Annotated in this window: 54 protein-coding genes (1 of these 54 cut by a window edge); 33 read left to right on the top strand and 21 right to left on the bottom strand. The window is 74.1% G+C overall.

The features are described from left to right. Positions 1–164, bottom strand: the start of a protein-coding gene (locus tag ECOMGDLI_RS34750; RefSeq protein ID WP_088318583.1) for a DUF6069 family protein. Its footprint begins 265 nt before the window's first position; 164 of the gene's 429 nt are visible here — the first part of the coding sequence; it begins with the start codon at positions 162–164; the stop codon falls past the left edge of the window. Between the two features lie 180 nt (positions 165–344). On the opposite strand from ECOMGDLI_RS34750, the gene ECOMGDLI_RS34745 reads away from it, so the two are divergent. Then, positions 345–2,387 (top strand): methyl-accepting chemotaxis protein, encoded by a 2,043-nt coding sequence (locus ECOMGDLI_RS34745; protein ID WP_158221072.1) that lies wholly within the window; start codon positions 345–347, stop codon positions 2,385–2,387. An 82-nt stretch (positions 2,388–2,469) separates the two neighbouring features. Here the strand turns inward: ECOMGDLI_RS34745 and ECOMGDLI_RS19655 are convergent, their stop codons facing one another. Further along, a complete protein-coding gene (locus ECOMGDLI_RS19655; protein ID WP_088318647.1) occupies positions 2,470–2,931 on the bottom strand; it encodes an Hsp20/alpha crystallin family protein in 462 nt (153 codons plus the stop codon). A gap of 242 nt (positions 2,932–3,173) precedes the next feature. On the opposite strand from ECOMGDLI_RS19655, the gene ECOMGDLI_RS19650 reads away from it, so the two are divergent. Next, positions 3,174–3,893, top strand: coding sequence for a spermidine synthase (locus tag ECOMGDLI_RS19650; protein WP_088318581.1), 720 nt, complete (start codon positions 3,174–3,176; stop codon positions 3,891–3,893). Here ECOMGDLI_RS19650 and ECOMGDLI_RS19645 read toward each other — a convergent pair. Continuing rightward, entirely contained in the window at positions 3,878–5,464 is a 1,587-nt protein-coding gene (locus ECOMGDLI_RS19645; RefSeq protein WP_088318580.1) for a diguanylate cyclase, read from the bottom strand. The two genes, ECOMGDLI_RS19650 and ECOMGDLI_RS19645, sit on opposite strands and share 16 nt — an antisense overlap. Positions 5,465–5,611: 147 nt before the next feature. On the opposite strand from ECOMGDLI_RS19645, the gene ECOMGDLI_RS19640 reads away from it, so the two are divergent. After that, complete coding sequence (locus ECOMGDLI_RS19640; RefSeq protein WP_088318579.1) at positions 5,612–6,028, top strand: nitroreductase/quinone reductase family protein; 417 nt, start codon at positions 5,612–5,614, stop codon at positions 6,026–6,028. 57 nt (positions 6,029–6,085) lie between these two features. On the opposite strand, the gene ECOMGDLI_RS19635 is transcribed toward ECOMGDLI_RS19640, so the two are convergent. The 3 genes from ECOMGDLI_RS19635 to ECOMGDLI_RS19625 form a co-directional block, all read right to left on the bottom strand. Next, a complete protein-coding gene (locus ECOMGDLI_RS19635; protein ID WP_158221071.1) occupies positions 6,086–7,525 on the bottom strand; it encodes a kelch repeat-containing protein in 1,440 nt (479 codons plus the stop codon). 177 nt (positions 7,526–7,702) lie between these two features. Then, a complete protein-coding gene (katG, locus tag ECOMGDLI_RS19630; protein ID WP_088318577.1) occupies positions 7,703–9,874 on the bottom strand; it encodes a catalase/peroxidase HPI in 2,172 nt (723 codons plus the stop codon). A gap of 74 nt (positions 9,875–9,948) precedes the next feature. Next, positions 9,949–10,380: a Fur family transcriptional regulator gene (locus ECOMGDLI_RS19625; RefSeq protein ID WP_198955021.1), complete on the bottom strand. Its 432-nt coding sequence runs from the start codon at positions 10,378–10,380 to the stop codon at positions 9,949–9,951. Between the two features lie 155 nt (positions 10,381–10,535). Between ECOMGDLI_RS19625 and ECOMGDLI_RS19620 the strand changes: the two genes are divergently transcribed. Together ECOMGDLI_RS19620 and ECOMGDLI_RS19615 are read left to right on the top strand one after the other, a co-directional pair. Further along, a complete protein-coding gene (locus tag ECOMGDLI_RS19620; protein WP_143447802.1) occupies positions 10,536–11,549 on the top strand; it encodes a nitrogen fixation protein NifH in 1,014 nt (337 codons plus the stop codon). 77 nt (positions 11,550–11,626) lie between these two features. Next, positions 11,627–12,376: an NYN domain-containing protein gene (locus ECOMGDLI_RS19615; protein WP_088318575.1), complete on the top strand. Its 750-nt coding sequence runs from the start codon at positions 11,627–11,629 to the stop codon at positions 12,374–12,376. A gap of 70 nt (positions 12,377–12,446) precedes the next feature. Here the strand turns inward: ECOMGDLI_RS19615 and ECOMGDLI_RS19610 are convergent, their stop codons facing one another. The 4 genes from ECOMGDLI_RS19610 to ECOMGDLI_RS19595 form a co-directional block, all read right to left on the bottom strand. Beyond that, positions 12,447–12,998, bottom strand: coding sequence for a hypothetical protein (locus tag ECOMGDLI_RS19610; protein WP_088318574.1), 552 nt, complete (start codon positions 12,996–12,998; stop codon positions 12,447–12,449). Between the two features lie 106 nt (positions 12,999–13,104). Continuing rightward, positions 13,105–13,653 (bottom strand): hypothetical protein, encoded by a 549-nt coding sequence (locus tag ECOMGDLI_RS19605; RefSeq protein WP_088318573.1) that lies wholly within the window; start codon positions 13,651–13,653, stop codon positions 13,105–13,107. A 138-nt stretch (positions 13,654–13,791) separates the two neighbouring features. Continuing rightward, the gene (locus ECOMGDLI_RS19600) at positions 13,792–14,679 is read right to left on the bottom strand and encodes a fructose bisphosphate aldolase (protein ID WP_088318572.1); all 888 of its coding nucleotides are present in this window, start codon (positions 14,677–14,679) and stop codon (positions 13,792–13,794) included. Between the two features lie 119 nt (positions 14,680–14,798). Beyond that, positions 14,799–15,083, bottom strand: coding sequence for a DUF427 domain-containing protein (locus ECOMGDLI_RS19595; RefSeq protein WP_088318571.1), 285 nt, complete (start codon positions 15,081–15,083; stop codon positions 14,799–14,801). Positions 15,084–15,265: 182 nt separating this feature from the next. Here ECOMGDLI_RS19595 and ECOMGDLI_RS34740 point away from each other — a divergent pair, with 182 nt between their 5' ends. The 7 genes from ECOMGDLI_RS34740 (at position 15,266) to ECOMGDLI_RS19565 (ending at position 22,328) form a co-directional block, all read left to right on the top strand. Continuing rightward, a complete protein-coding gene (locus tag ECOMGDLI_RS34740; RefSeq protein ID WP_158220619.1) occupies positions 15,266–15,418 on the top strand; it encodes a hypothetical protein in 153 nt (50 codons plus the stop codon). 413 nt (positions 15,419–15,831) lie between these two features. Next, entirely contained in the window at positions 15,832–18,798 is a 2,967-nt protein-coding gene (locus tag ECOMGDLI_RS19590) for a nitrate- and nitrite sensing domain-containing protein (protein ID WP_088318570.1), read from the top strand. Beyond that, the gene (locus ECOMGDLI_RS19585; protein WP_088318569.1) at positions 18,795–19,217 is read left to right on the top strand and encodes a roadblock/LC7 domain-containing protein; all 423 of its coding nucleotides are present in this window, start codon (positions 18,795–18,797) and stop codon (positions 19,215–19,217) included. Before ECOMGDLI_RS19590 ends, ECOMGDLI_RS19585 begins: the two co-directional genes overlap by 4 nt. Further along, positions 19,214–19,642, top strand: a complete 429-nt coding sequence (locus tag ECOMGDLI_RS19580) for a DUF742 domain-containing protein (RefSeq protein ID WP_198955020.1) — start codon at positions 19,214–19,216, stop codon at positions 19,640–19,642. The genes ECOMGDLI_RS19585 and ECOMGDLI_RS19580 overlap by 4 nt, the downstream gene beginning before the upstream one ends. Continuing rightward, on the top strand, positions 19,626–20,225 hold the full coding sequence (locus ECOMGDLI_RS19575) for an ATP/GTP-binding protein (RefSeq protein WP_233153543.1): 600 nt from the start codon (positions 19,626–19,628) through the stop codon (positions 20,223–20,225). The genes ECOMGDLI_RS19580 and ECOMGDLI_RS19575 overlap by 17 nt, the downstream gene beginning before the upstream one ends. Positions 20,226–20,275: 50 nt before the next feature. Further along, positions 20,276–21,256, top strand: a complete 981-nt coding sequence (locus ECOMGDLI_RS19570) for an ABC transporter substrate-binding protein (RefSeq protein WP_088318567.1) — start codon at positions 20,276–20,278, stop codon at positions 21,254–21,256. 37 nt (positions 21,257–21,293) lie between these two features. After that, on the top strand, positions 21,294–22,328 hold the full coding sequence (locus tag ECOMGDLI_RS19565) for an NADP-dependent oxidoreductase (RefSeq protein ID WP_143447801.1): 1,035 nt from the start codon (positions 21,294–21,296) through the stop codon (positions 22,326–22,328). Here the strand turns inward: ECOMGDLI_RS19565 and ECOMGDLI_RS19560 are convergent. The 4 genes from ECOMGDLI_RS19560 to ECOMGDLI_RS19545 all read right to left on the bottom strand — a co-directional run bounded on the left by ECOMGDLI_RS19560 (position 22,315) and on the right by ECOMGDLI_RS19545 (position 27,982). Continuing rightward, a complete protein-coding gene (locus tag ECOMGDLI_RS19560; RefSeq protein WP_088318566.1) occupies positions 22,315–24,450 on the bottom strand; it encodes a penicillin acylase family protein in 2,136 nt (711 codons plus the stop codon). The genes ECOMGDLI_RS19565 and ECOMGDLI_RS19560 overlap by 14 nt on opposite strands. A 66-nt stretch (positions 24,451–24,516) precedes the next feature. Then, positions 24,517–25,092, bottom strand: coding sequence for a carboxymuconolactone decarboxylase family protein (locus tag ECOMGDLI_RS19555; RefSeq protein WP_088318565.1), 576 nt, complete (start codon positions 25,090–25,092; stop codon positions 24,517–24,519). Next, positions 25,089–27,605, bottom strand: coding sequence for an ATP-binding protein (locus ECOMGDLI_RS19550; protein WP_088318564.1), 2,517 nt, complete (start codon positions 27,603–27,605; stop codon positions 25,089–25,091). Before ECOMGDLI_RS19550 ends, ECOMGDLI_RS19555 begins: the two co-directional genes overlap by 4 nt. Next, positions 27,602–27,982 (bottom strand): response regulator, encoded by a 381-nt coding sequence (locus tag ECOMGDLI_RS19545; RefSeq protein WP_158221070.1) that lies wholly within the window; start codon positions 27,980–27,982, stop codon positions 27,602–27,604. Before ECOMGDLI_RS19545 ends, ECOMGDLI_RS19550 begins: the two co-directional genes overlap by 4 nt. Before the next feature lie 129 nt (positions 27,983–28,111). On the opposite strand from ECOMGDLI_RS19545, the gene ECOMGDLI_RS19540 reads away from it, so the two are divergent. The 3 genes from ECOMGDLI_RS19540 to ECOMGDLI_RS19535 all read left to right on the top strand — a co-directional run bounded on the left by ECOMGDLI_RS19540 (position 28,112) and on the right by ECOMGDLI_RS19535 (position 29,730). Next, positions 28,112–28,822 (top strand): response regulator transcription factor, encoded by a 711-nt coding sequence (locus tag ECOMGDLI_RS19540; protein ID WP_088318562.1) that lies wholly within the window; start codon positions 28,112–28,114, stop codon positions 28,820–28,822. A 129-nt stretch (positions 28,823–28,951) separates the two neighbouring features. Next, the gene (locus tag ECOMGDLI_RS36310) at positions 28,952–29,083 is read left to right on the top strand and encodes a hypothetical protein (protein WP_255396006.1); all 132 of its coding nucleotides are present in this window, start codon (positions 28,952–28,954) and stop codon (positions 29,081–29,083) included. A gap of 62 nt (positions 29,084–29,145) precedes the next feature. Continuing rightward, positions 29,146–29,730 (top strand): NUDIX hydrolase, encoded by a 585-nt coding sequence (locus ECOMGDLI_RS19535; RefSeq protein WP_088318561.1) that lies wholly within the window; start codon positions 29,146–29,148, stop codon positions 29,728–29,730. Between the two features lie 196 nt (positions 29,731–29,926). On the opposite strand, the gene ECOMGDLI_RS19530 is transcribed toward ECOMGDLI_RS19535, so the two are convergent. The 3 genes from ECOMGDLI_RS19530 to ECOMGDLI_RS19520 form a co-directional block, all read right to left on the bottom strand. Beyond that, on the bottom strand, positions 29,927–31,288 hold the full coding sequence (locus ECOMGDLI_RS19530) for a thrombospondin type 3 repeat-containing protein (protein ID WP_088318560.1): 1,362 nt from the start codon (positions 31,286–31,288) through the stop codon (positions 29,927–29,929). Positions 31,289–31,379: 91 nt separating this feature from the next. Next, the gene (locus ECOMGDLI_RS19525) at positions 31,380–31,970 is read right to left on the bottom strand and encodes a TetR/AcrR family transcriptional regulator (RefSeq protein WP_088318559.1); all 591 of its coding nucleotides are present in this window, start codon (positions 31,968–31,970) and stop codon (positions 31,380–31,382) included. A gap of 1 nt (position 31,971) precedes the next feature. Continuing rightward, on the bottom strand, positions 31,972–32,646 hold the full coding sequence (locus tag ECOMGDLI_RS19520; protein WP_088318558.1) for a hypothetical protein: 675 nt from the start codon (positions 32,644–32,646) through the stop codon (positions 31,972–31,974). 252 nt (positions 32,647–32,898) lie between these two features. Between ECOMGDLI_RS19520 and ECOMGDLI_RS19515 the strand changes: the two genes are divergently transcribed. The 11 genes from ECOMGDLI_RS19515 (at position 32,899) to ECOMGDLI_RS19465 (ending at position 43,951) form a co-directional block, all read left to right on the top strand. Continuing rightward, positions 32,899–33,735: a fumarylacetoacetate hydrolase family protein gene (locus tag ECOMGDLI_RS19515; protein WP_088318557.1), complete on the top strand. Its 837-nt coding sequence runs from the start codon at positions 32,899–32,901 to the stop codon at positions 33,733–33,735. Between the two features lie 10 nt (positions 33,736–33,745). Continuing rightward, entirely contained in the window at positions 33,746–34,666 is a 921-nt protein-coding gene (locus tag ECOMGDLI_RS19510) for a VOC family protein (protein ID WP_088318556.1), read from the top strand. A gap of 20 nt (positions 34,667–34,686) precedes the next feature. Next, the gene (locus ECOMGDLI_RS19505) at positions 34,687–36,279 is read left to right on the top strand and encodes a bifunctional 3-(3-hydroxy-phenyl)propionate/3-hydroxycinnamic acid hydroxylase (RefSeq protein WP_198955019.1); all 1,593 of its coding nucleotides are present in this window, start codon (positions 34,687–34,689) and stop codon (positions 36,277–36,279) included. A 2-nt stretch (positions 36,280–36,281) separates the two neighbouring features. Next, entirely contained in the window at positions 36,282–37,739 is a 1,458-nt protein-coding gene (locus ECOMGDLI_RS19500) for an ATP-binding cassette domain-containing protein (RefSeq protein ID WP_088318555.1), read from the top strand. Positions 37,740–37,885: 146 nt separating this feature from the next. After that, positions 37,886–39,124, top strand: coding sequence for an ABC transporter substrate-binding protein (locus ECOMGDLI_RS19495; protein WP_088318554.1), 1,239 nt, complete (start codon positions 37,886–37,888; stop codon positions 39,122–39,124). Between the two features lies 1 nt (position 39,125). After that, positions 39,126–40,016: a branched-chain amino acid ABC transporter permease gene (locus ECOMGDLI_RS19490; protein ID WP_088318553.1), complete on the top strand. Its 891-nt coding sequence runs from the start codon at positions 39,126–39,128 to the stop codon at positions 40,014–40,016. Continuing rightward, positions 40,013–41,029 carry a branched-chain amino acid ABC transporter permease gene (locus ECOMGDLI_RS19485; protein WP_088318552.1) on the top strand — a complete coding sequence of 339 codons (1,017 nt, stop codon included), beginning with the start codon at positions 40,013–40,015 and terminating at the stop codon, positions 41,027–41,029. Before ECOMGDLI_RS19490 ends, ECOMGDLI_RS19485 begins: the two co-directional genes overlap by 4 nt. A gap of 10 nt (positions 41,030–41,039) precedes the next feature. After that, a complete protein-coding gene (locus ECOMGDLI_RS19480) occupies positions 41,040–41,708 on the top strand; it encodes a GntR family transcriptional regulator (protein ID WP_233153542.1) in 669 nt (222 codons plus the stop codon). Positions 41,709–41,794: 86 nt separating this feature from the next. After that, on the top strand, positions 41,795–42,535 hold the full coding sequence (locus ECOMGDLI_RS19475) for an SDR family NAD(P)-dependent oxidoreductase (protein ID WP_088318550.1): 741 nt from the start codon (positions 41,795–41,797) through the stop codon (positions 42,533–42,535). Continuing rightward, complete coding sequence (locus ECOMGDLI_RS19470) at positions 42,532–42,951, top strand: nuclear transport factor 2 family protein (RefSeq protein ID WP_158221069.1); 420 nt, start codon at positions 42,532–42,534, stop codon at positions 42,949–42,951. Before ECOMGDLI_RS19475 ends, ECOMGDLI_RS19470 begins: the two co-directional genes overlap by 4 nt. A gap of 64 nt (positions 42,952–43,015) precedes the next feature. Next, complete coding sequence (locus tag ECOMGDLI_RS19465; protein ID WP_088318548.1) at positions 43,016–43,951, top strand: 3-keto-5-aminohexanoate cleavage protein; 936 nt, start codon at positions 43,016–43,018, stop codon at positions 43,949–43,951. Between the two features lie 36 nt (positions 43,952–43,987). Here ECOMGDLI_RS19465 and ECOMGDLI_RS19460 read toward each other — a convergent pair whose 3' ends face one another. Beyond that, on the bottom strand, positions 43,988–44,452 hold the full coding sequence (locus ECOMGDLI_RS19460; RefSeq protein ID WP_088318547.1) for a VOC family protein: 465 nt from the start codon (positions 44,450–44,452) through the stop codon (positions 43,988–43,990). Positions 44,453–44,570: 118 nt separating this feature from the next. Here ECOMGDLI_RS19460 and ECOMGDLI_RS19455 point away from each other — a divergent pair, with 118 nt between their 5' ends. Together ECOMGDLI_RS19455 and ECOMGDLI_RS19450 are read left to right on the top strand one after the other, a co-directional pair. Then, positions 44,571–45,239 carry a macro domain-containing protein gene (locus ECOMGDLI_RS19455; protein WP_198955018.1) on the top strand — a complete coding sequence of 223 codons (669 nt, stop codon included), beginning with the start codon at positions 44,571–44,573 and terminating at the stop codon, positions 45,237–45,239. A 70-nt stretch (positions 45,240–45,309) separates the two neighbouring features. Continuing rightward, positions 45,310–45,666 carry a hypothetical protein gene (locus ECOMGDLI_RS19450; RefSeq protein ID WP_088318546.1) on the top strand — a complete coding sequence of 119 codons (357 nt, stop codon included), beginning with the start codon at positions 45,310–45,312 and terminating at the stop codon, positions 45,664–45,666. 36 nt (positions 45,667–45,702) lie between these two features. Here ECOMGDLI_RS19450 and ECOMGDLI_RS19445 read toward each other — a convergent pair whose 3' ends face one another. Both ECOMGDLI_RS19445 and ECOMGDLI_RS19440 read right to left on the bottom strand, forming a co-directional pair. Further along, a complete protein-coding gene (locus tag ECOMGDLI_RS19445) occupies positions 45,703–46,860 on the bottom strand; it encodes an acyl-CoA dehydrogenase family protein (RefSeq protein WP_088318545.1) in 1,158 nt (385 codons plus the stop codon). Positions 46,861–46,883: 23 nt separating this feature from the next. Next, positions 46,884–48,038: an acyl-CoA dehydrogenase family protein gene (locus ECOMGDLI_RS19440; RefSeq protein ID WP_088318544.1), complete on the bottom strand. Its 1,155-nt coding sequence runs from the start codon at positions 48,036–48,038 to the stop codon at positions 46,884–46,886. 170 nt (positions 48,039–48,208) lie between these two features. Here ECOMGDLI_RS19440 and ECOMGDLI_RS19435 point away from each other — a divergent pair, with 170 nt between their 5' ends. Beyond that, on the top strand, positions 48,209–49,051 hold the full coding sequence (locus ECOMGDLI_RS19435) for a DUF2785 domain-containing protein (protein ID WP_088318543.1): 843 nt from the start codon (positions 48,209–48,211) through the stop codon (positions 49,049–49,051). A 12-nt stretch (positions 49,052–49,063) separates the two neighbouring features. Here ECOMGDLI_RS19435 and dinB read toward each other — a convergent pair whose 3' ends face one another. Continuing rightward, positions 49,064–50,344, bottom strand: coding sequence for a DNA polymerase IV (gene dinB / locus ECOMGDLI_RS19430; protein WP_233153541.1), 1,281 nt, complete (start codon positions 50,342–50,344; stop codon positions 49,064–49,066). A 214-nt stretch (positions 50,345–50,558) separates the two neighbouring features. Here dinB and mdo point away from each other — a divergent pair, with 214 nt between their 5' ends. The 4 genes from mdo to mftM all read left to right on the top strand — a co-directional run bounded on the left by mdo (position 50,559) and on the right by mftM (position 55,708). Next, positions 50,559–51,851, top strand: a complete 1,293-nt coding sequence (mdo, locus tag ECOMGDLI_RS19425; protein WP_088318542.1) for an NDMA-dependent methanol dehydrogenase — start codon at positions 50,559–50,561, stop codon at positions 51,849–51,851. 64 nt (positions 51,852–51,915) lie between these two features. Next, entirely contained in the window at positions 51,916–53,238 is a 1,323-nt protein-coding gene (locus ECOMGDLI_RS19420) for a MoxR family ATPase (RefSeq protein ID WP_088318541.1), read from the top strand. 2 nt (positions 53,239–53,240) lie between these two features. Next, positions 53,241–54,755 (top strand): VWA domain-containing protein, encoded by a 1,515-nt coding sequence (locus tag ECOMGDLI_RS19415; RefSeq protein WP_088318540.1) that lies wholly within the window; start codon positions 53,241–53,243, stop codon positions 54,753–54,755. Next, on the top strand, positions 54,752–55,708 hold the full coding sequence (gene mftM / locus ECOMGDLI_RS19410; protein WP_088318539.1) for a mycofactocin oligosaccharide methyltransferase MftM: 957 nt from the start codon (positions 54,752–54,754) through the stop codon (positions 55,706–55,708). Before ECOMGDLI_RS19415 ends, mftM begins: the two co-directional genes overlap by 4 nt. Positions 55,709–55,807 lie beyond the last annotated feature (99 nt).

Below are 55,807 nucleotides of genomic sequence, written 5' to 3'. Positions count from 1 at the left end.
CCGGTGCGCACCGTGAGATCCACGCCGGCAAGCCGGGCGGCCGCCCAGAGGGCCAGGGCGGCGCCGGCCGCCGCCGGGACGGTGACGGACAGGGATCGCAGGATGCTGCGGTCGTCCCCGCAGAGGGTCTGCCTGCCGCCGGTGGTCGTGGGTGCGGTCGTCATGACGGTTCCTCCGTGCGTCGTCCGGTGTCGCTGTCGACGCTAGGCAGGCGTGCAGGGCCGCGGCAGGGCCGCGGATCCACGGTCCGGCAGGACAGATGTCCTGCCGTCCAGACTGCCTGCGCCGTGGTGCGCGGACCGTCGGCCTCAAGAGTCGTTCGCCTGCGGACGATGCACAGGTGCGTGAGTGCACTGAACGGACGGTCCCGGCTCGCGCGGATGCTCGGGAGCTCCGCGGCGGTCGCCTCGGTCGCCGTGGCGTCGTTGATGGGGCTGGGTTTCCTCGCGCAGCGGCAGGTGGCGACGTCGGCCTTCGACCGGCTCGAGGCGACCCAGGTGTCCCAGGACGCCGAGCGGATCCGGGTCGGGCTGGAGTCCTGGATGTCGCTGCTGCGCAACTACGGGGCGACGAACTCGATCTGGGACGCCTCGTACGCCGACCTGGCGAAGGGCGACCGGGCGGCGTTCGCGAGCGACTTCCCACCGGCCGACGTGCGGGGCATCTACGGCCTGGACGGCGTCGTGGCGGTCGGCCTCGACGGTGCGGTGCGGGCCGGCGGGCTCGCGGCCGGCGACGAGTACGCCGCCCTGCCGGCAGGGCTCGACGCCCGGGTGCTCGGCGCCCTCTACGACCGCTCGGCGCAGGCCGGTGACGGCCGCTGCGGGACGGTCCGGGCCGCGACCGAGGCGTACGTCTTCTGCGGCTTCGCCGCGCGCCGCTCCGACGCCCGCGGCGCCGACGTCGGCGGCCTCGTCTTCCTGCGGGCGCTGACCGGGCAGGGGGCGGCGGCACTGGGCGACGAGCTGTCGATGCCGCTCGGGGTCAGGACGGAGGCCGCGGCGGTCCGGTCGGCCGCGACGCTGGCCAGCCGGTTCGGCGACCTGGGCGTGAGCACCGAGGTCCGGGACGACGGCCGCATCGACCTCGGCGTCCGGGTGCCGGCCGTCGGGGGCGGCGCCGTCGTCCTGCGCGCCGACCGTCCCCGGCCCATCCACGCCGAGGCCGTCCGGGTGTCGACCCGGCTCATGACCCTGACCGGCGGCCTCGGGCTGCTCGTCCTCGGCGTGGCCCTGTGGACGTCGTCCCGCGAGGTCCGCCGCCGCGTCCGCCCGCTGCGGGCCGCCACCGAGCAGGTCGTCCTCACCGGCGACCGCTCGGTCCGGGTCGCCGAGCAGGGCTCAGGTGCCCTGGCCGGGCTGAGCCTGGACATCAACCGGATGCTCGACTCGCTCGCCGCGCAGGACGAGGCGCTCGCCGGGGCGACGGCCGAGCGTGAGCAGCAGGCGCGTGAGGCCCAGGAGCAGCAGCGGGCCTCGGCCCGCATGCTCCGGGAGCGGGCGCAGGCCGCGGTCGACGACACCGTCGTCGCCGTGATGGTGGAGCTGCGGGAGGTCACGGCACGCGCCGAGGCGGTCCGCACGACCGTGACGGCGATCGACGACCGTGCGTCCGCGGCCGCGGAGGTGACCCGCACCGCCCAGGCCGTCGTCGCGACGGGCCAGCGGACCGCGGACGACGCCACGACGAACCTGCGTCAGGTCGGCGGCATCATCGACACGATCGCGACCGTCGCCGCGCAGACCCACCTGCTGGCCCTCAACGCGACCATCGAGGCGGCGCGTGCCGGGCACGCGGGCCGCGGCTTCGCCGTGGTGGCGGACGAGGTCAAGCAGCTCGCGGCGAGCACGGCGACCTCGACGGGTCAGATCACCGGGACGTTGACCGCGTTGCAGCAGGACGTCTCGGCGCTCACCGGCGCGATCGAGGAGCTGTCGACGGTCGTCGGCGGGGTCCGGACCCAGGCCGGCGAGCTGCTCGGCATCACCGCCGAGCAGCGGGAGACCATGGCCGGCCTCGACGACCGGCTCCGCGAGGCCATGCAGCGCGTCGGCGACCTGAGCACCGTCACCGACACGATCGAGCGGCGCGGTCACGAACGTTTCCCGGGCTCCGGCACGGTCGTCCTGACCCGGGACGGCGGGCCGCCCCCGACCGAGGCACGCGTCCTCGACGTGAGCCCGTCGGGCGCCCGCGTCGAGGTCGCCGACCCGGTGCCGGTCGGGACGGCGGTCCGGGTGGCCGTTCCCGGCGGGAGCCGGCCGGTCGCCGCCCACGTGGCGCGGACGGCCCCCGGTGGCCGGGGGACGCACCTCGGGCTGGCCTTCGACGGCAGCGATCCCGCGGCGCTCGCCGAGCTCCTCGACCACGTCCGCGTCGGGACCTGACGTCGCACCGGGCCGCGCGGCCCGGCCCGGACGACCGGGCCGGGCCGTGCGCCCTGCGTTGCGCTCCCGCGTGCGGACGGGGTCAGCCCGTCGTCACCTGGGCCTGCTCGGCGGAGCCGGGGACGACGTTCTGTTCGGTGCGCACCTCGACCTCGATCCGGCGCGGCTTGGCCTTCTCGGCGATCGGGATCGTCACGGTGAGCACACCGTTCTCGTAGGTCGCGGCGATGCGGTCGGCGTCGACGCCCTCGCCGAGGGACAGCTGCCGCATGAAGGAGCCGGTGAAGCGCTCGCTCGCGAGCCACTGCACGGACTGCTCGGTGCGGGCGCTGCGCTCGGCGCGGATCGTCAGGGTCCCGCTGTCGACGCTGACGTCGACCGACCCGGGGTCGATGCCAGGCAGGTCGGCGTGGACGACGTAGTGGTCGCCCGAACGGTAGAGGTCCATCGGCATGAACCGCGGTGCCCGGGCCGAGCCGGCGGGCACTCCGAGCATCTGCTCGGTGAGGCGGTCGAGGTCGCGGAACGGGTCGAAACGAAGCACGGTCATGGCGTCCTCCTCCACGAGATCGGACCGCCCACCACCCTGGCGGGCGGCTCCGTGCGGCATCGAGATTAGCACTCTCGGTAGGAGAGTGCCAGATCTGCGGCGTCCGGCCCGGCCCGTCGGAGCGTCGTCCCCGCACCGTCACGGCAGGTCGCCGGGGGTGCGGCCGATCCCTGCGCGGTACCTTGGCGCGCCGACCGGGTGACCTCACCGCCGCGGCCTCGACGAGGGGATGCACCGTGGGTGCTCGGTTCGAGGAGCTCGCGTGGGCCGCCACGGCGATGGGCGAGATCAGCCTGCGCCGGCGGGTCGAGCCGACGCTCGGCGTCGACGTCTTCGAGGTCAAGCTCGGCGACGAGTTCCTCATGTCGAGCCTGTTCACCGTGGCCGAGGTCGAGCTGGCCCGGCTCGGTCTGGCCGCTCTCCCCGACCCGGACGGCGGCGCTCTCGACGTCGTCGTCGGCGGGCTCGGGCTGGGCTACACCGCGAGGACCGTGCTGGAGGACGCCCGCGTCGGGGCACTCGTCGTCGTCGAGGCGCTCGCCGAGGTGGTCGACTGGCACGAGCGCGACCTGCTCCCGGACACCGTCGGGCTGGCCGCCGACCCCCGGGTCCGGCTGGTCCGCGGGGACTTCTTCGCGTCGACCGCGGCGGACGACGGGTACGACCCCGAGGCGCCGGGCCGGCGGTTCCACGCCGTCCTCGTCGACATCGACCACACCCCGGCCCACGTCCTGCACCCGAGCCACGCCGCGTTCTACACCGTCGACGGGCTCCGACGGCTGACCGGGCACCTGCACCCCGGCGGGGTCTTCGCGCTGTGGTCCGACGACCCGCCGGACGAGGCGTTCCTCGAGGTGCTGCGCGCGGTCTTCGACCGCGTCGAGGCGCATGTCGTCACCTTCGCGAACCCGTTGACCCGCGGCCGGTCCGCGAACACGGTCTACGTCGCACGCTGATCCGGGCCGGTGACGCCCACGACCCGGTTCCGGCCCTGCGCCTTGGCCCGGTACAGGTTCTCGTCCGCGCGGCGCAGCAGGGTCGCCTGGGTGTCCGCCGGGCCGGCGAGGCCGGCACCGATGCTCACGGTGACGCCGAGGCCCGGCGCGACCTCCTGCCACGGCAGCGCCTGCACGCCCGCGCGCAACCTCTCCAGCCGGGCCGCCGCGGTGCCGGGGTCGTCGCACCGGAGCAGGACGAGGAACTCCTCGCCGCCGAGCCGCGCGGCGAAACCGTGGGGGGCCGCGGCGGCGGCCAGCCGCTGCCCGAGCCGTCGCAGCACCTCGTCGCCCACGTCGTGCGAGAAGCCGTCGTTGACCTGCTTGAAGTGGTCGACGTCGACGACCGCCGCGAGCACGCACCCGGGCTCGTGCGCGGCCTCGGCGAGCAACCGGGGGAGCTCCTCGTCGACGAAGCGACGGTTCGGCAGGTCGGTGAGCGGGTCGGTGCGGGCCTGCTCACGGAACCGGCGGGCCTCGGCCCGCGCCTCCGCCGTCTCAGCGAGGGCCTGCCGCGTCCGGGCGGCGGCCTCCTGCTGGTGGGACCGGGCGGCCGTGTACTCGGCGTGGAAGGTGCGGTGGGTCGCGTACGCGGCACCGAGGTCGCCGCGGGCCGCGTGCACCCGGGCCCGCAGCTCGAGGGTCTGGACGAAGGCGGCCCGCAGCCCGCGCTCCTCGCACACGAGCGTGCACTCGTCGAGCCGTTGCGCGGCCTCGTCGACGCGGCCCAGCGCGAGCAGCACCTCCGCGTGCGTGAGCAGGAGCTCCGCCGGGGTGACCGCCTGGGCCTCGCCCTGCGTCTGTCGCAGCCGGAACCCGAGCAGCACCATCCGCTCGGCCGTCGCCAGGTCGCCCGCCGCGAGGTGCGCGCGGGCGATGGTGTCGGCGTACGACGCGTCCAACCCGTCCTCGCCGCACCGCTGCGCGAGCTGGTCGGCCGCGACGAGGGCGGCGGCCGCGTCCCCGCTCTCGTACTCCAGGACGGCGAGGTTGTTCAGGACGATGAGCTGGTGGTCCTCGTCCCGCAGCGCGGCGAAGACGCCACCGGCCTCCCGGTACCGCCTGCGGGCGTCGTCCACGGCCCCGACGAGCGCGGCCGCGTCCGCCAGTCGCAGAAGGGTGCTGCCGCGCTGACGGGCCGGGGTGGAACCGTCCAGCAGCTCCAGGGCCCGGACGGCGTGGTCGAGCGACGACGCGGCGTCCCCGATGCTCTCGAGCAGCGAGGAGAGCACGAGGTGGCTCCGCGACCGCAGCGAGCGCGGACCCTCCTGGGTGGCCCAGCCGTTGACCTCGACGGCGAGCTGGGCGGCACGGGTGCTGTCACCCAGGCGCAGCAGCATGTCGGCGACGACGAGCCGGGCCCGCATGGCCTCGACGTCGAGACCCGCCGCGAGCGCCTCGTCCTCGACCTCGCGCGCCCCGAGGAGCCGCTGCTCCACCTCGGCCGACCGCTGCCGCTCGAGGTCGTCGAGGCGGGCCGCGAGCCCGGCGCGCACGGCAGCGAGCGCCGGGGCGGCCGACGGAGCGGTCACTGCTGCCTCGGGACCCACGTCGGTTACGTCGGCCGCCCGGCCCGCGAACCAAAGCGGTGCGCCCCGGCGTGCCTCGGAAGCCCACGCGGCGGCCTGGTGTTGGGTCGGGTGCGGCTCCGCCGGGGAGCCCCGACACCGGAGGTACGCATGGGCTGGAACGACGCCGTCATCGAGCAGTTCCTGGAGGGACGCGCGCGGATCGTGGACACGTTCGACCGCGACAACCTCGTGCTGCTCGACACGACCGGGGCGAGGACCGGGCAGCGGCGTACCTCGCCGGTCGCCTGCCTGCCCGACGGTGACCGGCTGCTCGTCGTCGCCAGCAAGGCCGGTGCGGACACCCATCCCGCGTGGTTCCACAACCTCGTCGCGAACCCGACGGTGCACGTGCGCCGCTGGGAGGGCGACGCGCTCGCGCAGTACGCGGCCGCGGCCGAGGTGCTCGAGGGCGAGGACCGCGCCGCGGCCTGGGACCGGATCGTCGCCTGGTCGCCGGGCTTCGCCGAGTACCAGACGAAGACCGACCGGGTGATCCCCGTCGTCGCCCTGACGCCGGAGCGCTGACGCCGAGGACGGCGCGGGGCCCCGGACGCGTGCACGTCGTCCGGGGCCCTCGCTTCCTCACGGCTGGTAGAGCAGCGCCGTCCGCACCGACCCGTAGGCCGGGGTCCACCGCATGCCTCCGGCCACGAGCACCGCACCGCTCCCGGTCCGGACCGCCACGTGCGACGCCCGGTCGCTCGGCAGGTCGTTGCCCCGGGTCCACCGGCCGGTCACCGGCGACCAGATCTGCGTCGTCCGCAGCCCGCCCCAGTCGTCGATGCCGCCGACGACGAGCACCCGCCCGTCGGTCAGCAGCGTCGCGGTGTGGTCGCCCTCGAGCGCGAACCGCAGCGGCCGGGTGAGGGCGAACGTGTTCGTCGACGGCGTGTAGACCTCCGCCGACCGCAGCACGCCGCCGTGGTAGCCACCGGCGACCAGGACCCGGCCGTCGGCCAGAGCCGTCACGGTCGGGTCGCCGACGTCCTCGGTCGTGCGCTGCCGCTGCAGGGACGGCCCGACCACCCAGCTCCGGGTCGCCTGCTCGTAGAGGGCCGTGGGCCGCAGCCCGTCGGTCCCGTCGTTGCCGCCCACGAGGATCACCTGACCGGCGCTGCCCGCCGGCAGCGCGACGGCGCTGTGCCGGTGCCGGGGCGTCGGCATCGGCCGGGTCGCGCGCCAGATCCCGGTCGCGGGGGCGTACGTCTCCGCCGTGGCGGTCACCGCGGGGCCGGTGGTCTCGCCGCCGGCGACGAGCACCTGCCGGTTCGGCAGCACGGTCGCCGAGTGGTGGGCCCGGGGCAGCGTCATCGGGGTGCCGGTGCTCCAGGCGCCGGTCGCCGGGTCGTAGAGGTAGGTCGTGGCCGTCGGCGTCCCCGATGCGTCGATACCGCCGCTGAGCTGCACCCGTCCGTCGGCGAGCGTGACGAGGCCGAACTGCGCCCTGGCCGCCGGCAGCGAGCCGGTGCGCGTCCAGCGGCCGGTCGCCGGGTCGTAGAGCAGTGCCGTGGCCAGCGGGTGCGAGGTCCAGGTCGTCGGGTCGAGGCGGACGCCGCCGACGACGAGCACCTGGCCGGTCCCGAGCAGGACGGCACCGGCGTGCTCACGGGCCGACGGCAGCGAGCCGGTCGCGGTCCAGGCGGGACCCGCGTACGGCGCGTGCGGGGTGATCGGTGCCGACGGCGCGGAGGCGGGCCCCGCTCCGTCGGCGTTGACCGCCGTCACGGTGAAGCGCCGGGCGACGCCGTTCGGGAGGCCCTCGATGACGGTCGGGTAGATCGTCTCCGGGTCGAGCGTCCACGAGCCGCCGAGGTCGTCCGTGACGAGGTAGGACGTGATCGCGGCACCGCCGTCGTCGTCCGGGCCGACCCAGGTCAGCCGGACGGCACCCTCGTACCCGATGCCCCACACCCCGGTGGGCGCGGTCGGGACGGCGGCCGCGGCCGGTGCGGCCAGGCCCGCGGCGAGGACCACCCCCGTGACGACTGCGACGAGCCCGGATCGCGCGGCGCGCGACGACATGGTCAGCACCGACCGAGGCATGGTGATCGCCTCCCCCTCCGCGCGTGAGACTACGTCGCGCGGACGGCGGCGGACCGGGGCGATGGTCGCTCGTCGGCGGCAACCGACGGGGCCCCGGACGGCGCGTACGCCGCCCGGGGCCCCGGGTGCTGCCGGTCGTCCCGATGTGAGGTGACGTCAGGCGACGTCGAACCGGTCGAGCTCCATGACCTTCGTCCACGCGGCGACGAAGTCGCCGACGAACTTCGTCTGCGAGTCGTCGCTCGCGTAGACCTCGGCGAGCGCCCGCAGCTGCGAGTTCGAGCCGAACACGAGGTCGGCCCGGCTGCCGGTCCACGTCACCGCACCGGTCGCGCGGTCGCGGCCCTCGAACGTGTCCTCGGCCTCCGAGACCGGGCTCCACACCGTGGCGACGTCGAGGATGTTGACGAAGAAGTCCGTCGTCAGCGTCCCGGGCCGCGTCGTGAGGACGCCGAGCGAGGAGCCGTCGTAGTTCGCGCCGAGCACCCGCAGCCCGCCGACGAGCACGGTGAGCTCGGGCGCGGTGAGCGTGAGGAGGTCGGCCCTGTCGACGAGCAGCGCCTCGGCGGGGGCCGGGAGGCCGCCCTTGCCGGCGTAGTTGCGGAACCCGTCGGCGGCCGGCTCGAGGACGGCGAACGAGTCGACGTCCGTCTGCTCCTGCGACGCGTCCGTCCGGCCCGGCGTGAACGGCACCGTGACGTCGTGGCCGGCAGCCTTCGCCGCCTGCTCGACCGCCGCGGAACCACCGAGCACGATGAGGTCGGCGAGCGAGATCTTCGCCCCGCCCGCGGCGTTGAACTGCGACTGGATGCCCTCGAGGGTCCGCAGCACGGTCGCCAGCTCGGCCGGGTTGTTGACGTCCCAGCCGTTCTGCGGCGCGAGCCGGATGCGGGCGCCGTTGGCGCCGCCGCGCTTGTCGGTGCCGCGGAACGTCGACGCCGACGCCCACGCGGTCGTGACCAGCTGGGAGACCGTGAGCCCCGAGGCGAGGATCGTCGCCTTGAGGGCCGCGACGTCGTCCGCACCGACGAGCTCGTGGTCGACCGCGGGGACCGGGTCCTGCCAGATGAGCTCCTCCGACGGGACCTCCGGGCCGAGGTAGCGCGCGACCGGGCCCATGTCGCGGTGGGTCAGCTTGAACCAGGCGCGGGCGAAGGCGTCGGCGAACTCGGCCGGGTTCTCGTGGAACCGCTTGGAGATCGGGCCGTAGATCGGGTCGAAGCGCAGCGACAGGTCCGTCGTGAGCATCGTCGGCACCCGGGTCGGCTCGCCGGTGACCGGGTCGGGGATCGACGGCTGGGCGTCCTTCGCGACCCACTGCTTGGCGCCGGCCGGGCTCTCGCTGAGCTCCCACTCGAAGCCGAAGAGGTTGTCGAAGTACAGGTTCGACCACTCGGTCGGCTTCTGGGTCCAGGTCACCTCGAGGCCGCTGGTGATCGCGTCGCCGCCCTTGCCGGTGCCGTAGCTGCTGGTCCAGCCCAGGCCCATCTCCTGCAGCGGGGCGGCCTCGGGCTCGGGGCCGACGAGCGCGGCGTCACCGGCGCCGTGCGTCTTGCCGAACGTGTGGCCGCCGGCGATGAGGGCGACGGTCTCCTCGTCGTTCATCGCCATCCGGGCGAAGGTCTCGCGGATGTCGCGCGCCGCGGCGAGCGGGTCCGGGGTGCCGTTGGGGCCCTCCGGGTTGACGTAGATGAGACCCATCTGGACGGCGGCGAGCGGGTTCGTGAGGTCACGGTCGCCGCTGTAGCGCTTGTCGCCGAGCCAGGTGTCCTCGGTGCCCCAGTTGACGGGCTCGGGCTCCCAGACGTCGGCGCGGCCGCCGCCGAAGCCGAAGGTCGGCAGGCCCATCTGCTCGATGGCGACGTTGCCGGCCAGGACGAGGAGGTCGGCCCAGGAGAGCTTGCGGCCGTACTTCTTCTTGACGGGCCACAGCAGGCGGCGGGCCTTGTCGAGGTTGCCGTTGTCCGGCCAGCTGTTGAGCGGGGCGAACCGCTGCTGGCCCGTGCCGGCGCCGCCGCGGCCGTCGCTGATCCGGTAGGTGCCGGCGGCGTGCCAGGTCATCCGCACGAAGAGCGGCCCGTAGTTGCCGAAGTCGGCCGGCCACCAGTCCTGGGAGTCCGTGAGAACCGCCGCGATGTCCGCCTTGGCGGCGGCGAGGTCGAGGGTCTTGAACTCCGCGGCGTAGTCGAAGTCCCCGCCCATCGGGTCGCTCTTCGCGGAGTTGCGGTGCAGGACGTTCACGTCGAGCTGGTTGGGCCACCAGTCACGGTTGGACGTGCCACCGGTCGAGTGCAGGACAGGGCACTTGGCCTCGGGCTCCTGGTTCATGTCACCGACGACTGCATCATGGGTTTCGGACACGGGTGGATCCTTTCTCTACCAACGGTTCGGTGGGGGAGTTGTCAGGAGCTACGAGCCGTGGAGCAGTCGGGGCACAGGCCCCAGTAGACGACCTCGGCCTCGTCGATCGAGAAGCCGTGGTCGTGCGAGGCGGTGAGGCACGGGGTGTAGCCCACGGCGCAGTCGACGTCGGCGATGTCGCCGCACGACCGGCACACGACGTGGTGGTGGTTGTCCCCGACCCGGGCCTCGTAGCGCGCGGCGGAACCCGCCGGTTCGATGCGCCGCACGAGGCCCGCCGTGGTCAGGGCTCGCAGCACGTCGTACACCGCCTGGGTGGACACGTCGGCCAGGTCCGCCCGGACGGCGCGGATGATCGAGTCGGTGTCGGCGTGCGGGTGCTGGTGCACCGCGGTCAGCACCGCGACCCGGGGCCGGGTGACGCGCAGAGCGGCCCCCCGGAGCAAGGGCTCGGCGTCGAAGGCGGGGTGCACGCGCCCGAGTCTGGTCAGTAATCTGGAGTGAGTCAAGATTGGTCTCGAAGTGAGACATCTCGACGGGCGCCGCCGGCGCGCCCGTGGGCGCGGGAGCCCCAGGTCCCGGTCCGGGCGCCGGTCCGGAGGCGGACGATGCCTGCGGGGTGGTCGTCGTGACCGGAGCAATCGCCCGCGCGGACCTGGTCGACTGGCTGCTGGAGCCGCAGGACCCGGCGGTCCGGGCGGCCGCGCTGCAACGGCTGCTCGGCCGGTCCCGGGAGGACCCCGACGTGGTCGCGGCCCGGACGGCGGCGATGCGCTGCGACCCGATCGCCTCGATCCTCGCCGCCCAGGACCCGCAGGGGTGGTGGGTCCGGCCCGGCCCGGGCTACTCGCCGAAGTACCGCGGCACGGTGTGGCAGGTCGTCTTCCTCGACCAGCTCGGCGCGGACCCGGCCGACGAGCGCGTCCGGCGGGGGTGCGAGTACCTGCTCGGCCGCTGCGCCACGTCGTCCGGCGGGTTCGGGGCGTCGGGCGCGGGGGCGGACCGGCCGTCGCCGCCGAGCTCCGTGGCGCACTGCCTCAACGGCAACCTGCTGCGGGCCTTCCTGGGGCTGGGCCTGGGCGACGACCCGCGCGTGATGGCGGCCGCGGAGTGGGCCGCCGCCGCGGTGACCGGCTCCGGCGACGTCCGCTTCTACGCGTCCGCGACCTGCGGGCCGCACTTCGCGTGCGGGGCGAACGACCGCCGGCCGTGCGCCTGGGGGGCGGTCAAGGAGCTGCGCGGGCTGGCGCGGATCCCGCCGGGGCGCAGGTCGCCCATCGTGCAGCGCGCCGTCGACGAGGCCGTGGCTTTCCTGCTGTCCCGCGACCCGGCCGTCGCCGACTACCCCATGGGCTGGGGCAACACCCGGCCCAGCCGGTCCTGGTTCCGGCTCGGCTTCCCGTCCGGCTACGTCAGCGACGTCCTGCAGGTCCTGGAGACGCTCGCCGAGGTCGGGCACGGGGACGACGAGCGGCTGGACGCCGCACGCGCCTGGCTGCTCCGGCACCGCCGGCCGGACGGCCGCTGGGTCAACGAGTACGCCTACAACGGCAAGACCGAGGTCGACGTCGAGGTGCAGGGCCGGCCGTCGAAGTGGGTGACCCTGCGCGCGCTGGACGTCCTCGGGGCGCAGGTGGCCTGACCGGTCGGCCCGTCGTGGCCGGATCGGTGCGGTGCGAGGGTCCGACCGCCGTAGCCTGACCCGCGAGGGGGTACGCCATGGAGACGAGCGAACGTCGGATCGCGCTGCTCATCGACGCGGACAACGCGCCTGCGGCCAAGATCGACGTCATCCTCAGCGAGGTCGCCCGGCACGGGACGGCGAACGTGCGGCGCGCGTACGGCAACTGGAAGAGCCCTCACCTCAAGGGCTGGGAGGGCGTGCTCCACACGTACGCGATCCGGCCGATCCAGCAGTTCGCGTACTCGGCGGGCAAGAACGCCTCCGACATGGCGATGGTCATCGACGCGATGGACCTGCTCTACGCGCGCAACCTCGACGCGTTCGCGATCGTCTCGAGCGACGCCGACTTCACCCCGCTCGTCATGCGCGTGCTCACCGAGGGCCTCAAGGTCTACGGCTTCGGGGAGCGGAAGACGCCGGACCCGTTCGTCAACGCGTGCTCGCAGTTCAGCTACATCGAGGGGCTCACCGCGCCGGGGGCGGTGGCGGAGGAGACCGAGGCGGAGCACGTCTCCGTGGAGCCGGTCCTGCGGCCCGCCGACGCCAAGCAGCTGCGGAGCAACACCCGCCTGGTCCGGCTGCTGCGCTCCGCCGTCGACGCGGCGGGCGGGGACGACGGCTGGGCGCACCTCGGTGCCGTGGGCCAGCAGATCGGCAACCAGGCGTCCCTGGACCCGCGCAACTACGGCTACCGCAAGCTGAGCGACCTCGTCGAGGCGACCGAGCTGTTCGAGCTCCGGCGGCAGAACCAGATCGTCCTCGTGCGCGAGCGCCGGCGGACCTGAGGGCAGGCCCGCCGGCGCCGGGCCGGACGAGGTGGTGCCGGGGGCGGCCGGTCGGTGGCGGCCGGCCCCGTCAGGACAGCTTGAGCAGGTCGATACCGCACTCGCTCTTGGTGAACGCGGCGAACTTGTCGACCGCCTCGAGGTGCTCGGGGGTGTTGATCGACGCGAGCACCTCGCTCGCGCCGGCCTTGGCCATGTCGTAGTCGGCCTCCTTGATGACGCCCCGGAGCACCTGGGAGTCCTTCGTGAGCTGCTCGACGACGGGCCGGATCTCGCCGGGGGAGGCGGCCACGAGCTTGTCGTTCGCCTTCGCCGTGATGTCGAAGTACTTCTCCCAGTCGGCCTTCTTGCCCGACGTGACGAGCTTGCCGATCTCGCCGCCGGTCAGGTAGGCGACGTTCTCCTTGACGACGGCGCAGTAGTCGCCGCCCGCGTCGCCGCCGGAGTCCTCCGCGGCGCTCGTGCTCTCCGCCGCGGTCGGCGTGGCTGCCGCGGACGTGTCGGCGGCGGACGCGCCCGCGCCCGCAGACGTGGACGACCCCGAGCCGCAGCCGGTGAGGCCGAGCAGGATCGTGACGGACAGGACGACACCGGCGCCGCAGCGCCCCCGAGTGATCTTCACAGGACAGTGTTGCAAGCCGGCACACGTGAGCGTGCGCGACCGGCCGATCTCCGCCGAACGGCCGGGGTCCGGCCGGGCGGTCCCGCCGGGTCCGCGTCCCCGTCGGTCAGCCCGCGACCTCGACGAACTCGGTGGTGACGTACCGGCGCATCCGCGCGAGCAGCTCGTGCGTCGTCCGGCAGCTGCCCTCCGGGACGGCCGCGAGGTCCTGGAGCTGGCTGCGGGTCGTGCCCGGCAGCCCGGAGACGACGTCGATCGCCTGGACGTCGAGCGTCGCGGTCGCGAGGACGGCGGTGAGCTCGACGGCGCGCCGGTGCTGGGCCTCGTCGGTGCCGCCCAGGCAGAACCGGACCAGGGCCCGCAGCTCGCCCCGGATGCCCTCGGTGAGGGCGCCACCGAGCGGCCCGGGAGCCGTCCGGGCCTCCTGCACCCACGCCGCGAGCACCGGCCGGGTGAGCACCGCGACCTTGAGCCGGTCGCAGAGCCGGACCGTGCCCTGGTCGCCCGGCACGAGCACCCCCGCGTCCAGGCACGTCCCGAGCTGCTCCTGGACGACGCCCGCAGGCAGGGCGGAGAGGAAGCTGCGGGCCGCGACGTGCTGCCGCAGCGGTCCCTGCCGGCGGTAGGTGTCCGCGACGGCGTCGAGGATGTCCATGGCGTCGTCCCTGCGTCGGTCGGCCCCGCCGGTCCCGGGGATCGCGTCCCCCGTCGGCGGGGCGGCGGCAGGCTTGAGGAGTCGGCCCAGGAGTCGACCTCGAGGAGCCGAGGCGGCCGGGACCGGGCCGTGCCGGGATCAGGTGACGGATGCCGCGTAGATGCTCGCGATCGACGCCTCGAGCATCGCGTCGAACTCCTCCTGGGTCTGCTGCGCCGTGAGGCCCTCGGTGAGCGCGCGCGAGAAGCTGGCGACGACGCCGTGGTTACGCGCGAGGCGGGCGTTCGCGTCGTCCCGGGTGTACCCGCCGGAGAGGGCGACGACCCGCAGCACGTGCGGGTGCGCGACGAGGTCGGCGTAGAAGTCGTCCACGTCGGGGAGCGTGAGCTTGAGCATGACGGCCCGGCCTTCGGGCAGGGCGTCGAGGTGCCGGTGCAGCGCCGCCGCGAGCAGCACCTCCGCCTCGCCCTTGCTCGGCGAGTGGATGTCGACCTCGGGCTCGACGATCGGCACGAGGCCGGCGTCGAGGATCTGCCCTGCGAGCTCGAACTGCTGCGCGACGAGGGCGTCGACACCGGCGCGGTCGGCGACCTGGATGACGGAGCGCATCTTCGTGCCGAAGACGCCGTGGCTCTTCGCCCGGTCGAGCAGTGCGTCGAGGTCGGGGATCGGCTTCATGCAGCGCACGCCGTCCGCCTCGTCGGCGAGGCCCTTGTCGACCTTGAGGAAGGGGACGACGCCCTTGACCTCCCACAGGTACTCCGCGGCGCCCTTGCCGTCCACGTCGCGGTCCATCGTCTGCTCGAAGAGGATCGCGCCGAGGATCCGCTCCCCGGTGAAGGCCGGGCTGCGCATGATCCGGCTGCGCATCTCGTGGATGCGGTCGAACATCTGCGCCTCGTCGCGGTAGGCGGTCTCGTCGAGCCCGTACAGCCGCAGGGCCTTGGGGGTGCTCCCGCCGCTCTGGTCGAGCGCGGCGACGAATCCGTGGGCTGTACGCATCTTCTCGAGCTTGTCGTGGCTCACGTCGGGCCTCCGTCGGACGGGCCCGCGGAGCGTGGACCGTGGTGGTCACCCGTCCGTTCCCGACGGTAGTCCCGCCGGGCGGTTCCGCACGGGGACGAAGGCCTGCCGGTCGGGCGCCCTCAGCCGTCGACGACCTCGACGCCCTTCCAGAACGCCACCCGCCCCCGGATCTGCGCCGCGGCGTCCTTCGGCTGCGGGTAGTACCACGCGGCGTCGGTGTTCACGGCGTCCCCGGCGTGCACGCTGAGGTAGGCGGCCTCGCCCTTCCACGGGCACGTCGTCCGCCGGTCGCTCTCGACGAAGTGCTCGGCCCGCAGCGACTCCCGCGGGAAGTAGTGGTTGCCCTCGACGACGACGGTGTCCGCCGTCTCGGCGAGGACGACGCCGTTCCAGATCGCGCGCATTCCTGTCTCCCTCGGTCCGGCGGGGGCGCCCGCGGTCGGGTGCCGCCCGGGCCTCGATCGTCGGGTGTGCGGGCCCGCACCGCCACCGGGCGGCGTCTCGACTTGTCGGGCGCGGCGGGACGAGGAGGATCCGCGGCGAGTCACCGGCAGCACGTCGGTGGCCACGACCAGGAGGCCTCCCGATGTTCGCCGTCGCCGCGCTCGTCTGCTTCGTCCTCGCCCTGCTCGACCTGTCGGTCGGCTTCTCCCTCACGACGCTCGGCCTCGCGCTCGTCGCGGCGCACCTCGCGTTCGGGGCCATGGTCCCGGCGCTGCCGACGGGCCGCCGCCGCTGACGCAGGCGGTGAGGACGGCGTCCGCCCGGGCGGGCGCCGTCCTCGGGGCCCGGCTTCCGCGACACAGAGTGTCATCGAGAGGGATTCGGTCACGCACCGTGCATGTGACAGCACCCGTGACGTAACATGGCACATCTTTTTGACAAGAAGGCATTTTGATCTTGTAAATCCGTACCTATACCGCTCTGTCCCGTGCCAACATAACGCGCTGTAGCGGGACGTGGGCGTACGGCGAGTGTCGGACGCTACACGAGTGGACGGTCCCCAGAACCCCGGACCGGAGCGACCTGGCCAGGCGCGACCCGCACGAACGTGGCCGTGGAGAGTGCTGAACCCTCCGCGGTCGGGATGCGTCCGCGCGTCGGCCGACCGGTCGTCGTGTCCAGGACCGACGGCCGAAGGGAGACCCCGCGGTGGGTCAGCGAACCGCGAGCACGATCGCGATCGACGTCGAGGAGCGTGCCGACCCGCCCGACGGGGCCGGCCGTGAACGACCCCGACGTCGGGCCCGGACGATGCGGGGGCGGATGGCCCGGATCCTCGCGCTGCCGCTCGCCGCGGTCGTCCTCCTCCTCGCGCTCGTCGCCGCGCAGCCCGTCCGGGACTACCGCGAGTCGCAGACGACGTCGCGCGCCGTCGGCATCGCCCTCGGCGTCCAGTCGCTCGTCGGCGTGCTCCAGGACGAGCGTGGTGTCGCCTCCCTCGTGCTCGGCGGCAACGAGAGCTTCACGAACGAGCTCACCCGCGTCCGGGCGGCGGTCGACACCCAGCGCCGCGAGCTCGCGGCGCTCGTCGCCGGCTCCGGTGACGTCGAGGCACGGGTCCGCGGTGCGCTCCGCTCGCTCGACGGCCTCGGGCCCGTCCGCTCCGCGACCGACTCGGGAGCGGCCGCGCGGCAGGCGACCTTCACGTTCTACACCGACCGCATCGCGGGCCTGACCCAGCTCGACCTGGGGCTGTCCGACGTCGGCGACACCGAGCTGGCCGCCGGCGTCGCGGTGCTGACCGCGCTCCAGGACGCGTCCGAGGCCACCGCCCAGGAACGGGCCTTCCTGTCCGGCGTCTTCTCCGCCGGTGGCTTCCGCCGCGGCGAGTTCGTCACCTTCGCCGAGATGCGTGCCTCGAAGGCGAACGCGTGGAAGCGGTACTTCGCGGTCGCCGGCACCCGGGAGACGGCGTCCGCGCGCTACCTCCTCGACACCGGTGCGGGTCGCGTCGTCGACTACTTCGAGGACGTCGCGGTCCTCGCTGCCGACGGCCGGCCCGTCGTCGTGAACCCGCAGTCCTGGTGGTCGGCGCACACGACCGTCCTCGACGACATGGGCACGCTCCGCGAGCACGTGGGGTCGACGATCCGGCTGCGGGCGTTCGAGCTCCAGCGGGAGGCCACGCTGCGGCTCGGCGGCCTGCTCGTCGTCGTCCTCCTCTGCGTCGGCGGCTCGATCTACCTCGCCGTCCTCGCCTCGCTGTCGGTGAGCCGCCCGCTCGCCGACCTGGCCGCCGAGGCCGAGACGGTCGCCGACGAGCGGCTCCCGGCCGCGATGCTGCGGCTGCGCGCGTTCGACCCGTCCGGCGGCGGCGCCGAGCCCGCACCGCCGAGGCCGGCACCGGTCGCCGCCCCGCGCCGGGCGAGCGCCGAGATCCGCTCCGTCGTCTCCGCCCTGAACCACCTCCAGGAGGCCGCCTACCGGCTGGCCGTCGAGCAGGCCCTGCAGCGGCGCGCGACGCTCGAGGCGCTGACCAACCTCGGCCGCCGCAACCAGAACCTCGTGCGCAAGCAGCTGCGGTTCATCTCCAACCTCGAGAAGGAGGAGATGGACCCGACGGGTCTGGCGAACCTCTTCGAGCTCGACCACCTCGCGACCCGGATGCGACGCAACGCGTCGAGCCTGCTCGTGCTCACCGGTGCGCAGAGCCCCGGCCAGTGGACGACGCCCGCGCCGATCGCGGACGTCATGCGGGCCGCCGTCTCCGAGGTCGAGGACTACCGCCGGGTCGCGCTGCGCCGCGTCGACGAGACCCTCGTCTCCGGAGCCGTCATCGGTTCGCTCTCGCACCTGCTCTCCGAGCTCATCGAGAACGGCCTGCGCTTCTCCCCGCCGGACTGCGAGGTCGAGGTCGTCGGTCGCCAGCTCGGTGACGACTACCTCATCGCCGTCGTCGACCAGGGCATCGGCATGACCCCCGAGGACATCGAGGACGCCAACGGCCGCCTGCGCGGCGAGGGCGACTTCATGGTGACCCCGTCGCGGTTCCTCGGGCACTACGTCGTCGGCCGTCTCGCCGAGCAGGCCGGCGTCCGGGTCGAGCTCCTGCCGTCGCCGGTCACCGGCGTGACGGCCCGGATCCACATCCCGGACACGCTGCTCGTGCGGCCGGGCCAGATCGAGTCCGGGCACGTCGTCAGCGCGACCGACCACGCCCGGGGCGCCCACGAGGCGCCGCGCAGCGTGCCGGTCACCGTGACCGCCACGGTCACCGGCCCCGTGGACCTCACGGCGGTCCGGGAACGGCACGAGGAGGCCGCCGCCGCGGCCCGTCAGGTGCCCGCGGCGTCCGGGGCGCACGCCACCCCGCCCGCCGGGGACCGCTACACCGACGACCGCTACGCCGAGGACCGCCGCACCGACGACCGCGTCGTCGTCGACATCCGCGACGGAGCGGCGGTCCACGCACCGGCACCCGGGACCGGCCCCATCGCGGACCCCGCGGCGCAGCCGGTCGGCCGCGCCGCCGCCGGGACCGGTCCGATCCCCGTCCGCCCGCCCGGCAGCATCTTCAACGTCCCCGCTCCGGCGGCGCCCGCCACCCCGACCGGGATGACGTACCCGCCGCCGCCCGCGCCTCCTGCCGCCCAGGTCGCCCAGCCGGTACCGGCGGACCGGCCCGCACCCGCACCCGCGGCCGCGACCCAGGACCGGCCGGCGACCCAGGACCGGCCGTGGGCACCGCCCGTCGCGGACGGCGACCGGCCGGTCCGGCAGGACGCCGTCCCCGGGGTTCCCGGGGTCCCCGGCGTCGCCGTCCCGCCGGGGACCCCGGACCTGCGCACCCGCAACGGGCTGCGGGTCCGCGTCCCGGGGAGCACCCGCACCACCGCCCGCTCGGGGCGGGCACCGGCCGACCGGGTGCCGGGCCGTTCCGGCCCGGGCGGCGGCCCGGGCGCTGCCTGGCCGCCGCCCGCCGGGCCGCCCGTCCTGCAGGTGCCCGTGGAGGAGTCGGCCCCCGGCCGGCTCGGCAACCGGTTCTCGGCACTGAGGTCCGGCATGCAGCGCGGGTTCGAGGACACGACGCCGGACGCCCCGGAGGGCGGCGACGCCGTGCCGGTCGTCCCCAAGCACCAGCGGGTGACCGGTACCCAGACGGAGGAGAGGTCATGACCATCGGTGCCCACGCCGACCAGCAGTTCGGGTGGCTGCTCGGGAACTTCGTGCGGGAGACCGCCGGGGTCCGGGAGGCCGTCGCCGTCTCCTCGGACGGCCTGCTCATCGCGGCCTCCGACGGGCTGGAGCGCAACGACGCGGACCACCTCGCGGTCATCGTCTCGAGCCTGGCGAGCCTGGGGCGCAGCGCGTCGCGCCGCTACGACTTCCTCGGGCTCGAGCTCATCATGATCGAGATGACACGCGGGTTCCTCCTCGTGTCGGTCATCGCCGACGGCAGCTGCCTCGGTGTCGTCGCCGAGGGGGCCTGCGACGTCGGCCTCATCGGCTACGAGATCGGCTCCCTCGCCAAGCGGTTCGGGCCGCTGCTGACGCCTGAGCTCATCGCGGCGTCACGGCGGCAGCTGCGCCCGTGAGCCCGCCGGAGCAGCAGCCCGGGACGGGCCCGGGACGTCACCTCTCGACGTCGCCGGCGCCCGTGCCGGACGGCGCCGACGACGGTGAGCCGGACGGGGCCGTCGACGACCTGCTCATCCGCCCGTTCCTCCTCACCGGCGGCCGGACCCGGACGAGCCGCGAGGACCTGCGCATCGAGTCCCTCGTCCGCTCGGTGCCGGGTGTCCCGCTCGGGACGCTGCGCTTCGAGGCCCGGCGGATCGTCGAGCTGACGATCCGGCCCACCTCGCTCGCCGAGCTCGCCGTCGCGCTCGCCCAGCCGATCGGCGTCGTCCGGGTGCTCGTCGGCGACCTCGTCGACAGCGGCACGGTGTCCGTGGTCCAGGTGGAGGAGATCTCGTTGGGACTGCTCGAAAGGATCCGTGATCGTGTCCGCGCCCTCTGACCACTCGGCACCGATGGTGTCGGTGAAGATCGTCGTGAGCGGTGGCTTCGGCGTCGGGAAGACCACGTTCGTGGCGGCCGTCTCCGAGGTCGAGCCGCTGCTCACCGAGGCCGACATGACCGAGGCCTCGTCCGGGGTCGACCGCCTCGACGGCACCCCGAACAAGCACACGACGACCGTCGCCCTCGACTTCGGCCGGATCAGCCTCGACGAGGGGCTGCGGCTGTACCTCTTCGGCACGCCGGGGCAGACCCGGTACACGTTCCTCTGGGACGACCTCGTCCACGGCGCGCTCGGTGCCGTCGTCCTCGTCGACACCCGCCGGATCGAGGACTGCTTCACCTCGATCGACTTCTTCGAGGAGCGCGGGCTGCCGTTCATCGTCGCCGTCAACCAGTTTCCCGACGAGTCCGCGTTCGGGCTCGACGAGGTCCGCGAGGCGCTCCAGCTGCCCCCCGACATCCCGATGGTGCGCTGCGACGCGCGCAGCCGGGAGTCGGTGAAGTCCGTCCTCATCTCGCTCGTCGAGGAGCTCATCACGCGCCGGCTCGCCGAGGCCGCCGAACCCATGGCCCGGTTGTGACCCGGCCGGCCGTGGACGCCCGCACCAGCCCCAGGAGAGGGAAACCCGCCATGCCACGACCCACCCTGCTGCGCCGCGCGGCCGCCCGGCTCGTCCCGGTCGCCGCGGCCGCCCTCGCGCTCGGCGCGTGCGGCGGGCAGGCCCCCGCGGTCGCACCCGCGCCGGGCGTGACCCCGACCGCGTGCGGCACCGTGACGCTCGCGTCGAACGCCTGGCTCGGGTACGACGCGAACCTCGCCGTGATCCGGTACCTCGCGGTCAACGAGCTCGGCTGCACGGTGAAGATCCGCAAGGCCGCGGAGGACGAGTCGTGGAAGCAGGTCGCCGCCGGGAGCACCGACGCGATCGTCGAGAACTGGGGCCACGACGAGCTCAAGAAGAAGTACATCGACGACGAGCGCGTCATCGTCGAGGGCGGGCTGACCGGCAACAAGGGCGTCATCGGGTGGTACGTGCCGCCGTGGATGGTGAAGACGTACCCGGACATCACCGACTGGCGCAACCTCAAGAAGTACGCGCCGCTGTTCAAGACCGAGGACTCCAAGGGCAAGGGCCAGTTCCTCGGCGGCGACCCGACGTTCGTGACGAACGACGGCCCGCTGCTGCGCAACCTCGGGCTCGACTTCACCGTCGTGTACGCCGGCAGCGAGGACGCGCTCATCAAGGCGTTCCGGGCCGCCGAACGGGACAAGACCCCGCTCCTGGGCTACTTCTACTCCCCGCAGTGGCTGCTCTCCGAGCTCCCGCTCGCGCACATCACCCTGCCCCCGTACACGCCCGGCTGCGACGCCGACCCGAAGACGGTCGCGTGCGACTACCAGCCCTTCGACCTCGACAAGATCATGAACCGCACGTTCGCCCAGTCCGGCAGCCCGGCCGCCGAGCTCATCAAGAACTTCCAGTGGACGGACGCCGACCAGAACGAGGTCGCCCGGGCGATCAACGCGGGGACGCCGCCGGACGAGGCCGCCAAGGCCTGGCTCGACGAGCACCCCAAGGTGTGGAGGAAGTGGCTGCCCGCGACGCAGTGACCGGCTCGGTCGGTCGGCCGCCTGCGGCGCGGCGAGAATGGGGCGCGTGACCGACCTCGTGAACCGCCGCATCGTCCTGGCCGCCCGCCCCGTCGGGGAGCCGGTGCCCACGGACCTCCGGCTGGAGACGGTGCCCGTCCCCGAGCCGGGGGACGGGCAGGTGCTGCTCGCCGTCGAGCACCTCTCGCTCGACCCGTACATGCGGGGCCGGATGAGCGCGGCGAAGTCGTACGCGGCCCCCGTCGAGGTCGGCCAGGTCATGGAGGGCGGCACGGTGGCCCGCGTCGTCCGCTCCCGGGACGGGCGCTTCGCCGAGGGCGACCTCGTGCTGTCGTACTCGGGGTGGCAGGAGTACGACGTCAGCGACGGCACCGGGCTGCGCCGGCTCGACCCGGACGTCGCGCCGCCGACCACCGCGCTCGGGGTCCTCGGGATGCCCGGCTTCACGGCCTGGGCGGGGCTGCTGACGATCGGTCGCCCGCAGCCGGGGGAGACCGTCGTCGTCGCGGCCGCGAGCGGGGCAGTCGGCTCGGCGGTCGGGCAGATCGCGCGGATCAAGGGCGCGCGGGCGGTCGGGATCGCCGGCGGGCCCGACAAGTGCGCGTACGTCCGCGACGTCCTCGGCTTCGACGCGTGCGTCGACCACCGGGCGCCGGACCTCGCCGGGCGGCTCGCGGCGGTCTGCCCCGACGGCGTCGACGTGTACTTCGAGAACGTCGGCGGCGCGGTCTGGGACGCCGTCCTCCCGCTGCTCAACCCGTTCGCCCGGGTCCCCGTGTGCGGGCTCGTCGCCCACTACAACGAGACCGGCGAGGCCCCCGGGCCGGACCGGCTCACGGGCACCATGCGCGCGGTCCTCACGAAGAGCCTGACGATCCGCGGGTTCATCCAGAGCGAGTTCGCCGACCAGCGCAAGGCCTTCTACGCCGAGGCCGGCGAGTGGGTCCGGTCCGGCCGCCTGCAGTACCGCGAGGACGTCGTCGACGGGCTCGAGAACGCCCCCGCGGCCTTCGTCGACCTGTTGCGCGGCAAGAACTTCGGCAAGCTCCTCGTCCGCGTCAGCCGGTCGTGACGACCCGTTCGGCCCGGGTCTGCCCGAGGTCGTCGACGACGGTGACGAGGTCGCCCGCCGCGTAGACCGGCAGCTGGTCGAGCGCGTGCGGCGAGTCCCACCGGCCGCTCGCGCCCAGCGGCACGACCCAGCGGCTCGCCGAACGGTCCGCGAGGTCCCAGACGTACCGGGCGACCGGGCCGCGCGAGCACACCTCGCTCACGCCCGGCACGGACGACGCCGCGAGCACGCAGTCGATGTCGCCGGCGACGGCCGCCGGTGGAACGACCGGGGCCGCGGGGTGCCCGGGCCGCAGCGCGTGGACCGGGACGAGCACGTGGACGTCGCCCCAGACCCGGTCGCCGACGGCCGCGGCGTCGTCGAGCGCGGCGGCCGAGGCGGCGGGGACGTCGAGGCCGAGGTCGGCGCCGCGGAGCACGAGGGTCTCCAGGGCCAGCCCGACCTTGGTCGGGACGTCGAGCCAGGAGGCGTACAGCGCGGGCCGGCCGTGCGGGCGGTGCAGCGGTGCGAGCGCCGGGTCGTCGGCCAGCCGGCGGACGAGGGCGGTGCGCCAGGCGGAGAGCAGCGCTGCGTCCGCGCTGCCGGCGTCCATCCGGCCGTCGAAGGCGAGCAGGCGCTCGCGGACCGCGGCCGCCGGGTCGGACGCCGGTGCCGTCGCCGAGACCAGGTCGCGCAGCACGTCGAAGGAGCCGAGCCGGGTGTCGACGTGGATCCGGGCGCAGTCGTCCGGCCCGACCCGGCCGTCGCCGTCGCCGTCGCCGGCGAGCAGACCGGTGAGGAGCGCGGTGATCCGGCGGGCGCGGTGCGGCGGTGCGAAGTCCGAGCCGAGGTGCTCGGTGTCGCCCGGGCGGCGGTCGTTCGCGCACGAGACGAACCCGCCGAGGGCGGCGACGTCGACGGCGGGCAGCGGCTCCCAGCCCGTCCAGGCGGCCGCCGGGTCGTCCCCGGGCACGGGACCGGTCCGGTTCTCCGCCGCACGGGCGGGGACCCGGCCGGCGACGATCCGGCGCACCGGGCCCGCGGCGTCCGCGACGAGCACGCTGTTCACCGGCTCGACCCAGTGCGACCAGGCCGCCTCGACGTCCGCGGCGGTCCGGGCCCGCAGCAGCAGCGGCAGCGCCTCGAGCCCGAGGTCGCCGAGCACGCGGGTCGGCGTCCGCAGCGCGAGGCCGACCCCGGGGCCGTCCGGGCCGTCCTCGTCGGGGCCGCCGAGGACGAGCGGGCCGCGCGGGGTCGCGACGACCTCGACCTCGACGTCGGTGCCGTCCCGGACCTCGACCCGCTCCCGGTGCGACGGTGCATCGACCCACGCGCCCGCGTCCTGGACGAGCACCCGGTCGCCGTCACGCCGCAGGTGCTCGACGTAGAGGTCCTGGTCGTCGGCCATCGCGTTCGTCAGCGCCCACGCCGCGGGGCCGGTGTGCCCGAAGTGCTGGACGCCGGGCACCCCCGGGAAGGCCAGCCCGACGACGTCGAACGCGTCGTCGGCCGCGGTGCAGACGAGGTGGACCTGCTGGTACACCCCCGGGGCCTCGATGACGCGGTGCGGGTCGCCGGCGACGAGCGCGCCGCCGGTGCTCGTCAGTGCGCCGGTGACCGCCCACGCGTTGCTGCCGGAGGTCTGCGGCGTCTCGCGGCCGAGGAGCGCCACGGCGTCGTCCCCGAGGGTGGCCGCGACGTGCCGGCGCCACAGCTTGGAGGGGTAGGCGCCGAAGAGCGCGTGCTGCACCGCGAGGACGCCGAGCGGGGTCCAGGGCTGCCACGACCCGAAGGCGAGGTCGAGCGCGTCGAGCTCCGGGGCCGTCGCCAGCCCGGCGCCGCGGGCGTGGTTGACGCCCTCGACGTAGGCGTCGACCCACCGCTGCGTCGCCGGGGCGAGCCCGGCGTAGGCACGCCGGGCGAGGGCGTCGATGCCGATCCGGCGCGCGAGGACGTCCCAGTCGGTGCCGTCCGCCCCGATCGCCGCGGCCAGGGTGCCCTCGCTGCGCCGGCGGGCGACCTCGAGCTGCCAGGCCCGGTCCTGCGCCGTGACGGCGCCCTGCCCGAACGCGAGCGCGTCGGCGTCCTGCGCGAGGACGTGCGGGATGCCCCAGCGGTCGCGGCGGATCTCGGCGGTCGGCATCGGGGCGGCCCCTCGGGTCGGCGGAGTGCGGGAGTGCGCGGACCGGTCGGACCCGGTCCGCGCCCATCATGCGGGACGCGGCGGGTCGACGCGGAACACGCGGAGCTGGAGCGCGAGCATGGCGTAGTAGCCGACGAGCGTGAGCAGCTCGAAGAGCCCGGCCTCGCCGAGCGCGGCGACCGCGCGGGCGTAGGTGTCGTCGTCGAGGTCGCCGGCCGTCGCGAGCGTGTGCGCCGTCGCGGCGACGAGCCGCTCGTCGCCCTCGAAGCCGTCGAAGCGGCTGTCCCGCAACGCCTGGAGCTCGTCGTCGGTGAGCCCTGCGGCCCGGCCGACGGCCTCGTGCGCGGCGAGCTCGAACGCCGACCCGTGCACCTGCGCCACGACGAGGATCGCGATCTCACGGGCCCGGTCGGGCAGCGCGGTCTCGTAGCGGACGGCGGTGCCGAGCGCCTGCAGCGGCAGGCCGAGGCGGGGCTGCAGGAGGAAGGCGTTGAACGGGCCGGCGAGGGCACCGTCGTCGTCGACGAGCCGGAACGCCTGCGGGCCCTGGGCGCGCCGCCCACCGGCGACCGCGTCGTGCACGGCGCGCTGCTCGGCGTCGAGGGTCTCCGGCAGCAGGCGGGGCAGGCGGGGCGTCGTCACCCCACCATGGTGCCCGCGGCGACCTGCGGGCCTGCGGGCACCCAGCCGGTGAGCGCGGTGCCGCGGCCCGGGGCCGACGTCGCGACGAGGTCGCCGCCCGCCTCCCGGACCCGGCGGACGAGCTCGGCGACCCCGCGGCCCGCGTGCAGGACGGCGGGGTCGCAGCCCTGGCCGTCGTCGCTGACCCGGAACGTCAGCCGGGGCCCGTCCGCATCCTCGACGAGGCGCAGGTCGATGGCGACGGACGCCTCCGGGCCGGCGTGCTTCGTCGCGTTCTGCACGGCCTCGTTGCAGACGAAGTAAGCGGTCATCGCGGCCGCTGCGGGGACGTCGTCCGCACCCTGCGCGCTCACCGTCACCGGGCGGCGGGCCAGCGCGGCCGAGCGTCGCAGCGCCTCGTCGACGCCGATCTCGCGCAGCGTCTCGCCGAACCGCCCGTCGACGAGCAGGGCCAGCTCCTCGCGGGCCTGCTCGACCTGGCCGGCGACCCGGTCCAGCACGACGCCGAGCCGCTGCCACGGGGTGCTCACACCGGTCGCCGGGGTCGGGACCGGCTGCTGCGCAAGGGGTCCGGGGCCGCGGCGCGGTCCGTCGGTGCCGGCTGCCGCCGCCTGAGCCGCGAGCTGTTCCGCGACGTGCAGCTGGATCGCGAGGGCCGCGAGATGCTGCTGCGCCCCGTCGTGGAGGTCCCGCTCGATCCCGCGCCGGGTCGCGTCGATGTCCTTGAGCAGGTCGAGGAGCGCGGTCTGGAGGTGCTCGTTCGAGGCGTCGACCGCGGCCCGGCCCTCGCCGAGCGCGACGACGACGAGCAGGCCGACCGCGACGACGGTCGGCGCGAGCAGCGACAGGTAGACCCACTGCGGCAGGAGGGCCGCGTCGACCAGTCCGGTCTCCGCGACCCCCAGGCAGATCACCCCGACGACGATGAGCGTCTGGGCGACCCCGATCGCCTCCAGGGCGCGCCGGGACAGGTACGGCAGCCCGAGGATGAGCGGCAGCATGACGATGAGGGCGGCCGTCGGGGCGAAGGCCGGGATGGCGGCGCTGACGACGATCCCGGCGAAGGCCGTCTCGAAGCACAGCAGCCCGAGCGCCGCACCGCGCCGGCCACGCCGTTCGAGCGCTCCCGCACCGAGGACGCTCGCCATGACCACGACGAGCACCGCGTCGATGATGCCGACGGCGAGCAACCGCGTCACCGCCCACACGGCGCTCGTCGCGACGAGCCCGAGCGCGCACAGCAGCGTGCTCGAGGAGATGAACCGGGTGAGGATCGCGACGGCCTGCGGGTCGGCGTCCGTCCCGGACGGCGCGACGTCGAGCGGGGCCGCCGCGTGCACGGTGGTCCGGCCGTCCGTCCGGGTCACCTCGAGCGTCCCGCGGACGCCGTCGACCCGGTCGGTCAGCGCGGCGAGCGTGTCGTCGTCCACCTCGAGACCGTCGCCGTCCGACCCGGTGCCGGGCCCGTCACCGGTCAGCAGCAGCTCGGCGTACCCCCGGCGTTGCCGGATCGCGGCGGTGAGGCCCGCCCCGGGCCGGGCGCGCCGGCAGGCGGCGACGAGCGCGTAGAAGGCGGACTCGACGTCCGGGGGCAGCCGGGTCTGCGCGTCCTGCGCGACGACGACGCCGGGTGCGGCCGGGTCGGCCCGCTCCGTGTGGTCGAGCGCGCGCAGCGCGGCCCCGAGGCCGTGCTGGTGCAGGACGTCCGGGAAGACCCCGTGGGAGAGCGCCCGGAGCCGGGCGAGGGCGTTCTTGGCCGTCGCGCTGCCCTCCGCGGCCCCCGAGCGGACCTGCTCGGCGTCCCGCTCGGTCCGCAGCCCCGCGACGACGTCGGCGAGCCGGGCCAGGTCGCGTGCCGTCGAGGAGGACAGCGCCCGGGCGACCTCGAGCTGACCCTCCCGGTCGGCGTCCCGGGCGCGCGCGGCGAGCGCGCGCAGCCGGTCCCCCCGGTCCCGCAGCACCGTGTACGTCTCGCGGGCGATCCGCGCAGCGACGGTGCCGGTCGCCAGGCCGTGCGCACCGAGGACGACGACGTAGAGCCAGCGCGGGGCGAGGTCGGCGACGTCCGACCAGTCGCCGAGGCTCACGAGGGCGACGAGCGCGGCGTTGGCGAGGCAGAGGGCGAAGTAGCCGCGGCGGGCGCCACGGTCGGTGTACCCCGCGAGCGTGAGGTCGCCGAACATGACGAGCATGACGAGCGGCGCGGCCTCCGGGACGGAGACGACGGCCCCGATCCCGGCGAGCCCGTGCCCGACCGCGAGGAGGAACAGCGCGCGGTGCGTCCGGTCGGCGAGGATCTCGCGCCGGGCCAGCCGGGCACCGGCGAGGGCGAGCCACCGGGAGGCCCAGCCCACCCACAGCCAGGGCGAGCCGACCCACACGACGATCGCGAGAAGGAGGGCCTGGGCGACGAGGTCGTCGACGGAGCCCTTGTCGATCATCTGCAGGAGCCGCCGCTCGGAGGCCGTGAGCGGGCGCCGGGGCGGCCAGGCCGGCCCGGTCGTGCAGGTCACCCCGGGTGCTGCCGGCACCGGTCGAACCACTCGTGGAGGACGTGCGCGTCGAGGTTCTGCTTGGGGACGAACGTGACGCCGGGGTCGTCCGGGATCGGCGGCAGCTCCGAGAGCGCCGCGGTCGAGCAGAGGACGACGGGCAGCCCCGGCCGCAGCGCGCGGATCCGGCGGGCCCCCTCGGTGCCGTCGACCCCGCCCAGGTTGACGTCGAGGACGACCAGGTCGGGGTCGGCGGACAGCGCCTCGAGCGCCTCCGCGACCGACGCCGCCTCGGCGACGACCGCCAGCCCCCCGTCGGCCATGCACAGCACCCCCACGGCTGCGCGGAACGGCGCGTGGTCGTCGACCACGAGCACCTTGATCACATCCCCACCCATCCGCGTCATCATCCAGGTCCGCCCGCGCGGGGTCCATCGTGCTGCCACCACCGTGCCCCGTACCGTGCCCCGCCACTGCGCTGCCACCGGTCTCCCGGCGTGTCGCCGAAGGCCCCTAGGATCACGACCGTGACAGGGACGCGCGTGGTCGTGGCCGACGACAGCGCCGTCGTCCGTGCCGGGGTCGAGGCGCTGCTCGGCCTCACGCCGGACCTCGAGGTCGTGGGCACCGCGTCGTCGCTCGAGGGGCTGCTCGACGTCGTCGACCGGGTGTTCGCCGCACCGGGCGGGCGGGACGTCGTCGTCACCGACATCCGGATGCCGCCGGGGGTCAGCGACGAGGGCATCGCGGCCGCGGAGCGGCTGCGCGGCAGCCACCCCTGGGTCGGGGTCGTCGTCCTGTCGCAGTTCGCCGACCCGGCGTACCTGGCCCGGCTCATGGCGGCCGGCCCGCAGGGCCGCGGGTACCTCCTCAAGGACCATGTGAGCGACCCCGGCGAGCTCCGCACCGCGGTGGAGGCGGTGGCGTCCGGGGGTTCCTACGTCGACGACGAGGTCGCGGGCCTGCTCGTGCGCCGGCGGGCCGAGCAGCCGGACGACGCACCCGCCGGGGCGGGACCGTCCCCGATCACGACGCTCACGCAGCGGGAGGTCGAGGTGCTGCGGGCGGTGGCCACCGGCCGGTCGAACGTCGCCATCGCGCAGGCGCTCTTCGTCACCCACCGGGCCGTCGAGAAGCACATCAACTCGATCTTCGCCAAGCTCGGGCTCTACGACGACCGGGACGTGAACCGGCGCGTGAGCGCCGTCCTCGCGTACCTGCAGGCCGGCGGCAGCTGACCTGCTGCGGCCATGATCGGCCGGGAGGAAGGTCCCGCCGCCGGTGCCTGATCGCTGCCTAGCCTCGGAGAGCGCCCCCCCCGTCGGGCGTGCCACCGCTCATGCAGCCTCGTCCATCAGGAGACCGACATGACCGCGACGACGACCCGGCGCAAGCCCTCCTTCGCGAAGCCCTACCTGCTCATGAGCGCCGGGACCCTGGCGTTCCTCGCCTTCATCGGAGCGCTCGGCTACACGCTGACGATGCTCGCCCAGCACTGACCGGCGCTGCCGCACCGGGTTCCCGCGGATCGGCTGTCGGGGCCCGCGGTTAGCGTCGGCTCGTGCCCGTAGCCACCGCCGCGACCGTCGCCGCCCTCGTCGAGCACATCCCGGTGCTCGACACCGTCTCGGCCGAGCACCACGCCAGGGCACTGGAGTGGCTGGCGTCGACGGACGACGTGTTCCGTCGGGTGCCGCCCGCGACGCCCGCCCCGCACCTCGTCGGCTACGTCGCGGTCGTGGACCCTGCGTCCCGGCGGCTGCTGCTCGTGGACCACCGGCGCTCGGGGCTGTGGCTCCCGGCGGGCGGTCACGTGGAGCCCGGGGAGGACCCGGCCGACACCGTGCGGCGCGAGGTCCGTGAGGAGCTCGGCCTCGAGGCGGACTTCCTGCTGCCCCGCCCGGTGCTGCTCACGTGGACGTCGACGACCGGGCCGGACAGCCACGTCGACGTGAGCCTCTGGTACGTGCTGCGGGCCGATCCTGCGGCGCCCCTGACGTGGGACGGGCGTGAGCTGCGCGGCGTCCGGTGGTGGACGCCGCACGAGGTGGCGACCGCGGCGGCCGGTGCGACGGAACCCCACCTGCAACGGTTCGTCCGTGCGCTCGCGGCGACCGACGTCCTGACCGGCGGCGCCGGGACGTGACGAGGGCGGGCCGGCGCCCCCGCGCCCGACCCGCCCTCGACACGTGCGGCCCCCGCGGCGTCGGCCGCCGAGCCGTCGGCACCGGGTCGCCCACCCGGTGCCCCGCTGCAGATCCTGCCCCTGGTGCGGGGCCCGCGTCAGTGGTGCTGCCACCACCTCCGACCCGGGGCCCCGCGCCGGCGGCAGCCCCGTGCCGTCACGACGGGCACGGCGTCGTGACGCTCGGGATGCACGTCGTGTCCGGGTGGTTCACGCCGGGGGCGAAGGTGACGTTGCCGCCGAACTTGTCGACGTCCGGCACGGCGCTGAGGTCGACGCCCCAGACCATGTCGTTGTTCGGGTCGACGAGGATCGTGCCCGGGTTGAGCCGCGAGTACAGCGGCCAGGACGGCGTCGAGTCGCTGTCGAGGACGGGCGTCTCACCCTTGCGCGTGTAGCCGCCGAACCTGACCTCGAGCGCCCGGGACTGCTCGGGGGTGGCCACGACGACCTGGCCGGGGACGTACTGGGGCGCCGGGTCGATCTCCGTGCCCGTCATCTCGCAGGGGCTCGGGCTGCAGGTCTTCTTGACGACCTTGCCGTCCTTGTCGGTGACCGTCGTCGAGCTCGACTCGGTCGTGACGGTGCCCTCGCCGTTCTGCTCCGTGGTCGTCGTCTTGGTCGTCTCGGTCTTGGTCCCGTCCGACGCGACGATCGTCGTCGTCTCGGTCTTCGTCGTCGAGACCACCTTGCCGTTCGGGTCCTTCTTCTCCGTCGTGGTGATGGTCAGTGATGCGGCGCTGCCGTTCGGGTGGGAGGTGCCGGCGGAGTCCGTCTCGGTGCTCGTCGAGCCTCCGGTCTTCGGGTCGGTGGTGGTCGTCTGGACGTGGATCGTCGTGCTCACCGAGCCGTTGGGGTCGACGTACGGCGGGTCGAGGTGCATCGAGCCGGACTTGCCTCCCAGCACCCAGACCGCATCGGCGGAGCCGTCGGCGTGCCCGGTCGAGGAGGAGTAGACGATGCCGATCGTCGACAGCTCGACGCCACCGACGTAGACCGGGACGGAGCCCGCGCTCGTCCTCGCCCCGCCCAGGTCGAGGACGGCGCGCAGGCCGTTGCTCGTGTCGAGCCCGGCGAGCCGGTCGTTCGTCAGCCCGAGCCGGGTCATGGCGTCCTTGCGCTCCGGGCCGATCCCCGTGATCTTCCCGTCGAGCGCGGATCCGTCCGGTGCGGTCTCCGGCAGGACGACGACCTCGCGCAGGCCGAAGCCGTCCGGCCGGACCTCGCCGCGGACCCACACGTCGATCATCTGGAGCACCGAGGGGTGGCTCGCGGGGTCCTTCGGGTCGTAGCCGGCCGACGTCTCGTCGGCGTCGGACCAGCCGTCCCCGTCGGAGTCGCGGCCGGAGGCGTCGAGGATGCAGACCCCGGGCTCGCACACGAGGACGGGGCGCAGCGGCGGGTCTGCGGCGTGGGCCGGTGAGGCACCCGTCGTGGCCGTGAGGCCTGTCGCGACGAGGGCCGCCGTGAGGACGGAGGACGCCCGCCGGGCCGTCGTCCGTCGGTTCGCTGTCGTCATGCGCAGATCGTCCGACGAGGGGCCGGCCGGGCGCAGTCGTGGTGGCACCAGTGGTGCCAGCACCACCGGCCGGGCAGGCCGGGCATCCGGGTCAGCGCGGGGACGACCGGTGCCCCGACGGCCGCGAGGAGAACGCGACGTCGAGCGCGTCGACGAGCCGGGAGAACGTCTCGTCGACCGATGCGGGGAGGCCGAACCCGCTGCCCGCCTCGAGGGTGACGAACCCGTGCAGACATGCACGGATCTGGCGGACGGCGTGGACGCCCTCCTCGCCCTCGCCGATCCCGTAGTCCGCGAGCACCGCGAGCAGCTCGCCGACGGTGGCCGCGCCGACGGCGGCGTGGTCCGCGTCGTCTGGTGCGGGGGCACGCACCGAGGCGGCGGCGCGGCCCGGGTGCGCCGTGGCGTACTCCCGGTAGGCGGTGCAGACCGCGCGCAGCGCCTCCCGGCCGTGCAGCCCGGCTCGGGCGCCCCGCAGGATCTCGGCGAGCTCCCCGACCGCGAGCACCGCGACGTCGCGCCGCAGCGCGTCGAGCCCGGGGACGTGCTTGTAGAGCGCGGGCTGGGAGACGCCGACGCGCTTCGCCACGGCGGACAGCGACAGCGTCTCGAAGCCGGTCTCGTCGACGAGGTCCGCGGCGACCGCGGCGACCCGGTCGCGGGTCAGCCCGACGCGGGGCACGTCAGCGGCCGTCGCCGAGCCGGCGGGCGACCGCGAGACCGGACCCCGTCACCCAGACCAGGAGCAGCGGCAGCGAGACGTACGCGGCGGCGGCGAGGGCGGTCACGAGCAGAAGGTAGCCGACGCCCGAGGCGGCGACCGAGACGGCGAGCAGGGCGGCGACCGGCGTGAGCCATGCCGGCAGCACGCCGAGGCGTCCGAGCCTGACCCCGAGCAGCGCCATGCCGGCGAGGACGAACATCTTGACGCCGTCCGCCCGGTTGAGGGTCTCGAAGAGCAGGCCCGCCGCGCCGTCCGCGCCGCGCGGCACGGCGACGAGCGCGAGCGCCAGACCGAGCGCGCCCTGGAACGCGCTGATGGCCCCGGCGGTGACAGCCGTCCGGCGCAGCAGACGGGCCGTCGCGACGAGCCGCTCGTCGGCCCGCGCCGTACCGACCCGCGCCGCGTACGCGGCGACGGCGCCGACGGTGAGGGCGAGGACGACGGCCGGCACGAGCTCGGTGAGGCCGTACTGCAGCGCCGTGGCGCCCGCGTGCGGGCGGATCGCCGCGACGACCTCGGCGCCGGTCGACGTGACGTCGGTGCCCGCCGGGGCCACGAGCAGCCCGGCGATCCAGGTGGCGGTGAACGCGAGGCCACCCACGAGGGCGGTACGGCGCAGGGTGCTGGTGCTCATGACGACTCCCGTCGATCGGTTATAGGTTCTAACCACAAGTTAGAGTCTATAACCAACCATCGTCAACCACTGTGCCGACCGGAAACCTTTACAGAAAATCGATGGACAACCAAAAATCGACTTTCTCTTGTCGGGTCGATATCGGCCGTGCTTTCCTGTGACCCGGCACACAGGTTCAGCGCGACGGAGCGCAGGACAGCACCCCTCGGGGCGCCCCTCCCGCGTCGCGCGACAGGTCGAGGAGAGCGGACGATGCGGGTTGCAAACGTGGGCGGGCGGCTGGCGGTCGCGGCCGGGGACCGCTGGGTGGACGTCGCCACCGCGAGCGCCGGCCGGTTCTCGCCGGACCCGCAGGCGGTCTACGACCGCTGGGACGAGTTCGTCGCCTGGGCGGGCGAGGGCCTCGGCGCCGAGGCCTTCCCGGCCACGGGCGGTCTCGGCACCCCGGTGCCGGCCCCCCGGCAGATCGTCGCGATCGGGCTGAACTACCGCGAGCACGCGATCGAGTCGAACATGGCGATCCCGGAGCATCCGGTGGTGTTCACCAAGTTCCAGTCCTCGCTCGCCGGGCCGGACGCCGTGGTGGAGCTGCCGAGCGACGGCGTCGACTGGGAGGTCGAGCTCGTCGTCGTCATCGGTCGCGAGGCGCACAAGGTGCCGGCCGAGAAGGGCTGGGACTTCGTCGCCGGCCTCACCGTCGGCCAGGACCTGTCCTGGCGCGCCGTGCAGGGCCGCGGCCCGGCACCGCAGTTCGCGATCGGCAAGTCCTACCCCGGCTTCAGCCCGATCGGCCCGGTCGTCGTCACCCCCGACGAGCTCGCCGACAAGGACGACCTCGCGATCAGCTGCGCCCTCGACGGCGAGGTCCTGCAGGACGGCCGCACGAGCGACCTCATCTTCGGTGTCGCCGAGCTGGTCGGCCGGCTCTCGGAGTCCCTGACGCTCTACCCCGGTGACGTGATCTTCACCGGTACCCCCAAGGGCGTCGGCATGGGCCGCACGCCCAAGCGCTTCCTCGTCCCCGGCACCCTCACGAGCAGCATCGAGGGCATCGGCGACCTCTCCGTCACTCTCGTCAACGGCTTCTGAGGAGGCCCCGATGTCCCTCCACCGCGTCAGCTCGTTCACCTACGCCGTCCCGAACGTCGCCGAGGTGATCGCCTACTACACCGAGTTCGGCCTCACCGACAACGGCGACGGGTCGCTCTCCACCGTCGACGGCGGTCGGCAGCTGTACGTCGAGCAGGGCCCCTACCGCCGCGTCAGCGGCGTGACCCTGGGCGCCGACGACCCGGACGACCTCGGGCGCATCGCGGCCTCGCTCGCGAAGCTCGGCTTCGACCACACGCTGGACGGCGACCGGCTCGTCACGGCGGACCCCGTCATGCGGACGCGGGTCGAGATCGCCGTCGAGCCCCGCGTCGTCCAGCACGAGACCGAGCGCGCCCCGGTCAACGCCCCGGGCCGCACGGAGCGGGTCAACGAGCGCGCGGCCGGCACCGTCCGCGAGGGCCGGGTGCGTCCGCGCCGGCTCGGCCACGTCGCGCTCGTGTCGGGCGAGTCCGAGACCTCGCTGAAGTTCTTCGTCGACGGCCTCGGCTTCAAGGTGAGCGACTACGCCGGCTCGAAGGAGAGCGCCTTCCTGCGCTGCTCGCCCGACCACCACAACGTCGCGGTCTTCGGCGGCCCGGTGTCGTTCCCGCACCACAGCTCCTGGCAGGTCGACGACGTCGACGAGATCGGCCGCGGCGCGGAGAGCCTGCTGGCCGGGCGGGACGAGCGCAAGGGGTGGGGCTTCGGCCGGCACTACGCCGGCTCGAACTTCTTCTGGTACCTCAAGGACCCGGCCGGCACCTTCAGCGAGTACTACGCCGACATGGACCAGATCACCGAGGACGACCTCTGGAAGCCGGAGGTGTGCGAGGGCAAGAGCGGTCTCTACAGCTGGGGCCCCGCCGTCCCCGAGGGCTTCATGCCGCCGAGCGACATCGCCGAGCTCATCGCCGCCCAGGCGAGCTGACCGAGGACCGGGAGCAGACCGTGACCGACACCTTCGACGTCGTCATCGTGGGCTACGGCCCCGTCGGCCAGTACCTCGCGCTGAAGCTGGGCGCGGCCGGCTACACCGTGGCCTGCGTCGAGAAGTGGCCGCAGCCCTACCCGCTGCCCCGTGCGGTCCACTACGACCACGAGATCGCCCGGCTGTTCAAGACGGTCGGCCTCGACTCCCGCACCAACCCGATCATCGAGCAGTACGACAACGTCTACCGCTGGGTCGACGCCGACAAGGAGGTCCTGCTCGACCTCGACTGGTCGGGCGTCGGGCCGTCGGGCTGGCACACGTCGAACTTCTTCTCCCAGCCCCTGCTGGAGAAGGAGCTCAACTCCTACGTCGACACCGTGCCGACCGTCTCCGTCTTCCGCGGCTGGGAGGCGCAGGAGATCGACGAGGACGCGGACGGCGTCACGGTCACCGCGCGCTCGATGCGCCCCGAGGACGCCGGGGCGCTGGCCACCAGGACGTTCCGCGGCCGCTACGTCGTCGGTGCCGACGGGGCCAACAGCTTCGTCCGGCGGTGGATGAAGGCCGAGATGCACGACCTCGGCTTCCAGTTCGACTGGCTCATCGTCGACATGGTCCCGAACGAGCCGATGACGTTCGACCCGCCGGCCTGGCAGTGGTGCAACCCCGCGGCCCCGACGACGATCGTGCCCGGCGGCCCCGGACGGCGCCGCTGGGAGTTCATGCGGCTGCCGCACGAGACGATCGAGCAGCTCAACACCGAGGAGACCGCCTGGCGGCGGATGTCCGTCTGGGGTCTCACCCCGGAGAACTCGGTGCTCGAACGGCACGCGGTCTACACGTTCCGCGCGATGTGGGCCCAGCCCGAGCAGTGGCGCAAGGGCCGGGTCCTCATCGCCGGTGACGCCGCGCACCTCACCCCGCCGTTCGCGGGCCAGGGCATGTGCGCGGGCATCCGGGACGCGCAGAACATCGCGTGGAAGCTGGACGCCGTCCTCTCCGGCCGCGCCGCCGACGACCTGCTCGACTCCTACGGGCCCGAGCGCAGCAACAACATGCAGTACTGGGTCAACTTCGCGGTCGGCCTCGGCGAGGTCATCTGCGTGCTCGACCCGGAGGCCGCCGCCGGCCGCGACGCCGCCATGAAGGCCGCGATCGAGGACCCGTCGCTCGCACCCCCGCCGCCCCCGCCGCCGACGCTCACGGCCGGAACGATCGGGACCCACCCGGTCGCCGGGCACCTGTCGCACCAGTACCGCGTGCGGCGCGACGGCGTCACGGACTACTTCGACCACGTCGTCGGCTACGGCTGGGTGATCCTCAGCACGGCCGGCTCCCCGGCGGACGCCCTGAGCGGCGAGAACCTCGCCTGGGCGCGGGAGAACGGCGCCGTCCTCGTGAGCATCGGACCCGACGAGGGCTGCGACCTCGTGGACGTCGACGGCGGCTACGCGGCCTGGCTGGCCGGGCTCGGCGCCGACACCGTCGTCGTGCGGCCGGACTTCTACGTCTACGACGCCGGTGCCCTGGCCGGTCTGGACGCCGCCGTCACCACGCTGCGGGCGACGCTGCACGCCACCTCGTCGACGTCCTCGCCGGTCGTGGCCTGACCATGGCGCTCCTGGAGGCCCGCGGCCTGACCAAGCGGTTCGGGGGCGTCACCGCCCTCGACGGGCTGGACCTCCGGATCGAGGCCGGTGACGTCGTCGGGGTCATGGGTCCCAACGGTGCGGGGAAGAGCACGCTGCTCAAGACGCTGCTCGGGGAGGTCCGCCCCGACTCCGGCGACGTCCTGCTCGACGGCCGGTCCATCCTCGGCTGGACCACCGACCGGGTGGCCCGCGCCGGGGTGGCCCTGGCCAACCAGGTGCCGCGCCCGTTCGGCCGGCTCACCGTCGAGCAGAACGTCCGCGTCGGCAGCCTCGCCCGCGGGGACCGGCTGCGCGACGTCGACGTCCTCGAGCTGTGCGGCCTGCGGGACAAGGCGGCCCGGCCGGCGGGCAGCCTCGGCCTGCTCGACCTCAAGCGTCTCGAGCTGGCCCGGGCGCTGTCCCTGCACCCGCGGGTGCTCTTCCTCGACGAGGTCGGCGCCGGCCTCGTGGAGCACGAGACGCAGGCGATGATCGACATCGTCCGCAAGGTGCACGCCGAGGGCGTCGCGCTCGTCGTCGTCGAGCACGTCGAGGCGGTCATCCGCGAGCTCGCGGACCGGGTCGTCGTCATCGACTGGGGCAAGCTCGTCGCCACGGGCACGCCGGAGGAGGTCGCCGCGGACCCCGTCGTCCGCTCGATCTACCTCGGCGCCGGCGCCGGCGCCGTGCGCACCGAGGAGCGGCACCGGGCACCGAGCGCGGAGCCGCCGCTCCTCGAGCTGGACGGCGTGAGCGCGCGGTACGGCAAGGCGGTCGCCCTGGACGGCGTGAGCCTGCGGGTCCAGGCCGGTGAGGTCGTGTCCGTGCTCGGGGCCAACGGCGCGGGGAAGACGACGATGACCCGGGTCATCACCGGGCTGCTGCCGACGAGCGCGGGCGAGGTCCGGATGTCCGGGACGGCGGTGGGCCGGCTCGCGCCGCACCAGCGGGTGCGGTTCGGGGTCGCCTGCTGCCCGGAGGGCCGGCGCATCTTCGGTGACCTCACCGTGGAGGAGAACCTCCTGCTCGGCGGGTACACGCTGCCGGGCGCCGACCGCACCGCCCGGGCCGACGAGCTCTGCGCGATGTTCCCGATCCTCGCCGAGCGCCGGACGCAGCGCGCCGGGACGATGAGCGGCGGCCAGCAGCAGCTCCTCGCGATGGCCCGGGCGCTCATGTCGCAGCCCCGGCTGCTCATCCTCGACGAGGCCTCGTTGGGGCTCTCCCCGGTCGCCGTCGAGTCCGTCTACGAGGCGATCGGCCGGGTCCGCGCGGCCGGGGTCGCGGTGCTGCTCATCGAGCAGAACGCGCACCGCAGCCTCTCGATCGCCGATCACGCCTACGTGCTCGACCGCGGCCGCGTCACCTACGAAGGCCCGGCCCACCCGCTCGACGACGCCGACCGGCTGTCCGAGGCGTACTTCGGCGCCGCCCACTAGGCCGCCGCCTGCCCGACCCGTCCCCGGACCGACCGGTCCGGGGCGCACCCCGGCACGTCCTCCGCCGGCACGTCTTGCTCCAGCACGCCCCCGTCAGCCCCTCCGTCTCCGGCGAAACCGGTTGCGGCACAACGAAAGGTCACCCGATGCAGACGAAGAAGTCCGCGTTCGCGGCCCTCGCGGCGAGCACCGCGCTGGTGCTCGCGCTCGGCGCGTGCGGTTCCGGCAGCGACAGCGGTTCCGGCGGCGGCTCGAGCGAGCCGGTCGTCCTGGGGACGACGCTGCCCCTCACCGGGCCGCTCGGGATCTTCGGCCCGCCGATCCAGGCCGGCTACGAGCAGGCCGTCGCGGCGATCAACGGTGCCGGCGGCGTCGACGTCGGCGGCACGAAGCGGCCGCTGAAGCTCGTCGTCAAGGACAGCAAGTCCGACCCGACGGTCGTCACGTCCACCGCGAAGTCGCTCATCAACGACGACAAGGCCGTGGCCCTCCTCGGTTCCGTGACACCGCCGCTGACGATCCCGTTCTCAGTCGTCGCGGACTCCGAGCAGATCCCGGCGATCTCCCCGCTCACCCCGACCCTCGCCTGGAAGGGCGCGAACGCTGGCGGCTGGAAGTACGCCTACGACGTCTTCGTCGACGAGACCGAGCAGACGCTCGTCAACTTCAAGGCCTCCGACCTCGTCGAGACGAACAAGAAGGTCGCCCTCTTCACCGACACGGAGGAGGACGGCAAGGCGATGGGCGCGTTGTGGGAGCAGCAGGCCCCGGCGGCCGGGTACACCGTCGTCTACCGCGCCGAGTTCCCGGTCGGGACGACGGACTTCAGCCAGTTCGTGCAGAAGGCCAAGGACTCCGGCGCCGAGGTGATGATCGCGCAGGTCATCCCCCCGGACGCAGCCGCGCTCTGGAAGCAGATGAAGTCCCTCGGCTACGCGCCGAAGACCGCCTGGCCCGAGAAGGGCGGCACGGTGGGCTTCCCGGACGCCGCGGGCCCGCTCGCGGAGGGCGCCACCGTCTTCGGCTGGTGGACCCCGACCAATGGCAACGTCGGCGGCCAGGCTGTCTACGACGCCAACAAGGCGAAGTTCGGTGACGGCCTCGGCACCCAGGCCGTCGTCGCGAGCTACGCGATGGTCCAGGTCATGGCGGACGCCATCACCCGGGCCGGCAGCACGGACCCGGACGCGATCAACAAGGCGCTCGGCGCCACGAACGGGCTCGACACCGTGTGGGCGAAGATCACCATCGGGCCCGACCACCGTGCCGTCGTCCCCGCGACCGCCGTCCAGTGGCAGGGCAAGAACCAGGTGACCGTCTGGCCGAAGGAGCAGGCCACGGGCACGTTCCTCGCCCCGGCCCCCGGGCTCGCGGCGCAGGGCTGACATGTCCGTCGAAGCCCTCGTGAACGGAGCCCTCCTCGGCGGGCTCTACGCCCTCGTCGCTCTCGGGCTGTCGCTGGTGTTCGGCATCATGCGCGTGGTCAACCTCGCCCACGGCATCGTCGTCCTCGCCGGTGCGTACGCCGCGATCGTCGTCACCAGGGTGGTGCAGGTCGACCCGCTGCTCACCTTCGTCGTCGTGGGGCCGGTGGTGTTCCTCGTCGCCGCGCTCACGCAGCGGCTGCTCCTGCAGCGGCTGCTCGGGCACTCGCTCGAGGCACCGCTCGTCGCGACGTTCGGTCTGCTGCTCGTCGGCCAGGGGCTGTTCACGTTCGGCTTCGGCACGGCCCCGCTGTCGCTCGACGCCCCGTGGGGCCGCAGCGGGGTCACCGTCCTCGGCCTGACCGTCCAGGCGGTCAACGTCGTGGCGTTCGCACTGGCCGTCGCCGTGGTCGTCGGGACCCAGCTGGTGCTCACCCGCACCCGCTTCGGGACGGCGCTGCGCGCGTCCGCCGCCGACCCGGCGACGGCCGGCACGCTCGGGATCGACATCCCGCTCATGCACGCCCTGACGTTCGGCGCCGCCGCCGCGATCGCGGCGCTCGCCGGAATCGTCTACGGCACCGCGTTCTCGGCCGACCCGAACGCCGGTCTGCCGTTGCTCGTCCTCGGGTTCACGGTCGTCGTCATGGGCGGCGTCGGGTCCGTGCCCGGCACGCTCGTCGGGGGCGTCCTCGTCGGGGTCGTCTCGGTGGCGGTCGGCGGGCTCCTCGGCCCGGTCTACTCGCCGATCGCGGTGAACCTCCTCCTGCTCGTCCTCCTGCTCGTCCGGCCGCGCGGGATCGCACGGCCGGCCTGGCTCGGACCGCTCCGGATCGGGAAGGCACCCGCATGAGCGTCCCCACCCGTCGCACCCTGGTCGGGCTCGCCGGCTGGGCGGCGATCCTCGTCGTCCTCGTGCTGCTGCCCGGCAGGGTCGAGCGGGGCACCCAGGAGGTGCTGCTCAACCTGCTCATCTGGGTCGGGGTGGCGCAGGCCTGGAACCTCATCGGGGGCGTCGGCGGCCAGCTCTCGCTCGGGCACTCGGTCTTCGTCGGTGCGGGCGGCTACACGGTCGCCATGCTCGTCATCAAGGGCGGTACCGGCTGGGCGGCCGGGCTCCTCGGCGGCGCCCTGCTCGCGGCGCTGGTGGCCTGGGTGCTCTCGTTCCCGCTGCTGCGCCTGTCCGGCGTGTACTTCACGATCGGGTCGTCGGCCGTGGCGCTCATGGCGCTCGCGTGGATGGTCACGTGGGAGTGGACGGGGGAGAGCCGCGGCCTCAACATCCCGCTCGAGGCGGTGCCGGACCGGGCCGTGAAGTTCCGTGTCGTCGCCGCGGTCGCCGTCCTCACGTGCGTCGCCGTCTCGCTCGTCGTCCGGTCGAGCTTCGGGCTGCGACTCATGGCGGTCCGGGACGACGAGGGCGCCGCGGCCGCGCTCGGGGTCTCGGCGGTCGGCGTGAAGCGGTGGGCGCTCGTGCTCAGCGCCTTCCTCACCGGGCTCGTCGGCGGCACGGTCGCGCTCAACCAGGTGTCCATCGAGCCGAACTCGATGTTCGGCCTCAAGTGGGTCGTCACCGCGCTCGTCATGGTCGTCATCGGCGGCATGGGGACGGTCTGGGGCCCGGTCGTCGGCGCGTTCGTCGTCTACTACCTGCTCGACCGCTCCCTCGAGGACCAGCCCGTCGTCCAGGCGCTCCTGTCCGGCGTCCTCGTCATCGCGGTGATCGTCGCCGCGCCGGGCGGTGTCGTCGGGCTCGTCGAGGCCGCCGCCGCCCGGGTCGCCGGGCGCCGGACCCGGTCGCGGGCGGCGGGCCCGACGGCTGCGAAGATCACCTCACCGGCGGGCGAGGGGGTGACGCATGGCTAACATCGACATCGTGGCGGAGCCGAAGGCCAAGACCAGGGTCCTGGAGGTGCACTCGGCGGTCCGTCGCAACATCCTCAACGGCCGGCTGCGCCCCGGCGAGAAGCTCAGCCCGTCGGTCGTCGCCCAGGAGTACGGGGTGAGCCTCAGCGTCGTCCGGGAGGCCCTGACCCGGCTGGCCGAGCAGGGGCTCGTCGTCTCCCAGCCGCAGCAGGGCTTCCAGGTGACGCCGATCACGCGCGAGGACCTCCTCGACCTCACCTCGACGAGACTCGACATCGAGACGCTCGCCCTGCGCAGGTCCGTCGAGCGCGGTGACGTCGAGTGGCGTTCAGGGCTCGTCGCCGCGCACTACGTGCTCGAGAACACGCCGCAGTTCGACGACAGCGACCCGCCCCTGTTCCGGGAGGAGTGGGCCCGGGCGCACCAGGTCTTCCACGCCCAGCTCCTCGCGGCGTGCGGCAGCGCGCGTCTGCTGGAGTTCGCCGAGTCCCTGCGCGACTCCGCCGAGCTGTACCGCCGCTGGTCGCACCCGATCGGCGGCGACACCGAGCGCGACATCGCCGGCGAGCACCGGGGCATCCTCGAGGCGGTCCAGGCCAAGGACGCCGAGCTCGCCGCGCAACGGCTCTCCGCGCACATCGCGCACACGACGAACGTCCTGCTCGACCACGCGACCTGACGCCCACCGGCGTCGCGCCCCGATCCCGCACCAGCTCGGCACCTCCCCGATCTGGCCCCTCGTCGTCCCCGCCCCCGGGAGCAGCCATGTCCACGTCCCTGTTCGTCACCGGTGCCTCGAGCGGCATCGGCGCCGCCTTCCTCGACCTGCGGCCGGACGACGTCCGCGCGCCGCACACCTTCAGCCGCAGGCCGTCCGGCGGGCACTGGACGCAGGCCGACCTCGGCGACCCGGCGCAGTGGCCCGCCGTCGTCGCCACGGTCGAGGCCGCGCTCGACGCGGAGCAGCCGGAGCACGCCATCCTCGTGCACTGCTCGGGCACCGGCGACCCGGTCGGCCGTGTCGTCGATCTCGACCCGGCCGGGTACGCGTCCGTCGTCGTGCTCAACGCCGCCTCGGGACCGGCGCTCGGGCAGGCGTTCCTGCGCGCCTGCCGGGGCCGCGGGGTCAGGGCGACCCTCGTGCTCGTCGGCTCGCCCGCCGCCGGCAAGGACGTCCCCGGGATGGCCCAGTACTGCGCCGGCAAGGACGGCGTCCAGCACTGGGGCCGGATCGTCGCCGCCGAGCTGGCCGGCTCGGGCGACCGGGTCGTCACGGTCGTGCCCTACGCCGTCCTCACCGACGTCGTCCGCAGCGTCATGACCCGGGACCCCGCCGAGGTCCCGCTCGTCACGTACTTCCGCCAGGTCGAGGCGGCCGGCGAGTTCGCCAGCCCGCACACGTGCGCCGAGCAGATGTGGTCGGCCGTGCACGACGCCGGCAACGGCGACGTCGTCCCGGTCGGGGCCGTCGTCATCGCCGAGCGCGCGGCCGCGGGCACGTCGTGAACGGGCCGGGCACGGACCACGCCTGGGTCTACGCCTCGCTCCAGGAGCACTTCGCCCGCTACTTCGACGCGTGCGACCGCTGCGACCTCGACGCGGTGATGCAGGTCCTCGACGGGGCGACCGTCGCCGCCGGCGGGCTGGAGACCGACGACCCGCAGCGGATCCGGGCCCTCTACGAGGCCCGGCAGCCGGCCCCCGCCCCCGACGGCCGGCGGACCACCAAGCACCACGCGACGAACCTTGTCCTCGAGGGACCTGGCGCCGACGGCCCGCTCCGCGCGACCGTCTACTACTTCCGGCTCGAGCCGGGCGACGCCGGTCCGGTCGTCGCGGCGAGCGGCCGCCTCGAGGAGGTCGTCGTCCGCGACGGCGACCGGTGGCGCGTCGTCCGGCACACGATCGTCAGCGACCTGTGACGCGCTGACCCCCAGCCCCTGCTCTGACCCGGCTTCTGACCGATCCCCACCCCTGGAGCGCACCGTGAAGCGAGCGAAGAAGACGATCATCTCCTGTGCCCTGACCGGCTCGGTGCACACGCCGTCCATGTCACCGGGGCTGCCCGTGACCGCCGAGGAGATGGTCGAGCAGGGCACCGCCGCGGTCGAGGCGGGCGCCGCGATCCTCCACCTGCACGCGCGGGACCCGCAGGACGGCCGGCCCTCGCCCGACCCGGAGGTCTACCGGCCCTTCGTCTCCGCGCTCGCGCACGGCACGGACGCCGTCATCAACATCACGACCGGCGGTGCGATCACGATGACGGTCGAGCAGCGGCTCGCCGCCGCCCTGGAGTTCGAGCCCGAGGTCGCCTCGCTGAACATGGGGTCGATCAACTTCAACTTCGCGGCCGCCGCGGCGCGGGACCGGGAGTGGCTCCACGAGTGGGAGAAGCCGTACGTCCTCGGCAGCCGTGGCAGCATCTTCGCCAACTCGTTCACCCAGATCGAGACGACGCTGCAGCTCCTCGGCAAGGAGCGCGGCACCCGCTTCGAGTTCGAGTGCTACGACGTCGGGCACCTCTACAACCTCGCGCACGTCGTCGACCTCGGCCTCGCCGAGCCGCCGTTCTTCGTGCAGACGATCTTCGGGATCCTCGGCGGGATCGGCGCCGACCTCGACAACCTCACGCACATGGTGTCCATCGCCGACAAGCTCTTCGGCGAGGACTACTACCTCTCGGCGTTCGGTGCCGGCCGGGCCCAGATGACGTTCGCGACGGCGTCCGCGCTCATGGGCGGCAACGTCCGGGTCGGGCTCGAGGATAACCTCTACCTCGGCCGCGGCGAGCTCGCGAAGAACAACGCCGAGCAGGTCGCGAAGGTCGCCCGGCTGCTCGGGGAGCTCGGGCACGACATCGCGACGCCCGACGAGGCGAGGGCGATGCTCGCGCTCAAGGGGCGGGACTCGGTCAAGGTGTGACCCGGCGCGCCGGGCGGCCCGCCGCGGGTCGCCCGGTCACAGCCGCAGCGGCTTGATCTCCATGGCCATGAGCGCCGGGTCGTCCCAGTCGACGCCCGGGACGTCGATGTAGAGCTCGATCTCGTTGCCGTCGGGGTCGGCGATGTAGAGGCTGTGGGTCATGCCGTGGTCGCTCGCGCCGAGCACCGTCACGTCGTTCGCCCGCAGCGTCGCGAGCGCCTCGCGCAGCTCGTCGTCCGACGTCCCGACCTTGAGCCCGAAGTGGTACATCCCGACCCGGCGGCCCGGCGGGAGCGCGGCGGCGTCCCGGCCGACCTCGATGAGCAGCAGCTCGTGGTGGGTGCGCCCGCCGGGGGCGTTGAACGCCGCGACGGGCATCGGGTTCGGCCCCAGGGTGCCGTCGAGGATGGGGCGCCAGCCGAGGACGTCGCGGTAGAAGTGCACCGACGTCGCGAGGTCGCGCACGTAGAGGACCAGGTGTCCCAGCTCCTTGACCTGCACGGGTCCTCCTCCTGTGCCGCGCCGCCGTCGGGCGACCTCCGATGCTCCGGGAGACCCTACGAAGGGCTTAGTTCAACGGTCAAGCAAATGGGTCGGCGCCTCCTGCCAGGATGTGCGGGTGCAGCCACGCGTCGCCGGCCTCCGGGTCGTGCTCTGCGCCCTCGACCCGGCACTGGCCCGTGCCTACGCGCAGGTCGCGGAGGCCGTCGGCGACTGGGTGTCGGGCGGGCAGGGGTCGATCCTCGACCTGGAGGCGGACGCCCTCGTCAGCCCGGCGAACAGCTTCGGGTTCATGGACGGCGGTCTCGACGCCCTCTACGCGGACCGGTTCGGTCCCGCGCTGCAGGACGCCGCCAGGGCCGCCGTCCTCCACCGCCACGACGGCGAGTTGCTCGTCGGGGACGCGGACCTCGTCCCCACCGCGGACCCGGCGGTGCCGTACGTCGTCCTCGCCCCCACCATGCGGGTCCCCGTGCAGCTGCCCCCGGACACCGTGAACCCCTATCTCGCGATGCGGGCCGTTCTGCGCCTGGTCGAGCGGGGCGTCGTGGCCGACGGGCCGGACGCCGGCCGCCCGGTGCGCGACGTCGTCCGCACCGTGGCCGTGCCCGGGCTCGGGACCGGGGTCGGCCGGGTGGGCGCCGCCACGTGCGCGCGGCAGGTCCGGGCCGCCCTCGAAGGCGCCTGCGGCCCGATCACCCTGCCCCGCTCCTGGGCGGACGCGTCGTTCGACCACCAGGCGCTGTACACCGACACGCCGGGCCGGATCCAGCCACGGACCCGCTGACACCGCAGATCACACGCCTGCCTGTGGACGGCGGAGAGCCGGTGTCGGTGGGACCGTCTAGCCTGACGGCGTGAGCAAGGTCGATGCGCAGCGCGCGATGAGAGAAGCCCGGTTCGCCGAGTACAGGTCGAAGCTGGCCGCCGAGCGTTCGGCGGCTGGTGGTGCACCCACGGCCACCACGGCCCGGGTCGCCGCGGCGCCGGCGGCCGAGGGCGGCGCACCGGCGGCGGAGAAGCCCAAGCGGGCGAGGTCGACCAAGCCGCGGACGGCCGCCGAGGCGGCGGCCGACGCGGCCGCGGAGGCGGCCCCCGGGGCGCCGGGCGACGAGGCCGAGCCCGCCGAGGCGCTCTGCGGTCACCGCAACATGAGCGGCAAGTCGTGCAGCCGCCCGTCCGGGCACTCGGAGAAGAACCACCGCTACGGCTGAGCGGCGGCCGCCCCGGCCCGGCGGCGCGTGAGGCGGTCAGACGGCCAGCGGGTCCACGACGTCGTACTCGCCGACGTGGTCCGCGAGCACCCGCAGGTGCGCCGTCCGGCCGCCGAGCAGCTGGTCGATCGCGGTGAGCCTGGTCGTGTAGTGCCCGACGGCGTACTCGGCGGTCATGCCGATGCCGCCGTGGAGCTGAATCGCCTCCTGGCCGATGTGCCGGCCCGCGGCGCTCGTCTGGACGACGGCCCGCGTGGCCGCCACGACCGCGGCGTCCGGGTCGCCGTCCGCGAGCACGAGCGTGGCCCACAGCGCCATGCTCCGGGCGAGCTCGAGCGAGACGTACATGTCCGCGGCGCGGAAGGTCAGCGCCTGGAAGGTCTTGAGCGGGACGCCGAACTGCTTGCGGGTCCGCAGGTACTCCGTCGTGAGGTCGAGGGCCGTCGCCATCGCACCGACCGCCTCGTGGCAGAGCGCGACCTGCGCGTGAGCCGTGACGAGCGCGACCACGTCCGAGGCGTTCGCCCCGGCGGCACCGAGCGGGGTCGCCGGCGTCGAGGCGAAGGTGACCCTGGCCGCCCGGGTGCCGTCGTACGTCGGGTAGTCGACCCGGTCGAGCCCCGCGGCGTCGGCCGCCACGACGAAGAGCCCCGTGCGGTCCGTGCCGTCGGCGTCGACCCGGGCGGAGACGACGAGCAGACCGGCCTGCGCGCCGTGGAGAACCGGCTCCTTGACGCCGTCGAGCACCCAGCCGTCGCCGTCCTGCGTCGCCGTCACGCTGCGCGGCGGGGCGCCGGCCGCGGCGCCGGGCTCGAAGTGCGCGAACGCCGCGACGGTCGTCCCGTCGACGACGCCCGGCAGCAGCTGCTCCTTCTGCGCGGCGCTCCCCGCGGCGGCGACCAGCCCGCCGGCGAGGACGACCGCCTCGGCGAACGGCTCGGGCGCGAGGACCCTCCCGAGCTGCTCGGCGACCAGCGCCACCTCGACCGGGCCGGCGCCCATGCCGCCGTCCTCCTCGGTGAACGGGAGGCCGAGCACGCCCATCTCCGCGAGCCGGCCCCACATCCCCTCGTCCCAGCCCGGTGCCTTGGCGGTCGAGGCGCGGCGGCCGTCGATCGTCGCGTAGGTGCTCGCCAGCAGGCGGCGGACCGCGTCGCGCAGGGCCGTCTGCTCGTCGTCCAGCTCGAAGTCCATGGTCGTCAGCCCTTCTGAGCCGGTCAGAGCCCGAGGATGGTGCCGGCGATGATCTGCCGCTGCACCTCGTTGGAGCCGCCGTAGATGGAGGCCTTGCGGTAGTTGAGGTAGCGCGGCGTGGCGACCCGGGCCCACTGCGGCACCGCCGAGTCGTCGTCCGCGCCCGAGGCGACGCCGCCGGGGCCGGCGAGGTCGACGAGCAGCTCGGTGACGGCCTGCTGGAGCTGGGTGCCGCGCAGCTTGAGCACGGAGGACGCCGGGTGCGGCTTGCCGTCGGCAGAGTTCGCGACGACGCGCAGCGCCGTGAGCTCGAGCGCGAGCAGCTCGGTCTCGAGCTCGGCGAACCGGGCGGCGACGAACGGGTCGTCGAGGCGGTCCTTCGCGAGCTGCTTGGCCCGGGCGAGCACGCTCTTCGTCGAGCCGACCGGCGCGACGCCGACCCGCTCGTTGCCGAGGAGGAACTTCGCGTAGGTCCAGCCCTTGTTCTCCTCGCCGACGAGGTTGCCGACCGGGACGCGCACGTCCTCGAAGAAGACCTCGTTGACCTCCTGGCCGCCGTCGATGAGCTTGATCGGCCGCACCGTGAGCCCGGGCGACGTCATGTCGATGAGCAGGAACGAGATGCCCATCTGCTTCTTCGGGGCGTCCGGGTCGGTGCGGACGAGGGTGAAGATCCAGTCGCCGTACTGGCCGAGGGTCGTCCACGTCTTCTGGCCGTTCACCACGTAGTGGTCGCCGTCCCGGACGGCCGCCGTCCGCAGCGAGGCGAGGTCGGAGCCGGCGTCCGGCTCGGAGAAGCCCTGCGACCACCAGATGTCGATGTTGGCCGTCGCCGGGAGGAACCGCTCCTTCTGCTCCTGGCTGCCGAACGTCGCGATGACCGGGCCGACCATCGACGTGTTGAACGCCAGCGGCGCCGGCACGTTCGCGAGCTGCATCTCCTCGTGCCAGATGTGCCGTTGGAGCGAGGTCCAGCCGCGGCCGCCCCACTCGGTCGGCCAGGCGGGGACGGCGAGCCCGGCGGCGTTGAGGATCCGCTGCGTCTCGACGATGTCGTCCTTGCTCAGCTCACGGCGCTCCGCGACGACGGACCGGATCCGTTCGGGGACCTGCGTCGTGAAGAAGGCGCGCATCTCCTCGCGGAACGCCGCGTCGGCCTCGGACAGGCGCAGTCTCATCGTCGAGCTCCCTCGCCGGTGGGGGATCCGGCGTGCGTCACCGGTTACTGAAGAGTAGCCAACGGCCCCGCGGGTGGCGAGCCGTGCTCGGAGGTCGCGCCCGGCCAGCCGTGACGCGGATTCCGCCGAGCCGGTTGCCTCGACGCCTCCCGGCGGGCAAGGTCGATGCCGTGATCGTCGACTGGGGGCAGGTCATCGACGCGGGGTGCCGCGTCCCACCAGGTGTCCCGCTCGAGGACCTCCTCGCCGACCTCGAGGAGATGCTCACGAGCCCCGTCCTCGCGGTGAGGGACGGCACGGCCTACCCGGTCCTCGCCACCTGGGTCGAGCGCGGTGTGCTCGACACGGAGCTGGAGGAGCTGGGGAACCGGCTGGCGGCACGGCTGGGCGACCCGCGACCGCAGGCGCGGTCCTTCGCGGTGCTGGCCCTCGCCGAGGTGGTGGGGCGGGTGGCGGTCACCGCGGGGCCGCTCGTCCCGACGGGGGTCGTCCGTGCGTGGCTCACGGCGACGATCGCCTGGTACACCTCCGAGGGCGACCTGCGCGCCTGGGACGACGACAGCGGCTGGTTGCACGCGCCCGCGCACGGGGCGGACGCGCTCGGGATCTTCGCGTTGTCGCCGCGGCTGACGGCGGCGGACGTCGGGCGGATCGCGCAGGCGCTGCTCGACCGCCTGCTGGATCCGGCCACGCCGCTGTTCGCGGACGGTGAGGACGCCCGGATCGCCCAGGCCCTGTACGGCCTGTGCTGCCGTGACGACGTCGACCGGGACGCGGTCGACGGCTGGTTCGCGCTCGTCGAGGCCCGGGTCACCGCCGGTGCCCGCGGGTCCGTCCGCACGCCCGCCTGGCTGTCGAACACGGTGCGCGCGTTGCAGATGCTCTACGTCCTCGTCGACAGCCGGGCGGCGGTCACCCTCGTCGGGACGCCGGTCCTGTGCAGCTCCGCGGACGCCGTCCGGGCGGCGGTCCTGCGCTCGCTCGCGCCGTGGTGGCCGCCGCTGCGCCCGTGAGGGTCGACCGCCCTAGAGGTCGTGCTCGGCGAGCTCGCGGAACTCGTCGGGGACGCCCGCCCCGCGGGCGAGCTCGACCGGGGCGTAGCCGACGGCGTGCTGGCCGAACTTCTCGCGGACGGCGTCCACGGTGCGGTCGACGACCCAGCGCGCCGAGCCGGTCGGCGACCCGGGCCGGTGCGGGTCCTCCGGCCGGAAGGGCAGCTCGAGCTGGACGACGCCCTGGTGCTCGAGGTTGGAGACGGAGATCCCGAGCAGGGTGATCTCCGGCGTGGGGCCGGTCTCGTCACCGATCGCCTGCCAGGCGAGCCGCTCGGCGACCTCGGTGAGCGAGAGCGTCGAGGAGATCGCGGCGCCGAGCGTCGTCGAGCGCGTGACCGCGCGCATGCCGGTGTAGCGGACCCGGACGGTGATCGTGCGACCGGCGCGCTCCTTGGCCCGCAGCCGGGTCGCGACCCGGTCGGCGAGGTGGGTGAGGACCCGGCGGACGAGCTCGGCCTCGGGCGTCCGGCGGCCGAGGGCGGACTGGGCGCCGACCGAGCGGGCCCGGGCCGAGGTGACGATCCGGCGCGGGTCCTCGTTGTGGGCCAGGGCGCTCAGCTTGGCGCCGACGGCGTCGCCGAGCAGCCGCTCCAGGGCGGACGACGGCGTCGCGGCGAGGTCGCCGATCGTCCGGATGCCGCGCTCGGCGAGCCGCTGCTGCGCGACCGGCCCGACGCCCCACATGAGCGCGACCGGCAGGGGTGCGAGGAACTCGCGCTCGTCGTCCGGCTCGACGACGACGAGCCCGTCCGGCTTGGCGACCTGGGAGGCGACCTTCGCGAGGTGCTTCGTCCGCGCGGCACCGACCGAGATCGGCAGGCCGACCTCGGTGCGGACCCGGTGCCGCAGCGCCTGCGCGATCGCCGTCGGCGGGCCGAAGAGGTGCGTCGCCCCCGAGACGTCGAGGAACGCCTCGTCGATGGAGATCCGCTCGACGGCGGGGGTGAAGTCGTGCAGCACCGTCATGACGTCGTCCGCGAGGCGCTGGTACTCGCGGAAGTGGCCGCCGACGAACCGGATCGCCGGGCAGAGCCGACGGGCCCGCCACCCGGGCATGCCGCCGTGCACGCCGAACGCCTTCGCCTCGTAGGACGCCGCGAGGACGACCCCGCCGTCGGCGCTGCCGCCCACGGCGATCGGCCGGCCGCGCAGGGCCGGGTCGAGCAGCTGCTCGACGGAGGCGTAGAAGGCGTCGAGGTCGGCGTGCAGGATCGTCGGCCCGGCTCTCGGCTGCTTCTGCGTCACGCGCACGCCGCGAGTCTATTCGAACACCAGTTCGAACACCAGGCCTCTCGGGTCCGCTCGCACTGACCGGGTCGCCCGTGGGGCCTGCCCGTTCGGGCAGGTCGGTCCGGGCCCTTGGACGGGTCCGGGTCGAGTGTTCGCCGTCACATCTTCTGCCGCCGTCCGTGACCGGCTTACGGTCCAGGCCACCCCAGCGAACCCCAGCAGGAGGAGGCCGACCATGCAGGTCGAAGAGCTGCTCAAGCCGTTCCCCATCAAGGAGTTCCACCCGTTCCCCCGGGCGATGCTCGGCCCCGGCGCGCACGAGCTCATCGGGCCGGAGGCGCTCAAGCTGGGCTTCCGGCGGACGCTCATCATGACGAGCGGCCTGCGCGGCACCGACATCGTCCACAAGATCTCGGAGTCGATGAAGTACCACGGGCTCGAGGTCGTCATCTACGACAAGGTCGAGTCGAACCCCAAGGACTACAACGTCATGGACGCCGTGGCGCTGTACCAGGAGAACAAGTGCGACTCGTTCGTGTCGATCGGCGGCGGCTCGTCGCACGACGCGTGCAAGGGCGCGCGGATCTCCGTCGCGCACGACGGCCGCAACGTCAACGAGTTCGAGGGCTTCAACAAGAGCGAGAACCCGAAGAACCCGCCGCACATCGCGGTCTCGACGACGGCCGGCACCGGCTCGGAGACGTCGTGGGCGTACGTCATCACCGACACGACGACCGACCCCGACAACCCGCACAAGTACGTCGCCTTCGACGACGCCTCGGTCGCGACGCTCGCCATCGACGACCCGGTGCTCTACTACGACTGCCCGATCGACTACACGGCGCAATGCGGCTTCGACGTCCTCGCGCACGCCAGCGAGCCGTACGTCTCGCGGCTGAACTTCCAGCCGTCGCTCGGCAACGCGCTGCACGCGATCAAGCTCACCGCCGAGAACCTGCGGGCCGCGGTGTGGAACGGCCAGGACCTCGCCGGCCGCGAGGGGATGATGTACGCCCAGTACATCGCCGCCCAGGCGTTCAACTCCGGCGGCCTCGGGATCATCCACTCGATCTCGCACGCGGTGAGCGCGTTCTACGACACCCACCACGGGCTCAACAACGCCATCGCGCTGCCCCGGGTGTGGGCGTTCAACATGCCGGTCGCCTACAAGCGCTTCGCCGAGATCGCCCGGGCGATGGGCATCGACACCCACGGCATGACCGACGTCCAGGCCGCCGAGGCCGCGCTCGCGGCGGCGATCCGGCTGCTGCGCGACGTGGGCATCCCGGAGCGCTTCGTCGACGTGACCCAGAGCTCGTACTCGAAGAACCGGCTCGGCGTCGGCCCGACGAAGTTCTACGAGAACGCCTCGGTCATCACCGGTGACGAGAAGGACGTGGACCGGATCACCCACCACGTCCTCGGGGACGCCTGCACCCCGGGCAACGCCAAGGAGTGCACGTTCGAGACGGTCCGACCCGTCGTCGAGCACTGCATGACCGGCGACCTCGACGACCTCCTGTCCTGACCCGCACGGTCCCGCCCCCGCTCCCGCACGGGCGGGGGCGGGCCCGCGAATCCTGAGGAGTGCCATGGCTTCCGAGGTCCACCGCCACGCCACCGGGCACGACGGGCCCGCCGCCCGGGCCGCCGGTGACCAGTCCTTCGGCGCCGGCGAGTTCGCCGACGTCGAGGACGTCGTCAGCCGGTTCGCGGAGGCCGGGTACCTCGCGGACCGGCGGCTCGCGACGACGGTGTTCCTGCAGTCCCGGCTCGGTCGGCCGGTGCTCCTCGAGGGGCCGGCCGGCGTCGGCAAGACCCAGCTCGCGGCGACGCTCGCCGCGGTGACGGGACGGCGGCTGCTGCGGCTGCAGTGCTACGAGGGCCAGGACGAGACCAAGGCCCTCTACGAGTGGGACTACGGCAAGCAGCTGCTCTACACCCAGCTCCTGCGGGACAAGATCTCCGAGGTCGTCGCGGACACGACGACGATCGGCGAGGCGGTCGAGCGGATCGGTGAGCAGGACAGCGCGTTCTTCTCCGAGACCTTCCTCGCGGCCCGCCCGCTGCTCGAGGCGGTGCGCTCGCCCGAGCCCGTCGTCCTGCTCGTCGACGAGATCGACCGGGCGGACGAGGCGCTCGAGGCCGTGCTCCTCGAGCTGCTCGCGGAGTTCCAGGTCTCGGTGCCCGAGCTCGGCACCTTCCGCGCCGTCCACCAGCCCTACGTGATCCTCACGTCGAACACGACGCGGGACCTGTCCGCCGCGCTCAAGCGGCGCTGCCTGCACCTGTACCTGGACTACCCGAGCCCGGAGCGCGAGCTGGAGATCGTGCGCTCCAAGGACACCGGGCTGCCGGACGCGCTCGCCCGCCGGCTCGTGGACGTCGTCCGCTCGCTGCGCGGGCTCGACCTGCGCAAGGCGCCGAGCGTCTCCGAGACCGTCGACTGGGCGCGCACCCTCGCCGTCCTCGGCGTCGAGGAGCTCACCGCGGCGGTTCTGTCGGACACGGCGAACGTCGTCCTCAAGTACCAGCGGGACCTGCAGCGGGCGCTCGACACCCTGCCCGCGTTCAGCGACCCGAACGCGGTCGTGCCGTCGTCCCTCGACGCGCACGACCACGGCCACTCGCACGGCCACGGGCACTCGCACGGCCCGGGGGAGCCGCACCACGACCACGGCCCGGGCACCCACTCGCACCCGGCGGACGGCGACGTCGACGGTCGCGCGGTGCGTGCCGCGAAGGACCTGCCCGGCCGGCACGACGAGGCGTACTACGGCAGCCCGACCGCCGGGGAGCAACCGGCGGTACGGCGGACCGTCGGGCCCGGCCAGGGCGGCCGGTCGTTCGCGGCGGCGCTGGGCCGCAAGGGCTCCGGGACGCCGTCCGGCAAGCCGCCGGGCAAGGGCCGCTGACGATGGAGGGCGCCGTCCACCGGTTCGTCCGGCTCCTGCGGCTCGTGGGGGTGCGGATCTCCGTCTCGGAGACCCTCGACGCGGTGCGGGTCGCGGCCGTCCCCGGCGTGCTCGCGGACCGCGACGTCCTGCGCGACGCCCTCGCCGTGACCCTCGTCAAGGACCGCCGCGACCAACCCGCGTTCGACCGGGTCTTCGACGCGTTCTTCCGGCTGCGACCGGTGCTGCCGCCCGCGCCGGAGGGGCACGGCCACACCCACGACGACCTCGACGACGGCGGCGAGACCGAGGCGATGACCCTCTCCGAGGAGCCGTCGAGGACGCCGCAGCAGGGGCACTCGCACGGCAAGCCCGCCGACATCCGCGACTACTTCGACGAGCAGGACCTCGCCGAGCAGTACAACCTCCACCAGGAGGCCAACAAGATCGACCTCGCCGCGCTCACCGACGAGATCGTCCTGTCGACGGATCGGACGAGCGTGCTCGGCGAGGCGGCCCGGGTCGAGCTGACCGTGTCGCGGCTGCACGGCGCCGGTGCGCCCGGCGACCTCGTGCGCTCGGACCGGCCGGCGCTCGACGTCATGCTCTCCGTCGCGCAGGAGCTCGCGCTGCTCGACTGGCTCGCGGGCGAGGTCGGGTCGGACGGCGACCTCGACGCCGAGGAGCTGGCCCGGCTGCGGCGCCGGATCGGCGGGCTGCTCGACGGCCTGCCGGAGCGGCTCAAGGACCACCTCGAGAAGCTCCTCGCCCTCGACCGCGAGGTCGAGTCGCAGGGCCTGACGCCGGCGCCGGTGCACGACCCGTTCGACGAGGAGCAGCGCGCCGACCTCGAGGAGTCGCTGCGCCGCCTCGTCCGGACGATGCACGGTGCGCCGCGTGCCCGGCGCCGGGTCAGTGCCGCGGGCCGGGTCGACGGCAGCCGGACGATGCGGCAGAGCATGCGCTACGACGGGATCCCGTTCCGGCCGGTCACGGTGTCGCGCCCGCACGACCGGCCGCGGCTCGTCGTCCTCGTCGACGTCTCGCTCTCGGTGCGGGCGACGTCCCGGTTCACGCTGCACGTCGTCCACGGCCTGAGCAGCCTCGTGTCGCAGGTGCGGTCGTGGGCGTTCGTCGCGGACGCCGTCGAGACGACCGACCTGTTCGCGGAGCGGCACCCCGAGGACGCGCTGGGCCTCGTCGTCGCCGGGCTGCCGGCCGGTGGCGTGCTCGACGTCGACGCGGACTCCGACTACGGCAGCGTCTTCGGTGCTTTCGTCGAGGAGAACGGCACGGCGCTCACCCGGCGGACGACGCTCGTCGTCCTCGGGGACGGCCGCGGCAACGGGCACGACCCGAACGTGGCGGCGTTCGAGGAGATGACCCGTCGGGTGCGGGAGACGGTATGGCTCACGCCGGAGCCGTCGTACTCGTGGCGGCTGGGCCGCTGCGACCTGCCGCTCTACGCCGAGCACTGCTCGCGGGTGCAGGTCGTGCGGGACCTGTCCGGCCTCGACCGCCTGGCGCCGGGCGCATGAGCGCGCTGCCTGCCGGTGAGCCGATGTCCTTCGACCCGTTCCGCCCCGCGCCCGACGGCCGGTACGTCGACGAGGCGGTCGTCGTCGTGCGGCGCCGGCCGATGGCCCTCGTCGGCCCGGAGCGCTGGGTCGGCCGGACGACGCACTTCGGCATCGGGCGGCTCGGCGGGCGGCTGCTCGTCGTCCACGGGCTCGGGACGACGTCGGTGTCGGCCGACGTCTCCGCGCTCGTCGCCGACGAGCTCTTCGCACCGGGCTGGGTCGTCGGCGCGGACGCCTTCGAGAGCATCGTCACGGGCGTCGTCCTCACGTGCCACGAGGACCCGGGCACGGCGTGGGAGGCGTTCTACCGCAACACGTTGCACCGCCTCGGCGAGCTGACGGACGGCACGGGGACCGCTGCCCGCACGGCCGCCGCCGGCACCCTCGCGGAGTTCGCGCCGATCTACGTGCGGGCCGAGGCGCTCGTCGCGCAGGCCGGTGCGCGCAGTCTGCTCGACCTCGGGTCGTGCTTCGGCTTCCTCCCGCTGCGGGTCGCGGACGGCCGGGCCGGTGCGGTCCGGGACGTGCTCGCGTGCGACGTCGCGCCCGGCACCGCCCGGTTGCTCGACGTCATGTCCCGCCGGTTGGGGACGCCGGTGCGCACCCTCGCGAGCGACGCGGCCCGGGTGCCGCTGCCGGACCGGTCCGTCGACGTCGTCACGGTGCTGCACCTGCTCGAGCACGTCGACGCCGCCCACGGGGAGCGCATCCTCGCGGAGGCGACCCGGCTCGCCCGGCGCTGCGTCGTCGTCGCCGTGCCGATCGAGGACGAGGCGGACCCGACCTTCGGGCACGTCCGGACGATCGGCCTCGACGACCTCCGCCGCGCCGGGGAGTCGTTGCGCGCCGACGGGTGGGTGGCCCAGGTCGACGAGCACCACGGCGGCTGGCTCGTCCTCGACCGCCTGTGACGCCGTCCCCCCACCCCGCTCATGCTCGCGGTGCGTACCGTTCTCGGGTCGTTGACGGCTCGAAACCGGTACCCAGCGCGAGCATGAGCGGGGTGGGGG

The organism is Kineosporia sp. R_H_3, from assembly GCF_002198675.1.
Taxonomy (GTDB): Bacteria; Actinomycetota; Actinomycetes; order Actinomycetales; family Kineosporiaceae; genus R-H-3.
The sequence above is the reverse complement of the archived record's forward strand: the minus strand, read 5'-3'. Positions and strand labels throughout refer to the sequence as shown.

What these genes read in the sequence shown, in the direction of transcription:
- ECOMGDLI_RS19640 (WP_088318579.1), top strand. Translation starts at nt 5,612, where the DNA reads ATGGGCTGGAACGACGCCGTCATCGAGCAGTTCCTGGAGGGACGCGCG.
- ECOMGDLI_RS19635 (WP_158221071.1), bottom strand. Translation starts at nt 7,525, where the DNA reads ATGTCGTCGCGCGCCGCGCGATCCGGGCTCGTCGCAGTCGTCACGGGG.
- katG (WP_088318577.1), bottom strand. Translation starts at nt 9,874, where the DNA reads ATGAACCAGGAGCCCGAGGCCAAGTGCCCTGTCCTGCACTCGACCGGT.
- ECOMGDLI_RS19615 (WP_088318575.1), top strand. Translation starts at nt 11,627, where the DNA reads ATGGAGACGAGCGAACGTCGGATCGCGCTGCTCATCGACGCGGACAAC.
- ECOMGDLI_RS19605 (WP_088318573.1), bottom strand. Translation starts at nt 13,653, where the DNA reads ATGGACATCCTCGACGCCGTCGCGGACACCTACCGCCGGCAGGGACCG.
- ECOMGDLI_RS19595 (WP_088318571.1), bottom strand. Translation starts at nt 15,083, where the DNA reads ATGCGCGCGATCTGGAACGGCGTCGTCCTCGCCGAGACGGCGGACACC.
- ECOMGDLI_RS34740 (WP_158220619.1), top strand. Translation starts at nt 15,266, where the DNA reads ATGTTCGCCGTCGCCGCGCTCGTCTGCTTCGTCCTCGCCCTGCTCGAC.
- ECOMGDLI_RS19585 (WP_088318569.1), top strand. Translation starts at nt 18,795, where the DNA reads ATGACCATCGGTGCCCACGCCGACCAGCAGTTCGGGTGGCTGCTCGGG.
- ECOMGDLI_RS19570 (WP_088318567.1), top strand. Translation starts at nt 20,276, where the DNA reads ATGCCACGACCCACCCTGCTGCGCCGCGCGGCCGCCCGGCTCGTCCCG.
- ECOMGDLI_RS19565 (WP_143447801.1), top strand. Translation starts at nt 21,294, where the DNA reads ATGGGGCGCGTGACCGACCTCGTGAACCGCCGCATCGTCCTGGCCGCC.
- ECOMGDLI_RS19560 (WP_088318566.1), bottom strand. Translation starts at nt 24,450, where the DNA reads ATGCCGACCGCCGAGATCCGCCGCGACCGCTGGGGCATCCCGCACGTC.
- ECOMGDLI_RS19545 (WP_158221070.1), bottom strand. Translation starts at nt 27,982, where the DNA reads ATGGGTGGGGATGTGATCAAGGTGCTCGTGGTCGACGACCACGCGCCG.
- ECOMGDLI_RS36310 (WP_255396006.1), top strand. Translation starts at nt 28,952, where the DNA reads ATGACCGCGACGACGACCCGGCGCAAGCCCTCCTTCGCGAAGCCCTAC.
- ECOMGDLI_RS19530 (WP_088318560.1), bottom strand. Translation starts at nt 31,288, where the DNA reads ATGACGACAGCGAACCGACGGACGACGGCCCGGCGGGCGTCCTCCGTC.
- ECOMGDLI_RS19520 (WP_088318558.1), bottom strand. Translation starts at nt 32,646, where the DNA reads ATGAGCACCAGCACCCTGCGCCGTACCGCCCTCGTGGGTGGCCTCGCG.
- ECOMGDLI_RS19515 (WP_088318557.1), top strand. Translation starts at nt 32,899, where the DNA reads ATGCGGGTTGCAAACGTGGGCGGGCGGCTGGCGGTCGCGGCCGGGGAC.
- ECOMGDLI_RS19510 (WP_088318556.1), top strand. Translation starts at nt 33,746, where the DNA reads ATGTCCCTCCACCGCGTCAGCTCGTTCACCTACGCCGTCCCGAACGTC.
- ECOMGDLI_RS19500 (WP_088318555.1), top strand. Translation starts at nt 36,282, where the DNA reads ATGGCGCTCCTGGAGGCCCGCGGCCTGACCAAGCGGTTCGGGGGCGTC.
- ECOMGDLI_RS19495 (WP_088318554.1), top strand. Translation starts at nt 37,886, where the DNA reads ATGCAGACGAAGAAGTCCGCGTTCGCGGCCCTCGCGGCGAGCACCGCG.
- ECOMGDLI_RS19490 (WP_088318553.1), top strand. Translation starts at nt 39,126, where the DNA reads ATGTCCGTCGAAGCCCTCGTGAACGGAGCCCTCCTCGGCGGGCTCTAC.
- ECOMGDLI_RS19485 (WP_088318552.1), top strand. Translation starts at nt 40,013, where the DNA reads ATGAGCGTCCCCACCCGTCGCACCCTGGTCGGGCTCGCCGGCTGGGCG.
- ECOMGDLI_RS19475 (WP_088318550.1), top strand. Translation starts at nt 41,795, where the DNA reads ATGTCCACGTCCCTGTTCGTCACCGGTGCCTCGAGCGGCATCGGCGCC.
- ECOMGDLI_RS19445 (WP_088318545.1), bottom strand. Translation starts at nt 46,860, where the DNA reads ATGGACTTCGAGCTGGACGACGAGCAGACGGCCCTGCGCGACGCGGTC.
- ECOMGDLI_RS19440 (WP_088318544.1), bottom strand. Translation starts at nt 48,038, where the DNA reads ATGAGACTGCGCCTGTCCGAGGCCGACGCGGCGTTCCGCGAGGAGATG.
- mdo (WP_088318542.1), top strand. Translation starts at nt 50,559, where the DNA reads ATGCAGGTCGAAGAGCTGCTCAAGCCGTTCCCCATCAAGGAGTTCCAC.
- ECOMGDLI_RS19420 (WP_088318541.1), top strand. Translation starts at nt 51,916, where the DNA reads ATGGCTTCCGAGGTCCACCGCCACGCCACCGGGCACGACGGGCCCGCC.
- ECOMGDLI_RS19415 (WP_088318540.1), top strand. Translation starts at nt 53,241, where the DNA reads ATGGAGGGCGCCGTCCACCGGTTCGTCCGGCTCCTGCGGCTCGTGGGG.
- mftM (WP_088318539.1), top strand. Translation starts at nt 54,752, where the DNA reads ATGAGCGCGCTGCCTGCCGGTGAGCCGATGTCCTTCGACCCGTTCCGC.